The sequence below is a fragment of the Mesorhizobium sp. LSHC420B00 genome, assembly GCF_000503055.1.
Taxonomy (GTDB): Bacteria; Pseudomonadota; Alphaproteobacteria; order Rhizobiales; family Rhizobiaceae; genus Mesorhizobium.
The window spans coordinates 1-54568 of the sequence record NZ_AYVY01000043.1; the positions used below are offsets into that span (position 1 = coordinate 1).

General features: G+C 59.2%; 39 protein-coding genes and 20 pseudogenes. 43 read left to right on the top strand and 16 right to left on the bottom strand.

Annotated features, from left to right (window positions below; translation table 11 throughout):
- The 5 genes and pseudogenes from X760_RS70960 to X760_RS70975 all read right to left on the bottom strand — a co-directional run.
- Positions 1 to 832, bottom strand: a pseudogene (locus X760_RS70960) (TCP-1/cpn60 chaperonin family protein); the annotation flags it as partial.
- A gap of 4 nt (positions 833 to 836) precedes the next feature.
- Positions 837 to 1151, bottom strand: a pseudogene (locus X760_RS70965) (TCP-1/cpn60 chaperonin family protein); the annotation flags it as partial.
- Between the two features lie 2 nt (positions 1152 to 1153).
- A pseudogene (locus X760_RS76870) lies at positions 1154 to 1335 on the bottom strand (TCP-1/cpn60 chaperonin family protein); the annotation flags it as partial.
- Between the two features lie 3 nt (positions 1336 to 1338).
- Entirely contained in the window at positions 1339 to 1674 is a 336-nt protein-coding gene (gene groES, locus X760_RS70970; protein WP_023722616.1) for a co-chaperone GroES, read from the bottom strand.
- A gap of 382 nt (positions 1675 to 2056) precedes the next feature.
- Positions 2057 to 3192: pseudogene (locus X760_RS70975) on the bottom strand (TlpA disulfide reductase family protein).
- Between the two features lie 522 nt (positions 3193 to 3714).
- On the opposite strand from X760_RS70975, the gene X760_RS75740 reads away from it, so the two are divergent.
- The 7 genes from X760_RS75740 (at position 3715) to X760_RS76875 (ending at position 6002) form a co-directional block, all read left to right on the top strand.
- The gene (locus X760_RS75740; protein WP_084643106.1) at positions 3715 to 3975 is read left to right on the top strand and encodes a type II toxin-antitoxin system VapB family antitoxin; all 261 of its coding nucleotides are present in this window, start codon (positions 3715 to 3717) and stop codon (positions 3973 to 3975) included.
- A complete protein-coding gene (locus X760_RS78530) occupies positions 3975 to 4148 on the top strand; it encodes a hypothetical protein (RefSeq protein WP_245278771.1) in 174 nt (57 codons plus the stop codon). Before X760_RS75740 ends, X760_RS78530 begins: the two co-directional genes overlap by 1 nt.
- Positions 4149 to 4385: 237 nt before the next feature.
- Positions 4386 to 4520 (top strand): hypothetical protein, encoded by a 135-nt coding sequence (locus tag X760_RS78975; RefSeq protein ID WP_023722620.1) that lies wholly within the window; start codon positions 4386 to 4388, stop codon positions 4518 to 4520.
- Between the two features lie 135 nt (positions 4521 to 4655).
- A complete protein-coding gene (locus tag X760_RS70985) occupies positions 4656 to 4994 on the top strand; it encodes a type II toxin-antitoxin system RelE/ParE family toxin (RefSeq protein WP_023722621.1) in 339 nt (112 codons plus the stop codon).
- The gene (locus tag X760_RS0140100; RefSeq protein ID WP_023722622.1) at positions 4991 to 5344 is read left to right on the top strand and encodes a type II toxin-antitoxin system MqsA family antitoxin; all 354 of its coding nucleotides are present in this window, start codon (positions 4991 to 4993) and stop codon (positions 5342 to 5344) included. The genes X760_RS70985 and X760_RS0140100 overlap by 4 nt, the downstream gene beginning before the upstream one ends.
- Before the next feature lie 82 nt (positions 5345 to 5426).
- On the top strand, positions 5427 to 5735 hold the full coding sequence (locus X760_RS70990; RefSeq protein ID WP_023722623.1) for a type II toxin-antitoxin system VapB family antitoxin: 309 nt from the start codon (positions 5427 to 5429) through the stop codon (positions 5733 to 5735).
- Between the two features lie 126 nt (positions 5736 to 5861).
- On the top strand, positions 5862 to 6002 hold the full coding sequence (locus X760_RS76875; protein WP_023722625.1) for a hypothetical protein: 141 nt from the start codon (positions 5862 to 5864) through the stop codon (positions 6000 to 6002).
- A 193-nt stretch (positions 6003 to 6195) separates the two neighbouring features.
- On the opposite strand, the pseudogene X760_RS70995 reads toward X760_RS76875, so the two are convergent.
- A pseudogene (locus X760_RS70995) lies at positions 6196 to 7830 on the bottom strand (MFS transporter).
- Between the two features lie 1266 nt (positions 7831 to 9096).
- Between X760_RS70995 and X760_RS71000 the strand changes: the two are divergent.
- From X760_RS71000 to X760_RS71095, 20 genes and pseudogenes are all read left to right on the top strand, one after another.
- A pseudogene (locus X760_RS71000) lies at positions 9097 to 10174 on the top strand (type II toxin-antitoxin system HipA family toxin); the annotation flags it as partial.
- A gap of 491 nt (positions 10175 to 10665) precedes the next feature.
- Positions 10666 to 11559 (top strand): nitrogenase iron protein, encoded by an 894-nt coding sequence (gene nifH / locus X760_RS71005; RefSeq protein ID WP_031195212.1) that lies wholly within the window; start codon positions 10666 to 10668, stop codon positions 11557 to 11559.
- Positions 11560 to 11657: 98 nt separating this feature from the next.
- Entirely contained in the window at positions 11658 to 13160 is a 1503-nt protein-coding gene (gene nifD / locus X760_RS71010; RefSeq protein WP_023722633.1) for a nitrogenase molybdenum-iron protein alpha chain, read from the top strand.
- 128 nt (positions 13161 to 13288) lie between these two features.
- Positions 13289 to 14830 carry a nitrogenase molybdenum-iron protein subunit beta gene (gene nifK, locus X760_RS71015; RefSeq protein ID WP_023722634.1) on the top strand — a complete coding sequence of 514 codons (1542 nt, stop codon included), beginning with the start codon at positions 13289 to 13291 and terminating at the stop codon, positions 14828 to 14830.
- Between the two features lie 63 nt (positions 14831 to 14893).
- Positions 14894 to 16384 carry a nitrogenase iron-molybdenum cofactor biosynthesis protein NifE gene (gene nifE / locus X760_RS71020; protein ID WP_023722635.1) on the top strand — a complete coding sequence of 497 codons (1491 nt, stop codon included), beginning with the start codon at positions 14894 to 14896 and terminating at the stop codon, positions 16382 to 16384.
- Between the two features lie 9 nt (positions 16385 to 16393).
- Positions 16394 to 17776, top strand: a complete 1383-nt coding sequence (gene nifN / locus X760_RS71025; RefSeq protein WP_023722636.1) for a nitrogenase iron-molybdenum cofactor biosynthesis protein NifN — start codon at positions 16394 to 16396, stop codon at positions 17774 to 17776.
- Positions 17742 to 18239, top strand: a complete 498-nt coding sequence (gene nifX, locus X760_RS71030) for a nitrogen fixation protein NifX (RefSeq protein WP_023722637.1) — start codon at positions 17742 to 17744, stop codon at positions 18237 to 18239. The genes nifN and nifX overlap by 35 nt, the downstream gene beginning before the upstream one ends.
- Before the next feature lie 17 nt (positions 18240 to 18256).
- On the top strand, positions 18257 to 18736 hold the full coding sequence (locus X760_RS71035) for a NifX-associated nitrogen fixation protein (RefSeq protein ID WP_023722638.1): 480 nt from the start codon (positions 18257 to 18259) through the stop codon (positions 18734 to 18736).
- A 36-nt stretch (positions 18737 to 18772) separates the two neighbouring features.
- Positions 18773 to 19552 (top strand): response regulator transcription factor, encoded by a 780-nt coding sequence (locus X760_RS71040; RefSeq protein WP_245278772.1) that lies wholly within the window; start codon positions 18773 to 18775, stop codon positions 19550 to 19552.
- 106 nt (positions 19553 to 19658) lie between these two features.
- Positions 19659 to 20555, top strand: coding sequence for a universal stress protein (locus X760_RS0140120; RefSeq protein ID WP_031195214.1), 897 nt, complete (start codon positions 19659 to 19661; stop codon positions 20553 to 20555).
- A 748-nt stretch (positions 20556 to 21303) separates the two neighbouring features.
- Positions 21304 to 21459 (top strand): hypothetical protein, encoded by a 156-nt coding sequence (locus tag X760_RS71045; RefSeq protein ID WP_245278773.1) that lies wholly within the window; start codon positions 21304 to 21306, stop codon positions 21457 to 21459.
- Positions 21460 to 21910: 451 nt separating this feature from the next.
- Positions 21911 to 23059 (top strand): TlpA disulfide reductase family protein, encoded by a 1149-nt coding sequence (locus tag X760_RS71050; protein WP_031195215.1) that lies wholly within the window; start codon positions 21911 to 21913, stop codon positions 23057 to 23059.
- Positions 23060 to 23485: 426 nt separating this feature from the next.
- On the top strand, positions 23486 to 23881 hold the full coding sequence (locus tag X760_RS71055; RefSeq protein ID WP_245278774.1) for a DUF269 domain-containing protein: 396 nt from the start codon (positions 23486 to 23488) through the stop codon (positions 23879 to 23881).
- Positions 23882 to 23906: 25 nt separating this feature from the next.
- On the top strand, positions 23907 to 24110 hold the full coding sequence (locus X760_RS71060) for a CCE_0567 family metalloprotein (RefSeq protein ID WP_023722646.1): 204 nt from the start codon (positions 23907 to 23909) through the stop codon (positions 24108 to 24110).
- Positions 24107 to 24424: a ferredoxin III, nif-specific gene (gene fdxB / locus X760_RS71065; protein ID WP_023722647.1), complete on the top strand. Its 318-nt coding sequence runs from the start codon at positions 24107 to 24109 to the stop codon at positions 24422 to 24424. The genes X760_RS71060 and fdxB overlap by 4 nt, the downstream gene beginning before the upstream one ends.
- Positions 24425 to 24453: 29 nt before the next feature.
- Positions 24454 to 24774, top strand: a complete 321-nt coding sequence (locus tag X760_RS71070) for an exopolysaccharide production repressor protein (RefSeq protein WP_023722648.1) — start codon at positions 24454 to 24456, stop codon at positions 24772 to 24774.
- A 338-nt stretch (positions 24775 to 25112) separates the two neighbouring features.
- Positions 25113 to 26126 (top strand): 1-aminocyclopropane-1-carboxylate deaminase, encoded by a 1014-nt coding sequence (locus tag X760_RS71075; protein ID WP_023722650.1) that lies wholly within the window; start codon positions 25113 to 25115, stop codon positions 26124 to 26126.
- Positions 26127 to 26471: 345 nt separating this feature from the next.
- Positions 26472 to 27311, top strand: coding sequence for a radical SAM/SPASM domain-containing protein (locus tag X760_RS75750; RefSeq protein WP_084643110.1), 840 nt, complete (start codon positions 26472 to 26474; stop codon positions 27309 to 27311).
- Positions 27312 to 28221: 910 nt separating this feature from the next.
- Positions 28222 to 29481, top strand: a complete 1260-nt coding sequence (gene ectB, locus X760_RS71090) for a diaminobutyrate--2-oxoglutarate transaminase (RefSeq protein WP_023722654.1) — start codon at positions 28222 to 28224, stop codon at positions 29479 to 29481.
- A complete protein-coding gene (locus X760_RS71095; protein ID WP_023722655.1) occupies positions 29471 to 30313 on the top strand; it encodes a hypothetical protein in 843 nt (280 codons plus the stop codon). Before ectB ends, X760_RS71095 begins: the two co-directional genes overlap by 11 nt.
- 524 nt (positions 30314 to 30837) lie before the next feature.
- Here X760_RS71095 and X760_RS75755 read toward each other — a convergent pair.
- Both X760_RS75755 and X760_RS71100 read right to left on the bottom strand, forming a co-directional pair.
- Positions 30838 to 31047, bottom strand: a pseudogene (locus X760_RS75755) (helix-turn-helix transcriptional regulator); the annotation flags it as partial.
- Between the two features lie 958 nt (positions 31048 to 32005).
- On the bottom strand, positions 32006 to 33031 hold the full coding sequence (locus X760_RS71100) for an IS110 family transposase (protein WP_023722656.1): 1026 nt from the start codon (positions 33029 to 33031) through the stop codon (positions 32006 to 32008).
- A 214-nt stretch (positions 33032 to 33245) separates the two neighbouring features.
- Between X760_RS71100 and X760_RS71105 the strand changes: the two are divergent.
- Positions 33246 to 34264: pseudogene (locus X760_RS71105) on the top strand (IS110 family transposase).
- A 126-nt stretch (positions 34265 to 34390) separates the two neighbouring features.
- Here the strand turns inward: X760_RS71105 and X760_RS78535 are convergent.
- Positions 34391 to 34546, bottom strand: coding sequence for a hypothetical protein (locus X760_RS78535; RefSeq protein ID WP_023722658.1), 156 nt, complete (start codon positions 34544 to 34546; stop codon positions 34391 to 34393).
- Here X760_RS78535 and X760_RS0140125 point away from each other — a divergent pair.
- The 5 genes and pseudogenes from X760_RS0140125 to X760_RS78550 form a co-directional block, all read left to right on the top strand.
- Positions 34472 to 34839: pseudogene (locus tag X760_RS0140125) on the top strand (transposase); the annotation flags it as partial. The gene X760_RS78535 and the pseudogene X760_RS0140125 sit on opposite strands and share 75 nt — an antisense overlap.
- Before the next feature lie 47 nt (positions 34840 to 34886).
- Complete coding sequence (locus tag X760_RS71115) at positions 34887 to 35732, top strand: LuxR family transcriptional regulator (protein ID WP_023722660.1); 846 nt, start codon at positions 34887 to 34889, stop codon at positions 35730 to 35732.
- A gap of 844 nt (positions 35733 to 36576) precedes the next feature.
- The gene (locus X760_RS71120) at positions 36577 to 36774 is read left to right on the top strand and encodes a hypothetical protein (RefSeq protein ID WP_023722661.1); all 198 of its coding nucleotides are present in this window, start codon (positions 36577 to 36579) and stop codon (positions 36772 to 36774) included.
- Entirely contained in the window at positions 36764 to 37672 is a 909-nt protein-coding gene (locus tag X760_RS78545; RefSeq protein WP_023722662.1) for a recombinase family protein, read from the top strand. Before X760_RS71120 ends, X760_RS78545 begins: the two co-directional genes overlap by 11 nt.
- Positions 37666 to 38982, top strand: coding sequence for a zinc ribbon domain-containing protein (locus tag X760_RS78550; protein ID WP_023722663.1), 1317 nt, complete (start codon positions 37666 to 37668; stop codon positions 38980 to 38982). The genes X760_RS78545 and X760_RS78550 overlap by 7 nt, the downstream gene beginning before the upstream one ends.
- A gap of 311 nt (positions 38983 to 39293) precedes the next feature.
- Here X760_RS78550 and X760_RS71130 read toward each other — a convergent pair whose 3' ends face one another.
- Positions 39294 to 40238, bottom strand: a complete 945-nt coding sequence (locus X760_RS71130) for a MurR/RpiR family transcriptional regulator (protein ID WP_023722664.1) — start codon at positions 40236 to 40238, stop codon at positions 39294 to 39296.
- 161 nt (positions 40239 to 40399) lie between these two features.
- A pseudogene (locus tag X760_RS71135) lies at positions 40400 to 41197 on the bottom strand (3-keto-5-aminohexanoate cleavage protein); the annotation flags it as partial.
- Positions 41198 to 41571: 374 nt separating this feature from the next.
- On the opposite strand from X760_RS71135, the gene X760_RS71140 reads away from it, so the two are divergent.
- From X760_RS71140 to X760_RS71160, 5 genes and pseudogenes are all read left to right on the top strand, one after another.
- Positions 41572 to 42915 carry an aspartate aminotransferase family protein gene (locus tag X760_RS71140; RefSeq protein WP_023722666.1) on the top strand — a complete coding sequence of 448 codons (1344 nt, stop codon included), beginning with the start codon at positions 41572 to 41574 and terminating at the stop codon, positions 42913 to 42915.
- A 614-nt stretch (positions 42916 to 43529) separates the two neighbouring features.
- Positions 43530 to 44369 (top strand): transporter substrate-binding domain-containing protein, encoded by an 840-nt coding sequence (locus X760_RS71145; RefSeq protein WP_031195222.1) that lies wholly within the window; start codon positions 43530 to 43532, stop codon positions 44367 to 44369.
- 265 nt (positions 44370 to 44634) lie between these two features.
- Positions 44635 to 45556 (top strand): annotated as a pseudogene (locus tag X760_RS71150) (amino acid ABC transporter permease).
- Complete coding sequence (locus tag X760_RS71155) at positions 45553 to 46392, top strand: amino acid ABC transporter ATP-binding protein (protein ID WP_245278775.1); 840 nt, start codon at positions 45553 to 45555, stop codon at positions 46390 to 46392. The pseudogene X760_RS71150 and the gene X760_RS71155 overlap by 4 nt, the downstream one beginning before the upstream one ends.
- 250 nt (positions 46393 to 46642) lie before the next feature.
- Positions 46643 to 46854 (top strand): annotated as a pseudogene (locus X760_RS71160) (transposase); the annotation flags it as partial.
- On the opposite strand, the pseudogene X760_RS71165 reads toward X760_RS71160, so the two are convergent.
- Positions 46854 to 48110, bottom strand: a pseudogene (locus tag X760_RS71165) (IS3 family transposase). The pseudogenes X760_RS71160 and X760_RS71165 overlap by 1 nt on opposite strands.
- A 67-nt stretch (positions 48111 to 48177) precedes the next feature.
- Between X760_RS71165 and X760_RS75760 the strand changes: the two are divergent.
- Positions 48178 to 48316 (top strand): annotated as a pseudogene (locus tag X760_RS75760) (transposase); the annotation flags it as partial.
- 614 nt (positions 48317 to 48930) lie between these two features.
- On the opposite strand, the gene X760_RS71175 reads toward X760_RS75760, so the two are convergent.
- The 4 genes and pseudogenes from X760_RS71175 to X760_RS71185 all read right to left on the bottom strand — a co-directional run.
- Positions 48931 to 49341 (bottom strand): site-specific integrase, encoded by a 411-nt coding sequence (locus X760_RS71175; RefSeq protein ID WP_245278776.1) that lies wholly within the window; start codon positions 49339 to 49341, stop codon positions 48931 to 48933.
- A 49-nt stretch (positions 49342 to 49390) separates the two neighbouring features.
- Positions 49391 to 49492, bottom strand: a pseudogene (locus X760_RS76880) (IS110 family transposase); the annotation flags it as partial.
- Positions 49493 to 49711: 219 nt separating this feature from the next.
- Positions 49712 to 50958, bottom strand: a pseudogene (locus X760_RS71180) (IS110 family transposase).
- Between the two features lie 76 nt (positions 50959 to 51034).
- A pseudogene (locus X760_RS71185) lies at positions 51035 to 51262 on the bottom strand (IS110 family transposase); the annotation flags it as partial.
- Between the two features lie 197 nt (positions 51263 to 51459).
- Between X760_RS71185 and X760_RS71190 the strand changes: the two are divergent.
- From X760_RS71190 to X760_RS78560, 4 genes and pseudogenes are all read left to right on the top strand, one after another.
- Positions 51460 to 52483 (top strand): annotated as a pseudogene (locus tag X760_RS71190) (IS110 family transposase).
- A 472-nt stretch (positions 52484 to 52955) separates the two neighbouring features.
- A pseudogene (locus X760_RS78555) lies at positions 52956 to 53186 on the top strand (hypothetical protein); the annotation flags it as partial.
- A 308-nt stretch (positions 53187 to 53494) separates the two neighbouring features.
- On the top strand, positions 53495 to 54334 hold the full coding sequence (locus X760_RS71195; RefSeq protein WP_023722682.1) for a transporter substrate-binding domain-containing protein: 840 nt from the start codon (positions 53495 to 53497) through the stop codon (positions 54332 to 54334).
- Between the two features lie 58 nt (positions 54335 to 54392).
- Positions 54393 to 54568, top strand: a pseudogene (locus X760_RS78560) (amino acid ABC transporter permease); the annotation flags it as partial.

Here is a 54568-nt window from a genome sequence, read left to right on the forward strand (position 1 = left end):
CTTCTTGCCGGCGCCGTCGACGATGGTGGTGTTCTCCTTGGAGATCGACACCTTCTTGGCGCGGCCGAGCATGTTGAGGCCGACATTCTCGAGCTTGATGCCGAGGTCTTCGGAAATGACCTGGCCACCGGTGAGGATGGCGATGTCTTCCAGCATGGCCTTGCGGCGATCACCGAAGCCCGGCGCCTTGACGGCGGCGATCTTCAGGCCGCCACGCAGCTTGTTGACGACCAGCGTGGCCAGGGCCTCGCCTTCGACATCTTCCGAGATGATGACCAGCGGCTTCGAGGTCTGCACGACGGCCTCGAGGATCGGCAGCATGGCCTGCAGGTTGGAGAGCTTCTTCTCGTGGAGAAGAATGTAGGCGTCTTCCAGATCCGCAACCATCTTCTCGGCGTTGGTGACGAAGTAGGGCGAGAGATAGCCGCGGTCGAACTGCATGCCTTCAACGACTTCAAGCTCGGTCTCGGCGGTCTTTGCTTCCTCGACGGTGATGACGCCCTCATTGCCGACCTTCTGCATCGCTTCCGCGATCATCGAGCCGACCGACACGTCGCCATTGCCGGCGATGGTGCCGACCTGGGCAACCTCTTCCGAGGTCTTGATCTTCTTGGCGTTCTTGATCNACGTCGCCATTGCCGGCGATGGTGCCGACCTGGGCAACCTCTTCCGAGGTCTTGATCTTCTTGGCGTTCTTGATCAGCGTCGCGACGACGTCGGCGACGGCGAGGTCGATGCCGCGCTTGAGGTCCATCGGGTTCATGCCGGCGGCAACCGCCTTATGGCCTTCCTGGACGATCGACTGTGCCAGAACGGTCGCGGTCGTGGTGCCNCGTCGCGACGACGTCGGCGACGGCGAGGTCGATGCCGCGCTTGAGGTCCATCGGGTTCATGCCGGCGGCAACCGACTTGTGGCCTTCCTGGACGATCGACTGTGCCAGAACGGTCGCGGTGGTGGTGCCGTCGCCGGCGATGTCGTTGGTCTTCGAAGCAACTTCGCGGACCATCTGCGCGCCCATATTCTCGAACTTGTCCTCCAGCTCGATTTCCTTGGCGACGGTGACGCCGTCCTTGGTGATGCGCGGTGCGCCGAACGACTTGTCGATGACGACGTTGCGGCCCTTGGGGCCGAGCGTGACCTTCACCGCGTCGNAGCTCGATTTCCTTGGCGACGGTGACGCCGTCCTTGGTGATGCGCGGTGCGCCGAACGACTTGTCGATGACGACGTTGCGGCCCTTGGGGCCGAGCGTGACCTTCACTGCGTCGGCGAGGATGTTGACGCCGCGCAGCATGCGCTCACGAGCGTCGCGGGAAAATTTTACGTCTTTGGGCATTTTTTAGCTCCGAAGGTCTGTGGAAGAGGCGAACTGGATTTCGGCGGTCAGAATGATGCCCATAATGTCGGATTCCTTCATGATCAGAAGGTCTTCGCCATTGAGCTTCACTTCGGTGCCCGACCACTTGCCGAACAGGATGCGGTCGCCGGTCTTGACGTCCAGCGGGACGAGCTTGCCGGCCTCGTCGCGCGCGCCGGAGCCGACGGCGACGATCTCGCCTTCCTGCGGCTTTTCCTTTGCGGTGTCGGGAATGATGATCCCGCCGGCGGTCTTCGCTTCGGAGTCGACGCGGCGAACGACCACGCGGTCATGCAGCGGCCGGAAATTCTTTGCCATTTTTGGATGTCCTTGGTGCGGATGTTGAATGGTGTTCCGTTGCCGGAGCGTGCGAGTGCTATCGTGGCGCTGAGACAGGCGGTCGGCTGCGTCCCCGTCTTCCCCGCCTGTGGGTGCAGGTGGATCGGTGGGCAGCGTCGAGCTGGCTAGTAACCTTTTTTCATGTTCCAAGCCTTACTCCAGTGCCATCTTTGACGGGTCCGGGAGACCCGCAGCGGCAGTATGTTTTGGTGAGGTGATCAGGGGACGTCGTCTTCTCCTTGGTCAGTCACGTGTTTGCGGATGACGGCGAGGCTGGGCTGGACGCCTGGGCCGGCTATTTGCACAACCACGCCAGGAAAGTGGACGAATTGACCAGTAAGGCATTCCGACACGCCCCTTCTTAGGTTTGCTCCTCGGCCACCCCATTGACGTTGGGAGAATCCTTTTGCGGAGCTACACAGATAGTGCCGTGACAAACCTTCTCACCCTTGTAGTTGGCCAGAGCCTGCAGCAACTCCGGTAGAAGGTGCTGTTTCAGGTCGTTCGAGATAGGCTCCGGACCGTCCAGCACCTTAAGTGCCTGCTCGACCAACTCGATCGCGCGATCTTTGTTGCCGCTCTCATGATAGTACTGAGCGACCATCGGATAAGACATGAACTTAGAGCCGTGGCCTTGCGGCAGTGCCACGATGTGTTTAGACAGCTCTTCGCCCATCGCAAAGCGCTCAGCAGACGGAAAGCCCGCATAATCAAAGCACGGCGCGAAGAGTAGGAATAGCCCATAATATATCCAGTGCTCGGACTCTCTGTTGATCGCGTCGCGAACGAATTGGCGCATTTCGGGCAAGCCGGCCTCCATGTCGCGCATTTTGTGAAGCAACAGATGCGCAAGACTCACGCGGAATATAGGTTGTCCGGCATCAAGGCGACGCCCTCCTCGATTGCCGAGCGCGCCGTCTTCCAATCATTTGTCTCCATCGCCGCCCGATATCTAGCCTTGATCGGCTTCGTCAGCGCTTGTTCGCGCGCTTTGGGTTCGCCTTTCGCGATCCGCTCCCTGTCGGCGGCTTTCGCTTGATCGCTGGCGCGCCAGCTGCCGTCGAGCACCTTCGGCAAAACCTCATCGAGTTCCGTCGGGCCACCAATAAAGGCGATGTGGCCGTCTCGGTCGACCACGAAACTGGTCGGAATCCAGCAAGAAAAGCTGGGCTCCATCCAAAGCTTTTTCATTTCGCCTGTGGAGTCGAACGCCATCCGAAAGTTCAGATTCGAGAACTTTTCGGTCAACCACGCGTCCAGATTGCTGCGGGCCTCATCGGCCGTTGGAGCGTCTTCACTAGCCGCGACTCCGATGATCTCAACGCCGCTGTCCCTGTATTTCTCCTGCAACTGCATCAGATGAGGCATCGCGTCCACACATGGGCCGCACGAAGTTGCCCAAAATTCGACGATGTATACTTTCCCGGGCTCGAAGCTGCTGAGCGGCTCGCCACGCAGCCAGGTTTCCACTTGAATCGAAGGGGCCGGGGACTCCATCTGCAAGACCGGGTGCTGTCCAAAGTTATTTCCAAAGGGTAAGGTTGTCGGCACTCTGGTTTCCTTCCTAGAGAGGCACGGGTTGGGGGGAAGAGGAGCCTCTGGTTGCTCCCTTATTCGTGCAAGGGCCATGCCAGCGAGCTCAGCGCGCACATGCTTTGGAAAAACCTCCCGGTGCCCCAGATGACCGGTTGTAATGCACCTGATATTTTTGCCATTGTTTGTTCTGAACGTGTCATATTGTCTGCCGCTGTCAGGTTTTGGACACGCTTCGCGCCGCCCGAAAAGCGTGGCCCGTCCCCGAAGCGCCAAGGCCATAAGGACGCGCGGCAGGCAGCCTCTGCCCGTCCCGAGGGAATTCGCCTCAGTGACATTGATGGGTTGGCTCGCCGCTAACAGTTTTGAAGAGGAGGATGAACAAAGCCCCCGGCGAAGTGTGAGCCAGCCTAATCGACCGACACTGCGGGTATGCTCCAAGCTACACAGTGATGTAAAGGGCGCTACGCGCTTGGAGCTACACACATGACGCTGAACATTCGCAATCCGGAGGCCGATACTCTCGCTCGGGAGCTTGCGCGCATTGACGGCACAAGCATCACCCGATGCTGTGATTGTCGCCCTGCGGGAAACCATACGCAACCGGATGAACAAGGAAAGCCCGATAGAAACGGCGCAAAAGAAACACTGGCTAAGCACGGCCTGTCTTTCAGCCAGGTCGAAAGCCGGTTCCACCGGAGGCCTATCACGAGCTCGACCATGATCTCAACAGGTGGTGACGAATAATGTTCGTCGATGCATGTGCGATCGTCTCGATGATGGCGGCGGAGGACACGGCCGACGCCTATGAAGCGGCGCCGCTCGATGCGGCTCGCCGTTCACATGACACTTGCTGCCTAGGAAGCCATCATCGTGCTTTCACGGCCGGATCAGTTGAATTGCGCCTACAAAGCGGCTGAGGCGGTCGTCGTCGAATGGCTCGCAGCACCAAAGATTCGGCTCTGCGAGCCCGGTTCGCCCCGACACGTCCTGTCCTACGCGGTCGCTGTCGCCGGACAGCACGGCATAGCAAAGCGGCGCCTCAGCAAGTTCGATTGCCCCTACGCCTATTCCAAGGCGATGCACTCGCCGCGGCGCACGCTGGACCACCTTTTGCTTCAGACAGACGTGGCGACCTTGCCAAAAGGATCAGATGAATGACCGTCTTCGAAAAATCGACTGAACTGCCGGAATTGACCGGGGTCGTTGCCGCCGAGCAGGTAGCCGATCAGCCGTCCCTGTGGTCGACGGGAAGCACGTTTTGCATGTCAGCGGCCATTTGCAGCGCCTGAGAGCTCGTTGCGGGGCTGATTTCCAAATCCAGAGGATAAGGATAATCGATCGGTTGGAGGCGTCGTTTCGGTAGATCGGCCATTGACTCTGCCCACCGCTGGCTCATATATAACCCATTGGGTTATAGGAAGTGCATGCAGACCGTCGCCGAGACACCATTGTTCATCAAGCAGGCGGCGGAGCTGTTTAGCGACGATGAGCGGAAGGAACTGATCGACTTTCTCGCTGCCAATCCGCAGGTGGGTGATGAGATTCCAGGTACCGGTGGCGTTCGAAAGATGCGGTTCGGCGCCAAAGGCAAGGGTAAGCGCGGTGGCGCAAGGGTCATCTACTACTGGTACAGCGATGACGCACCGATCTACGCGCTGTTGGCGTACGGCAAGAATGAAAAGGTCGATCTGAAGCCGGACGAGGCAAAAGCGGTTGCAGCCTTCGCCAAGGCGATTAAGGCAGCGAACAGGAGCAGGACATGAGCGAGATGACAAAATTCGGCGCTGATCTGATCCAGTCTATGTCGGAAGCTCTGGCGCACGCGCAGGGTAAGGACGTTCCCGGTATCAAGGTGCACAGCGTCGATGTTGGCGCGGTCGACGCCAAAGCCATCCGCAAGAAGCTCGACCTGACACAGGATGAGATGGCGACCGTGCTGGGAACCAGTCCATCCGGCTACAAGAAGTGGGAGCAGGGCAAGCGGCAGCCAAGCGGCGCGGCCCGTACACTGCTTCGCGTCATGGACCGGGAGCCTGAGGCGGTGCTGCGTGCTCTAACGCCCAATGATACGGAGGCCAACCTCAACAACAAAACTCCTGCAGCCGCGCACTGAGCAGGGGAGGGGAGGGCCGCTTTCAGAGCCCCGACGCCTTGGTGAGATTGACCCGGAACCACCGCCTACGCGCGATGGCCGAGTGGAAGGCTATCGCGGCTCAAAATTGCTTGATTATCCTGCCCTGTTCTCCGCTCGCCCGCTCGCCAACAATCCGGCGGCCGATACTCTCGTTCGGGAGCTTGCGCGCATTGACGGCACAAGCATCACCGATGCTGTGATTGTCGCCCTGCGGGAAACCATCCGCAACCGGATGAACAAGGAAAGCCCGAGAGAAACGGCGAAAAAGATTCTGGTTAAGCACGGCCTGTCTTTTCAGCCAGGTCGAAAGCCGGTTCAACCGGAGGCCTATCACGAGCTCGACCATGATCTCACAGGTGGTGACGAATAATGTTCGTCGATGCATGTTCGATTGCTTCCACTACGCCTATGCCAAGGCGATGCGCTCGCCGCTGCTCACGCTGGACGAGCTTTTGCTTCAGACAGACGTGGCAACCTTGCCGAAAGGATCAGATGAATGGCCGCCTTCGAAAAATTGACTGAACTGCCGGAGTTGACCGGGGCCGTTGCCGAGCAGGTAAGCGAGCACATGGCCTTGATCGCGCGCGGCGAGGAGCTCGACCTTCCATGGCGTCGACTTCGCGTCCTTATCGACTAGGAGCTTGTGGAAATAGTAACACCGGCGCTCTTGGGCGGTTCTCTTCGGGGGAGTCGGACAAGCCTTGGCTGGTCAGAGAAAGGAACGCAGTTTATGCGCGGTTGAGTGGAGCCGAAGGCCAGAAAGGGGGCCTGGGAGTGAGCCTAGGCCCCTTCGCGGCGGGTTGGCATCGGCTGACAGCTTCATCATGACGTCACCTCGGAGGACGAGAAGCGATTGTTGACGCACGGGTACGAGCTGCCTCGGTCGTTCGCTCGATCGAAAGGACTGTGTGTGGAGGAAGCTCTCCATCGTGCAAGGCGAGAGGCTGCTGGGCTGCTTCCTTGTCCGCTGCCGTGAGCCGATGATTCAGGCGAAGAAAGTCCATCCAGGTTGGCGTGCGAAATGTCTCTGTCCAAAGTGAAGGCGTTTGGAGGTTGCGCTGGAGCGTCCAGTTTCGCGCACCGGCGCGGCTAAGAGCGTGGCGCTTTGCACGCATGCAGGAAGGCGTCGGTATTCTTTTCGGATATGCAATACTCGATTTTGGCGACGATAGGGCCACTCCTTGGCTTCAGATCGAGTGCCAGCTCCGGTGCGCGAAAATCCGAACTTTCCTGGTCCGTTTCTTCCCATGGACGTATCGGCAACACCATTCCCGCTGCTGCAAGCAGCAACAGACCCCGGCGGCGCCCTCCAAAGCCCAGGTCAGGGAGTAATTCTGCGCGACGGAACCCCAAATCCAGCTGCCGGCAGCCATACCGCCAGCGCTCAAGGCGTAGTAGATGGAGAGTGTACGGCCGACTACCCACCGTGGGCTTGCGAGTTGCACCGCCACGTCAATGCCGGTCCAGGTGATAAGCCAACCCGCGCCGCCCAAGGCAAGCGCGACTGCCGCCACAGGGACCGACGATGTTAGTGCAACGGAAACGCAACATGCTGCACAAGCGACAAAGGCGAACGCCACCAGCCTGTTTTGAGACGTGATCCGCCTAAGGAAGCCGTTGCTCATACCCGCGATGAAAGCCCCGGTGCCGAAGCCGGCCAATAGAATACCGTAGACGATCGGCCCGCTCTTCAACTGATCCCGAACGACGAGAGGCAGCAACGCCAAGATCGAAATGCTGGCCCGAAAAGGGTTCCGCGGGCGATCGCCGCCCTGATTTCCAGGGACATCGCCGTAAAGCGCACTCCGTCGTGAATCGCCGTCATCATTCTCTCGCGGGGGAGAGGCGAAGAGCGGATTTTCCATTTGGTGCGCCATAGTGCACCTAGAGGCGCGAGATCGCTCAGCGCGGCCAAGCCGAAAGCGGCCAGCGGACCAAAGAAGGCCAGAATCGTCCCACCCAGAGCAGGACCTATGCTGCGTACGAGGTTGTATCCGACGGACATCAGCGTGACCGCGGCCGGTATGTCGCGCTTGTCGAGGATATCGCCGACCGAAGCATGCCAGGCCGGATCATTCAAAGCAAAGCCGCAGCCGGCCAGGAAACCCAGTCCGAGTACCAGCCAAGGATCGACAAATCCCAGACCGCCCAAAATCATTAGCGTCGTTGATGCCAATGCTATCAAGCAGTGCCCCGCAAACATCACCCATCGGCGGCTGAAGTTATCGGCGATGGCTCCGGCGAGAATTGAGAGGAAAAACACCGGCAATGTGGATGCGGCCTGAACGAGTGCGACCATGAGGTCGGAAGCTGAAATGGTGGCCTTCAGCCAACTGATGGCGACCGTCTGCACGAGCCACCCGAGGCTGGATAATCTGTGTGGCTGTCCAGATCGAGCGAAATACCGGATTGCGAAGCGGGGCAAGCGTCGTTGGAGCGGACGGCTGAGGATCTTCGTGCTGCACGTTTTTTGCCTTCCACGAGCCGATCGTTAACTCACGGCTGCCAGTACTGACTTTTTGTCTATAGATTTGTGTGATCGGTCAGTATTTCCAGAGCATGACCTAGCAGTCGCTTCCGCATGCTCCACAATCAACTTTGGGGCGGCAGCGGAACCGGGCCGGGTGAAGACCGCAGCTTGACCCCACTTGTTCACAGACGGGAGAGACAACGAACCCTAACAGGAGAGGTGCCACAATCTCGTCCTCGCCCTGGTTGACGACGAGTGCTCAGGGATGGCTTCCCTAAGCCCGATGATGATCGGCATTCGCGATGACCCCTCGTGAATGCGCGTTTTGTGATGGCAAGGGATTAGAGCTCGACTGGCCGACTTGCCGGGGCCAGTATTCGGTCCGTGTCCACAGATTAAGAACGAAGCGGTATTCGCATGGCTGTCAACGCGGACATTGAGAGCATTCGCCCGCCTGATTTATCGGCGCAGACGCCTAGAACGATCGAAGCTGTCCGCCGGGAAGTCCGCAGCCTCAACCATCATCTCGATCAAGACCGTCCGTAGCCGTGGCATACTACCCATCCGGCGAGGCTCTCGCATCAAGACCAGCCAGCGCCCTGGTTTCTCCCGGATCATCAGCGATTTAAATCAAATCCGTCTGTGGATACTAACGATTGCGCCTCCCTCACCTCCTAGACGGCTAATGCGGGCGGTAACTGAGAGGGTCATATGACAAGCGATTTTTTCCGCCGCGCGGGTGCATTTAGATCGAGCGTATCACTACCTGCGGGGCGATGACCCGATAAGTCGGAGGGGGCGCGAAGCCTTGGACCTGCTACTTGAGGCGGTTACCGTCGAAGAGTTTAAGCAGCCACGCCAAAACGCGGAGATGCTAATGTTTCCGATTGGGCGCCGCTTCAGAGTCGGCCACCATGAACATGGTGCGCAGACACCCTCAGAATACCGCCCGTCCCGGCATGAGCCAAAGTCGGGCAATCGAATGGGAGTCCGAAGCGTGTCGCTCACAACGATCCGTACTTAGCCGCCCTGGCTGAAGCTTCAATGCAATCCGACGTCGAGTTGCTCACGCCCGACGCCGGGTTCTTGTGATCGAGGCCGGCTGCGGCGGAGCCGTTTCGCCAGCCATTCGCTTGGTTTCCCGTCCCAGAACGGCGTTGAACGGGCCGAGATCGCGAAACGGTCGCGTGAGCAGCTTTCGCGGCTACGAGACGCTCGCCTGGTACGACGGAACGGCCGAACGGGTAGGGGGCCGCGACGCATTGGGCGTCCCACTCGCCGACGGGGCGAAAAGCACCATGAAGGCAATGTGCGGCCAGGCAATGATTTCGATCTTTTAGCGGCGCTGGGCGCCGATCTGCCGGGAGCCGTACGGGCGTTGCCCAGTGACGGCGCGATAGCGGTTTCGCAGGATGCTTCAAAGGATGACCCCAAGGCACGGTTCTCACTTGCCGGCGTGCAGATGAAGCTGTCGGTCAGAATGGAAACTGGAAAAGGCGGGGGCCTTACCTTGCCGATGGACGACGAGCAAGGCCGGTACATCGCCAAGTTTTCTTCAACGGTGTTTCCGGGCGTTTCGGAGAACGAATTCGCCAACCTGGCGCTGGCCGCAGCAATCGGCATGGAGGTTCCCGAATGCGAACTGGTCGAGAAGTCCAATTTTGAGGGCTTTCCCGAAGAATTCAACACGCTGTCGGAGGGCAAGGTCCTTCTCGTCAAACGCTTCGATCGCGGCGCCGATGGCGANTTCCCGAAGAATTCAACACGCTGTCGGAGGGCAAGGTCCTTCTCGTCAAACGCTTCGATCGCGGCGCCGATGGCGAGAGGATACACATCGAGGATTTCGCTCAGGTCTTCGGTGTCTATCCCTCGCGCAAATATGAGGGAGCCGCTTACCATGACATAACCTCGGCTCTTGGCGTGGCCGTCTCGCCTACGGCGGCTCTCGAATTCGTCCGCCGCCTGGTGCTGACGGTCATCACCGGCAATGGCGACATGCACCTGAAGAACTGGTCTTTGATTTATCTCGGTAACGGCGACAAGCCGGTGCTTGCACCAATCTACGACGTTTTGTCGACCGTGCCATATATTCCCGCCGACGCCATGGCGTTTTCGCTTGGAGGGGAGAGCTCGTCAAGGCGCTAGCAGCACCGCGATGGAAGGCATTTGCGAACCGCGCAAGGCTTCCGGAGCCGGCAGTCCTGAAGGCAGTGGTCGAGACCGTCGAACTCGTCAATGAGCACTGGTGGCATCTGCCTGAGCGCGACGTTGTCGCGGGGAAAGTGCTCGAGCGGATTGACGCACATGTGAAGGCGATGACGCCGATACTGAACTCCTGCCCGATAAGTGAGCCGAGTCGCCTTGGGTGTGATATGGCGGAATCATCGCCTTTGGCCCCGGATGGATGGCCGTGGATCGATGGTATGCCAGCGTGGCGCGCAACATTCCGCGCAGTTTCGATGAGGACACGCGAGACCAAGCACGTCAGCTCACCGGAACAGAAGAGTTCGCAGCATCCCGCAATTAACGCGAGCGGGTCGAGATGCTGTTCGCTCACCTCAACACAACGATGCGGTTCGAACGAATGCGTGACTGAGGATCGCGATCCCACGCTTTGTGTCGCCATTGTCGGGTCCGCTACACGGCTTGTTCCGATGATCCTTTCTTTGGCCTCAAGCTAAATCTCTGAAAAGCATTCACAAATTTTCTTCTCCGGCCCAATCAGCCAAGTTGGCACGAGTCTTGAAACCCTTAGGTGCGAGGCGGCGAGAGCTGTCGGCCGGTATTCATGTCGCGGGCAGCCGCCAATGGAACAAAGAAGGAAAGCTACATGTCAGGTCTGCGTCAGATCGCGTTCTACGGCAAGGGGGGGATCGGCAAATCGACGACATCCCAAAATACGCTCGCCGCCCTTGTCGACCTCGGGCAAAGGATCCTCATCGTCGGCTGCGACCCCAAAGCCGACTCCACCCGCCTGATCCTGAACGCGAAGGCGCAGGATACGGTCCTGCACCTGGCAGCACAAGAAGGTTCGGTGGAAGATCTCGAACTCCAGGACGTGCTAAAGGTCGGCTACAAAGGCATCAAGTGCGTGGAATCCGGCGGCCCCGAGCCGGGTGTCGGCTGCGCCGGCCGAGGCGTCATCACCTCGATCAACTTCCTCGAGGAGAACGGCGCCTATGACGATGTCGACTATGTCTCCTATGACGTGCTCGGGGACGTGGTGTGCGGCGGCTTCGCGATGCCGATCCGCGAGAACAAGGCCCAGGAAATCTACATCGTCATGTCCGGCGAGATGATGGCACTCTATGCCGCCAACAACATCGCCAAGGGCATCCTGAAATACGCCCATTCGGGCGGCGTGCGGCTCGGCGGCCTGATCTGCAACGAGCGCCAAACCGATCGCGAGCTCGACCTCGCCGAAGCGCTGGCTTCCAGGCTCAATTCCAAGCTTATCCACTTCGTGCCGCGCGACAACATCGTCCAGCACGCCGAACTCAGGAAGATGTCTGTCATTCAATATGCGCCGGACTCCAAGCAGGCCGGGGAATACCGGGCGTTGGCCGAGAAGATCCATGCCAATTCGGGCCAGGGCACCATCCCCACCCCTATCACCATGGAGGAGCTCGAGGACATGCTGCTCGACTTCGGCATCATGAAGACTGACGAGCAGATGCTTGCCGAGCTTCAGGTCAAGGAAGCGGCCAAGGCGGCCGCACAGTAACGACCGCTGCCGAACGAGGCGCGGCCTTGACCTGGCGCGCCTTTCAAAGAACGGCGCCTCGTTGGTGAGGCGTCACCCTGAACCTTGAAAGGGGTCCCATGAGCCTGGAATACGAGAATGACGGCGCCCTCCATGCGAAGCTGATCGAGGAGGTGCTGTCGCAATATCCTGACAAGGCGGCGAAGCGCCGCAAAAAGCACCTGAGCGTCGCAACGAGCGGCGACGAGGCTGGCGAGGAAAGCGAGGTCCTTTCCGAATGCGAGGTCAAATCGAACATCAAGTCCATCCCCGGAGTGATGACGATTCGCGGCTGCGCCTATGCCGGCTCGAAAGGCGTGGTGTGGGGTCCAGTCAAGGATATGGTCCATATCTCGCACGGCCCGGTCGGCTGCGGGCAATATTCCTGGTCGCAACGCCGCAACTACTACGTTGGCACGACGGGCATCGACACGTTCGTGACAATGCAGTTCACCTCCGATTTCCAGGAGAGGGACATTGTTTTCGGCGGCGACAAGAAGCTGGAACAGGTCATCGACGAGATCGAGGAACTGTTTCCGCTGAACAAGGGCGTCACCGTGCAATCCGAATGTCCGATTGGCCTGATTGGCGACGACACCGAAGCTGTGTCCCGCAACAAGGCCAAGGAGCACGAAAAGACGATCGTGCCGGTGCGCTGCGAGGGCTTCCGCGGCGTCTCGCAATCGCTCGGCCACCACATCGCCAACGATGCGATCCGCGACTGGGTGTTCGAGAAGAAGGACATCGAGTTCGAGGCCAGCCCGTACGATATCAATGTGATCGGCGACTACAACATCGGCGGCGACGCCTGGGCTTCGCGCATCCTGCTCGAGGAGATGGGCCTGCGCGTGGTCGGCAACTGGTCGGGCGACGCTACGCTGGCCGAAATAGAGCGCGCGCCGAAGGCCAAGCTCAATCTCATCCATTGCTACAGGTCGATGAACTACATCTGCCGGCACATGGAGGAAAAGTATGGCATCGACTGGATGGAGTATAATTTCTTCGGCCCCTCCCAGACCGAAGCCTCTCTGCGCAAGATAGCCAAGCATTTCGGGCCGGAAATCGAGGCCAAGGCCGAGGCGGTCATCGCCAAATACCGGCCGTTGGTCGATGCCGTCATCGCTAAATACCGGCCGCGCCTCGAAGGCAGGACGGTGATGCTCTATGTCGGCGGGCTGCGCCCCCGTCACGTCGTCACGGCATATGAGGATCTGGGCATGGTGATCGTCGGCACTGGCTATGAATTTGGCCATAACGACGACTATCAGCGTACCGGCCATTACGTGAAGAAGGGCACGCTGATCTATGACGACGTGACTGGTTACGAGCTGGAGAAGTTCATCGAGGGGATCCGTCCTGATCTCGTTGGTTCCGGCATCAAAGAAAAGTACCCGGTCCAGAAGATGGGCATACCGTTCCGTCAGATGCATTCCTGGGATTATTCCGGCCCGTATCACGGCTACGACGGCTTCGCCATCTTCGCCCGCGACATGGATCTGGCCATCAACAACCCAGTCTGGAACCTCTACGACGCCCCCTGGAAGAAAAAAGCCGAGCCGTCGGCGGCGATCGCAGCCGAATGAAAACCTGGCCTCCCGGAAGCCGGGAGGCCGTTGAACGCCTGTGGCCCTTTTGTCCGCGGGAGACCTGAAACGTTTCGACGTCCCTGTGCCGCCGTATGGCGGGCCAGATGGAGAAGAGGTAACCACCCATGCCGCAGTCGGCTGAAAAAGTTCTCGACCACGCGCCCCTGTTCCGCGAGCCGGAATACAGGCAGATGCTCGCCGAGAAGAGGCTGAATTTCGAATGTCCTCACCCGGACCAGGTCGTTACCGACCAAGGCGAATTCACCAAGACGTGGGAATACCGCGAAAAGAACCTCGCTCGCGAAGCGCTTGTCGTGAACCCCGCCAAAGCCTGCCAGCCGCTCGGCGCGGTGTTCGCGGCCGCCGGTTTCGAGCGAACCATGTCCTTCGTCCACGGCAGCCAGGGCTGCGTGGCCTACTACCGCTCGCACCTGTCGCGCCATTTCAAGGAGCCTGCTTCGGCGGTTTCCTCCTCGATGACCGAGGATGCGGCAGTGTTCGGCGGCCTGAAGAACATGGTCGACGGGCTCGCCAACACGTACCAACTCTACGACCCGAAGATGATCGCCGTCTCGACCACTTGTATGGCGGAGGTCATAGGCGACGACCTGCACAGCTTCATCGAGAACGCCAAGGACGAAGGCTCCGTCCCGCGCGACTTCGACGTGCCCTTCGCCCACACGCCAGCCTTCGTCGGCAGCCATGTCGATGGCTACGACGTTACGGTCAAGGGCATTTTGGAGCACTTCTGGAAAGGCGAGGAGCGAACGGAAGCCGAGGGAACCATCAACATCATTCCGGGTTTCGACGGCTTTTGCGTGGGCAACAACCGGGAACTCAAGCGCCTGCTCGATCTGCTGGGCGTGTCATATACCTTCATCCAAGACGCCTCTGACCAGTTCGACACGCCGTCGGACGGCGAATACCGCATGTACGACGGCGGCACGAAGATCGAAGACGTGAGGAAAGCACTCAACGCCGAGGCGACACTTTCGCTACAGCATTACAACACCCGAAAAACACTGGAGTATTGCGAGGGGCGAGGGCAGGCGACGGCCTCGTTTCATTATCCGCTCGGAGTCCAGGCGACCGACGACTTCCTGATGGAGGTCTCCGCGATTTCCGGCAAGCAAATCCCCGAGACAATCCGCCTGGAGCGCGGCCGACTTGTCGACGCCATGGCGGACAGCCAATCCTGGCTGCACGGTAAGAAATACGCCGTCTACGGCGATCCGGACTTTGTCTACGCCGTGGCCCGCTTCATCATGGAGACGGGCGGCGAGCCGACCCATTGCCTCGCCACCAACGGCACCTCGGCATGGGAAGCGGAGTTGAAGGAACTGCTTGCATCATCGCCCTTCGGCAAGGATGCTCAAGTCTGGGCGGGCAAGGACCTCTGGGCGATGCGCTCGCTGCTCTTCACCGAGCCGGTGGACCTGCTGATCGGCAACTCCTATGGCAAGTATCTGGAGCGCGACACCGGCACGCCGCTGATCCGGCTGACCTTTCCGATCTTCGACCGCCACCATCACCATCGGTTTGCGCTTATGGGCTACCAAGGCGGGTTGCGCGTCCTGACGACGATCCTCGACAAGATCTTCGACAAGCTCGATCGCGAGACAAGCGAGACGGGCGTGACGGACTATTCGTATGACCTCACCCGCTAAGAGTGGCGGCCGGCTCATCGGTGAGGCCGGTCGTCTTCCCGAGGGACTTTGGAGACCGACGCAATGTCCTCGCTCAGAGCCAAAATCCAGGATGTTTTCAACGAGCCCGCCTGCGAGCAGAACCGCGGCAAGGATGCCAAGGCGCGCAAGGAGGGCTGTTCGAAGCCACTGACCCCCGGGGCGGCGGCCGGCGGCTGTGCCTTTGATGGCGCCAAGATCGTGCTGCAGCCGATCACCGACGTCGCGCACCTGATCCATGCGCCCCTCGCCTGCGAGGGCAATTCCTGGGACAACCGCGGTGCGGCTTCGTCCGGGCCAACGCTGTGGCGCACGAGCTTCACGACCGACCTCACCGAACTCGATGTTGTGATGGGGCAGGGCGAGCGGAAGCTCTTCAAAGCGATCCGCGAGATCAAGGAAGCTTATGGGCCGCCGGCTATCTTCGTCTATCCGACCTGCGTGACGGCGCTGATCGGCGACGACATCAAGGCCGTCTGCAGGCGCGCGGCGGAAAAGTTCGGCCTGCCGGTGGTGCCGGTCAATGCGCCGGGCTTCGTCGGCTCCAAGAATCTTGGCAACAAGCTTGCCGGCGAGGCGTTGCTCGATCATGTCATCGGCACCGTGGAGCCCGACGATGCCGGCCCTTACGACATCAATATCCTTGGCGAATTCAACCTCTCGGGCGAATTCTGGCTGGTGAAGCCGCTGCTGGATCGGCTCGGCATCCGGGTGCGCGCCTGCATTCCGGGCGACGCGCGTTATTTCGACATTGCCTGCGCGCACCGCGCCCGGGCGGCTATGATGGTGTGCTCGACCGCGCTCATCAATCTCGCCCGCAAGATGGAGCAGCGCTGGGACATCCGGTTTTTCGAAGGCTCCTTCTACGGCATCACCGACACCTCGGAAGCGCTCCGACAGATCTCTCAGCTGCTCGTGAAGAAGGGTGCCGATCCGGAGATCCTCGGCCGCACCGAGGCATTGATTGCAGAGGAGGAGGCCATCGCTTGGAAGAAGCTCGCGGCCTACCGGCCGAGGCTCGAAGGCAAGCGCGTGCTGCTCAACACCGGCGGTGTGAAGTCCTGGTCGGTCGTCCATGCGCTGATGGAGATCGGCATCGAGATCGTCGGCACCTCTGTCAAGAAGTCGACCGTCGAAGACAAGGAGCGCATCAAGCAGATCCTCAAGGACGACAACCACATATTCGAGCAGATGGCGCCGTGCGAGCTTTACGCAATGCTCTCAGAACACAAGGCCGATATTATGCTGTCGGGCGGGCGCACGCAGTTCATCGCGCTGAAGGCCAAGACACCCTGGCTCGATATCAACCAGGAGCGCCAACATCCTTACGCCGGCTATGACGGCATGGTGGAACTCGTACGCCAGATCGACCTCGCCATTCATAACCCGATCTGGCGCCAGGTGCGGGAGCCGGCACCATGGGATTGCCAGCCTGCGGTGAGGGAGGAACTGCCAAGCACGAAAAGCGAGACCGCGACCTTGCATGTTGTCCAGGAATTCGCCGGCACGACGGCCGGCGATTTCGGGGGGTGTTGAGGAAAGCCGATGGTCCGCATCCTTCCCCAGACCAAAGCGGCGGCGATCAATCCGCTGAAGTCATCGCAGCCGCTGGGTGCCGCCTTGGCCTTTCTTGGCGTCGACGGCGCGATCCCGTTGTTCCACGGCAGCCAGGGGTGCACCAGCTTTGCGCTCGTGCTGTTCGTGCGGCATTTCAAGGAAGCCATCCCCTTGCAGACGACGGCGATGGACGAGGTGGCGACGATCCTCGGCGGGGCAGACCACCTGGAAGAGGCGATCCTCAACCTCAAGGCCCGCACAAAGCCAACGCTGATCGGGGTCTGCACCACGGCGCTGGTGGAAACCCGGGGCGAAGACTGCGCAGGAGATATCGCCAATATCAGGTTGAAGCGCAGGGAAGAACTCGCGGGTACGGAGGTGGTGCTAGCCAACACACCGGATTTCGACGGCGCGATCGAAGAGGGCTGGGCCAAGGCTGTCACCGCGATGATCGAAAGGATTACGCGGCCCGGCGAGCAGGCGCGGCAGTCGAAGAAGATCGTGATCCTGCCTGGCTGGAACCTCACTGTGGCTGATATCGAGCATTTGCGTGAAATGATTGAAAGCTTTGGACTCAAGCCGGTGATTCTGCCGGACGTCTCCGGCTCGCTCGACGGTACGGTGCCCGACCGCTGGATCACGACCACCTACGGCGGCACCAGCATCGAGGATATCCGCGAGCTTGGCACGGCCGAGCAATGCATCGTCATCGGTGAGCATATGCGCCGCCCGGCCGAGCTGCTTCAAAGGTTGACCGGCGTGCCTTACGTGCTGTTCCGGTCGCTGACTGGATTGAAGGACGCCGACCGCTTCGTCTCTCTGCTGTCCGCGGTTTCGGGCGCGGGGGCGCCGGCGGGGGTGCGCCGTCGCCGGGCGCAGTTGCAGGACGCGTTGCTCGACGGACATTTCCACTTTGGAGGCAAGAAAATTGCGATCGCTGCTGAACCAGACCAACTCTACCAACTCGCGAGCTTCTTCATCGGCATGGGCTCCGAAATCGCGGCGGCGGTCACCACGACCGACATGTCGAAAATTTTGGAGGAAGTACCGGCGGAGTCGGTTCAAATCGGCGATCTCGGCGATTTGGAAGCTCTTGGCGCCGGCGCTGATCTTCTCGTCACCCATTCCCACGGCCGCCAGGCGGAGCAGCGCCTTGGCATTCCGCTCATGCGGGTCGGCTTCCCGATCTTCGACCGGCTCGGCAGCCAGCACAAGCTCACAGTCCTCTACCAGGGGACCCGCGACCTGATCTTCGAGGTCGCCAACATTTTTGAAGCCAACCGGCACGCGCCGACGCCTGAGGCGCTTGATCCACTCCGTAAACGAGAAATGCCAGATGAGCTCCGTTCGTCGCCTCTCGCTCGTCACTGACGAGGTTCACGCACCGACGCCGGAACGCCAAGCCGGCGCATTGCGCGTGGCGATCGCCACGCAGGACATGAAGAACCTCAACGCCCATTTCGGTTCGGCCAGGCGCTTTGCTGTCTACGACGTGGGACGCGAGGAGTGGAATCTCGTTGAAGCCGTAGCCTTCGATGACGTTTCCGACGAGAGCGGGGAGCACCGAACTGAGGGCGATGACCGCATCACCCCGAAGGTGGAGGCGCTGAAGGGGTGTCATCTGCTGTTTTGTCTGGCCATCGGCGGACCTTCGGCGGCCAAGGTTGTTTCGGCAAAAATTTATCCGATAAAAGTGCCGCACCCCCAAACCATCCAAGAGGTGCTGTTGCGCACGCAGATGATGCTCAGGAAGGCTCCTCCGCCTTGGCTGCGCAAAATGCTGGCGAAGGCAGGTGCTCCTCCAAAGAAACCGTCGTTCGAGGACGAGGGCTGAAATGAGGAGAAGACGAAATGTCTGATGCCACGGTTACTTCCGCAGTCAGCGAGAACGAGGCGGCCTTTGCAACCCCCTTTGTCAAATGCCTCCTGCGGCTCATCCGCGCGCAGGATTCCTATGGGTTATGGGAAGGCAAAACAGACGCCGAACTGCTGGCTGACTTCATCGTCACCAGGGAACAGCGCCGTGCGATCCCGATCATCGGCGATCCCGATCCCGACGTGCTGTGGAGGCTTGATATGTTTTACACCGCCGTTGGGCTTGCGATCGAGGAGCGCTGCGGCCTCATGGCATCGCCGATGATGGAGCTGAGCCATGAAGGCTTCGGGCGCGTGCTTTTCACGGCGGGGCGGTTAGTCGCTCTATCGAAGACGCTGCGCGACGTCCACAGGTTCGGCTTCGAGACGTTCCGGAAGCTCGCTCAGGCCGGCACGAAACTGGTCGGCGACGCAATCGCTACCATCGAGACCTATCCCGAGGTGGCGCGTGCGTGATGAAGCGGATCTTCGAGCAAGGGGGCCATGACAATCTTGAGCGAGCGCGATAGCCAGCCCACGGAAGCCGAGCCGGGCCAGGTCGATGAGTGGGCTCTTGGGGTAGCGCCGATGAAGCCACTCGTCCTGATCTGTTCGCAAGATGCGGAGTTCTATCTGAATTATAGCCACATTCTGGAGGCGGACCGCTTCGCGAGTGAGCAGGCAGGCTGCGCGAAGGAAGCATTTGTATTGGCCGAACAACGGGAGTTCCACGCCGTCGTGCTGGACTGCGTGCCAGCAAGCGCGACGGGAGCCACAATCTGCGCCCGCCTCAAGGAGGAGCCGCGGACGGCCGACCTGCCCGTTATTGCCCTGATCGCGCGCGGCGCCGAGGACCAGCACCTCGATCTCCTGAAAGCTGGCATTGACGAGATCTTTGTGCGGCCGATCGACCCGGCCAAGCTGCTCGACTGTCTACGGGCGAGGCTGGCGCTGCCGAAGCGGGGTTCAAACGGGATCGAAAACGGCAGCTGGCTCTGCTGCGGCAGCCTTGAAATGAAGCGCGATGCCCGCCGGATTCGCGGCAATGGCCACAACATTCACCTCGGACTCATCGAGTTCAACGTGCTGCGGGTTATGATTGAAGCTCCCGGCACGGTCTTCAGCCGGGAGGAGCTTATCGGCAGGGCCTGGGGGGACAACATCCATGTCGAACCACGCACCGTGGACGTCCATATCAGCCGGATTAGAAAGGCGCTGAAGGCGGCCTCGCCAGGTAGCGTCATTCGCACCGTCAGGTCGGCCGGCTACTTGCTCGAGGAGCCGGACGACTGAAAGCGAACGGATGGAGTGCCACTCCCCATTTCCGTCGGGCTGAGGGCAAGTCTTGCGGCTTCGAAACGCGCCGGCAGGTACGACATATTCAGAAAGAAGCAGTCAAATGGCTTTCAGAAGCGTACTCAGTGTGACGGGAGCTGACCACTCCGATCAGGATGTCAGAACAGCTGCCAGCTTGTGTGCCGAAGTCGGCGCATATCTTTCCGTACTGGTGATGTCGCCTCCGCCGCTCATTATGCCGTCTCCGCTTCTTACGCCGCTGGGCGCTGGCATCCCCGAGTGGTCTAAACATCGCGCACACGACAGTGCCGCAATGGAACAACGGTCTAAGCAAATCGAGAGATTTTCACGGGACATGGCCAGACTGGAAACAGCATCCAGGGAAATTCAGAAACAGCTGAGGGCCATGCGGCTTTGCTATGACGTCGATACGGACTACTGCGATCAGGCCAGCGTCGGTGACGCGGTGCGACAGCGGGCGCTCTGCAACGACCTGACAATCGTCGGCCCCGCACTTCTCAACGACATTAATCTCGGACCCCTTGTTATCAACGGCAGCCTGTTCGATACGGGAAGGCCGGTGCTTGTCGTGCCGGAGGGCGCTGAGGCGACTCTGTCGCCACGGCGCGTGCTGGTCGGATGGGATTCGCGAGCCGAGGCGTCCCGTGCGGTTCGGGAAGCGCTGGATCTGCTAGCCGGTGCTGAGGAAGTTCGCGTCGCATTAGTCGATCCGGAGGCGACCTGCACCGGAAACGGTACCGAGCCGGGAGCCGACATCGCTGCCTATCTCACTCGGCACGGTGCTTGGGTGTCGGTTGACCCGCTGGCGAGCGCCGGCAAACCGGTGGCTATGGTGCTCGCGCAGCACGCAATCGACACGTCTGCCGATATGATAGTCATGGGAGCTTATGGCAGCCGCCGGCTCCGCGAGCGGCTCTTCGGTGGCGTGACGAGATGGATAGTTAGGAAGCCGCCATTGCCGCTGTTTTTGGCTCGCTGACAGGTTCCGAAGCAGCACCGACGCTGTTCGAAACTCTACTCACTGGGTCACTATCCTGATGCCAAGTTGGAGAAAGATCGCGGCAAACGTGCAAGCTTCGCGAAGCTTCTCGGAGCCAATCTGCACGCGCCGCCCGAGAACATCCGCGCACGCCTCTAACGCGCGCGCGGGGGGTGGTTCTGCTCGCCCGAGTTGGTCGTGATGCTGAGACCAACGGCCGGGCAAAGGTATGGGCAGTCCTCACTGCAGCCACGATCACGGCGCAGGTCGGCGTCAGGTCAAAGAGAGTCGTTCAGCGCGGCAGGCCCAGTTCGGACCCGTAGCGGCATCGTATGCGCGCTATCACGATCTCCTCATTACTGGCCGGGAGCTTAACAACGCAACGACCGTGCCGTGGCCGACGCGATCAACTTCGAGTCGGAACGGTCGGGCTCCTGCCGCAGTCGGCGGGAATCGATCGCATGAATCACGTTGCCATGCTCTGGAATGGCAGGCGGGTCAGCGGCGAGGGCGGCCGCATCTTCAGCGTTTTCAGTTTGCCCGGCCCACCGCGTGGCGACCGAGCGGCCTTGAGGCTGGTCAAATTCCGACAACGCTCACATTCGCACCAGGCGGTCCCTGTAGCGCCTGAGCACAGGGAACACAGAAAATATCGGCACAAATCAGGAACCCCGGAGAGCTCACCGGCCGCACATGCCGGCACTCATCCTGGCCTTTTTCGCCCACGATCATAATCGTCGAGCTGACGATGGCGGTATTGGCGAGCCGAAGCTGGACCGGCTTCGTCGTGAAAAATTTCCCAGCCAGCCAGGAATTCAATCGCAAGGCGGGCGAGGGGGCACAGGCCGCGCTCGGATGGAGCAGCCCTTTGCAATCGCAAATGGCGGGATCCGCTACCGCCTGAGGGACCGAAACGGCAAGACGCTCAAGCCAGTGGCGTGAAGCGGACGATGATGACGGGCCTGCGGCAGCCAACGCAGTCATGATGTCCACGGCCTCGTCCCTCGGCCCGAATGCATATTGAGTCGTCCGGGCCACGCTTTTCTGCCGACGCGAAGCGCGTGATGCTTGTCCAAAACCTGACAGCGGCAGAAAACATGTCGGGTTCAATACAACCGGCCATCTTGCCAGATCGAGGTTTTTGAACGCGAAATCATAGGGTTACTGCGCGCTGAGCGCGCTGGCACGGCCTTTGCGAATTGAGATGCGGCAACACTGAGGGAAGGCCGGCTGCACGCAAACGCGCGAGACGAGCGATGCTCTCCTCTCCTTGAACCCATGTGCCCCTCTCTAAGAGGGAAAACAAGCTCGCGCCTAAAGTCGCGCAACCTTTGGCCATAGCTTTGGAGAACAACATGGTATTGCAAATGGAGTCACCGGCTCCTTCGATCAAAGTGGAGAACTGGCTGCGTGGCGAGCCCCTCACGAACTTCCAGCCCGGCAAAGTGTATATCGTCGAATTTTGGGCAACTTGGTGCGGACCATGTGTGTCGGCGATGCCCCATCTGATGCAGCTGCAGGAGAAATACAAGGACAGCGGACTTGAGGTCGTCGGGATCGCGGCTGATGAAAACGCTCCAACGGCCGTCGAGGCCCGAACCAAGTTGGACGCGTGGCTGACCGAAAAGTGCTCGAATCTGAACTATCGGATAGCGTTCGACTACACAGGCGAAATGAACAAGCTTTGGATGGAACCCAGCTTTTCTGTCGGGATTCCGACCTCGTTCGTGGTCGACCGAGACGGCCACATCGCCTTTATCGGTCATCCATGGCAACTCGATGAGGTCTTGCCGAAAGTGCTTAACGGCAGCTGGCGCACCAGCGATCAAGCGAAATCCGCCGATACGGAGCGGATCGCCAAAAACGAACCCATGGCGCGCGAACAAGCGTTGAAGAAGCCGACCAATGACAGATTTTGGGCGGCGGTGAAGACAGAGGATTGGAAGACGGCGCTCTCAGCGATCGAAGAGGGCATTGCCTTGTTGCCGGACAACCTCAATTTCCGCCTGGCTCATGCGAATCTGGTGCTTCACAAAATGCACGACATGTGGACCGGCTTGCCCCTCATGCACCAATTGGTTCGCGACGCGATCGACAGAAACTCCGAGGACTGGATGATCGCGGCGCTAAACCAACTCTTCCATCCGAACCTTGACCATTCGCGCTTTCCGTCTCCTGAGCGCTTCGCGATAGGCAAAGAGCTGTCCGAACACGTGCTGGCACTGAATCCCCCGCAAGGAGACAGCCCAAAGTTCTGGTCTTATCCGGCGGTCGCTCGGTATTATCAGGAGAGCGGCAACAAAAATCGCGCGATCGAGTTGGTCGAGTTGGCACTGAAGTCGCTGGACGGTCCGGAGCCTATCCCTGACGAACTGAAAGAGCACCTTCTACCGGAGTTGCTACAGGCCTTGGCCAACTACAAGGATGAGAAGGTTTGTCACGGCGCTCTCTGCGCGGCACCGCAAAAGAATTTTTTGCCGAAGGTGTCAAAGCGCCGCCCGTAAAAGGGGGTGACGGTTGGAATGTGTACTGGCCAATTCGTCCATTTCCCTGGCGCGGCCGCAGCAAGTCGGTTCCATGCAGCACAGTGTGGATCGCTTGCAGCGGGTTCGAGGCTCCAATCTTGCGATAACCTCCGGCCGCATCACGGCGGAAGCGATGCTCGACGCGAATTCCGGCCGGGGTGGAAGACCTCGCAGTCGAGGACGCGTTCAAGGTCGGCCACTGGGACATCCATTGCGTGGAATCGGCCGCCCCGAGCCGGGCGCCGGCTGCGCAAGTGTGGCCGAAGTAGGCGTCCCCGAAAACAGACATCGTGCTTCGAGGAAGAGGACTGAAATGAGGAGAAGGCGAAATGTCTGAATGCCGCGGTCAGCCCGGCTGTCAACGAGGACGAGGCGGCCCTTGCCATGCCTTTTGTCAGATGCCTCGTGCGGCTGATCCGTGCTCAGGATGCCTCCGGGTCACGGGAAGGCAAATCGGACGCCGAACTGCTGGGCGACTTCATCATCAGCAGAAAACAGCGCCGTGCGATCCCCATCATCGGCGATCCCGGTCCGGACGTGCTGTGGAGGCTCGATATGTTCTACACGGCCGTCGGGCTTAGGATCGAGGAGCGCTCCGGCCTCATGACATCGCCAACGATGGAGATGAAACCCATGGGGGCTTCGGACGATTGCTTTTCACGGCCGGGCGGTTGGTCGTTCTGTCCAGACGTCCACCCGTTTGGCTTCGAGACGTTCTGGAAACTCGCGGAGGCCGGTACAAAACTGGTGGTCGATGCGACCGCAGCCATTGAAGCCTATCCCGACGTGGCCCGGGCGTGATGAAACCGATTTCGAGGAAGGATTTATGTCAAAGCTAGATGAGATGGGGAAGAAAGTCCGAAAGCTTCAGCTGCGCGCGGCAGTTGCCAAGATGAAATTGCGCGACCTTGCAGAGAATCTCCCGGGAAAATGGACGGAGATAGAGGAAGTTGCCGAGGAAACGTCGGCCGTTTTTGCCGAGTTGGATGGTGCCAAGAGAGAGTTCGCTGCAATGAAGAAGTTACGATGACGAGCACATTCACCACCCGCGACGGCTCCGGATGGGTGCCGGAATATCTCACCGCTATAGACGGCACGACCTGCATCGGCTGCGGCCGCTGTTTCAAAGTCTGCTCGCGCGAGGTCATGCATCTTTACGGCGTCGATGATGCGGGTGAAATCCTCGGCGCCTGCGACGGCGAAGACGACGATTTCGACGGCGAGCTCAATCGCATGATCATGGTCGTCGACCATGCCGGCCGCTGCATTGGCTGCGGAGCCTGCGGCCGCGTCTGCCCGAAGAACTGCCAGACCCATGTTGCGGCCGACCAGGTCGCAGCATGATCTGAGGAGACAAAACCAGGAGAACGGCGTTGCCCTTAAAAATCTTTTGTCGCGTCCTGGGGCTGGTCCTCTGCAGTAACGCTCTGATTGTCTACTTCGCTTCTCATTCCATCCGCACAGTAGCCGTCACGACGCTGGCTTGTTCGTTGCTCCTTCAGTTGGCCTATTTCGCAAGCGTGCTCTTTCTGATCTGGCGGTCTGGCTGCGCTTGCAGAGCTGGCCAAAGGGCTGAGCATTTCGGTAGTTGCAAGGAAGTTGTATCCGAGCCAGACCTTGATGAGGTGACGAATGAATCCGCAGATTTGCTCCAGCGCGATCGAATGCTGGCCATATCGCTGCTGCTGCCTTGAGGCGCCGTGACAAGGTCAGTGGTCAACCTGACGCCACTTTAGACCACTATAAACATTGAGCAGATATTAGAACGAATACTGTGCATCAGAAGTAAATGGTGCCCTCAATCCGGTCATTGTAGTTAATCCAGGAGATATAGTTCTTGAATGCCATGCGCATTGGGGTGGTCTCTCGCATGCCGCGTGCGGTTGCAACTCTCAAATGACGAGCGAGGCGCTGGAAATAGGTAATGGGGCTCTTCTCGCGCCGAAAAATGCAGATGACGTGAAATAAAAGACGCCTCTAGTACGAATCGTGAATGGCTCATTCAGCTCCATCGCATGTTGCCGGAGAGAAAATGCTGGAAAAGTTCGAACGCTATCCGCTCACATTTGGACCCACGCCCATCGAGAAGCTCGACCGCCTCTCCAAGCATCTGGGGGGCAAGGTGGAAATCTACGCCAAACGCGAGGACTGCAACTCCGGTCTGGCGTTCGGCGGAAACAAGCTCCGCAAGCTCGAATACATCATTCCCGACGCGATCGCGTCAAATGCAGATACGCTTGTGTCAATTGGCGGCGTGCAGTCCAACCACACGCGGATGGTCGCCGCGGTCGCCGCCAAGATCGGCATGAAATGCGTCCTGGTGCAGGAGAGCTGGGTACCACATGAGGATGCCGTCTACGACCGGGTCGGCAACATTCTCTTGAGCCGCGTCATGGGAGCGGAGGTGCGTCTCGTCGACGAAGGCTTCGATATCAGCATCCGCCCCAGTTGGGAGCAGGCGCTCGTTGAGGTCAGGTCAAGGGGCGGCAGACCCTATGCGATACCAGCCGGAGCTTCCGTTCACAAATATGGCGGTCTCGGCTATGTGGGCTTCGCGGAGGAGGTGCGCGCCCAGGAGAAGCAGCTTGGGTTTGCCTTCGACTACATCGTGGTCTGCACGGTCACGGGTTCAACGCATGCCGGCATGCTCGTCGGGTTCGCCAAGGACGATCGACAACGCAACGTGATCGGTATCGATGCCTCCGCCACCCCCGCCCAAACCAAGGCGCAGGTGCTAAGCATTGCCCAACGTACTGCGAAGCTCGTCGATCTTGGCACGGAAATCGTCGAGGATGACGTGGTGCTGCTCGAGGGGTACGCGTCGCCCGGTTACGGCCTTCCGTCCGAGGCAACGAAGCAGGCCATCCGCCTGTGTGCGCGGCTCGAGGGTATAATTACCGATCCCGTCTACGAGGGCAAATCAATGCAAGCGATGATCGACCTCGTCCAGAAAGGCTTCTTTCCAGAGGGATCGAGGGTGCTCTACGCGCATCTCGGCGGCGGGCCGGCCATCAACGGGTACGGCTACACCTTCCGCAACGGCTGACGCTCGACAGATTGCGATTTCGCCCTCCTGCCGTGCCGGCGAAGCGCCCAAACTAGGTGCGAGGGTCGCCCAGCAAACCGATGGAGCCGGGGGTTGATTGCCGCCCAACGCGAAGCTGACTGAGTTCCTTTGGAAAATTTGACCGATGGATATTTGCTGAGGAAATCGAAAACCCGCTGAGAGTATTATCATTGACGTTGAAACCTAGTTGATAGCCTGTATCATAAGAGACATAATTAAATATATGCTAGCATGCGAATAACGCTCCGTCTGAATTAACTGAGTAACTTGTTACTTTAATATTCAGAATTGGCCAAGAGTGCCAGAAAAGTGGAGGAATATCCGATGATCTTACCGGAACTGGGGTCTGCCATCCCGGGCGGCAGGGTTTTGGAAATAACGACGACCACCGGCTGCATCGTCGGATGTTCTTATTGTCCGCAGGACAAATTCGCCCATCGGCAAAGACGGGTTTCTCATGTGAAGCATCTTCGTCTTGAAGATTTCAAGCGATGTCTGGCGCGCGTACCAACTTCCGTCGACATCAGTTTCGCCGGATACTCCGAGCCTTGGCTCAATCCGGATTGCACCGAAATGGTCGAGCACGCTTACGCCAGAGGCCATGGCATCCGGATTTTCACGACGCTTGTAGGAATGAAGGGGCGGGATCTACACCGCTTGCAAGCGCTGCGTTCAAGGGTATTCGTGGTCCATGTTCTCGATGATGGCGCATACATGAATAGCCGTCTTGTCGGAGACAAGTATCTCGCTTTGATTCGTCAAGTGGTCGACATCGCCTCGATTCGGTTTATAGTCCTGGGCGAGATCCATCCGGATATCGCCGGGATAATCCCCGCCGAAGCGCTAGTTCGCGCGCGGCCTCTGAGCAGCAGGGGTGGAAGCGTCGATCCGAAGGTCGTCGAAGCACGGCAGCCAGTCGTCGGCGCGCTGACCTGCGTTGACGGACGGCAGTATCGGAATGTTCTTCTCCCAAACGGTGACGTTACGCTCTGCTGCATGGATTTTGAACGGCGCCACGTATTGGGCAATCTTCTGCGCGACGAATACGCAGATCTTTTTGAAAAGCCAGTTTTTAGCCAAATCGTCGACCGCATGAATGGGACGGATGGCTTTCTGCTTTGTAGGATGTGCGAATATGCCCATCCAAAGGCGTCCGCATGCTGACTGGAGGTCGGCAAACCGCCTGAAACCGCGTGAGCGAATGTCGATCCTCTTGAGACGGCATAAGGCAGGTCTCGTGAGGACCCGGTCGACGAGTCTAGTCGCCTATTGTTACGCCGAGATCCTGTGGTCGCATCTCCCAGCACAAAGTTGTCTGGCAAACTTTTGTTGGCCTAAAAAGGGGAGAACCGGCTTAGTCTGGTCCCACATACAGACTGTAATATCCTCCGCCTTCGGCTTTTCGGGACCCTGATCCTCATTCAGGCATAATTGTTCGAGACGCTTCAGAAGCGGTCCGAAGCGGCCCTACATCGAAGAACGCCGATCATCGCCGCTACGCCGCTCGCTCGCTACAGCGCTGTTGAGGGCGCGCTCGCGAGCGGCTTCGCTACCGCCGAGCTACGCTACGAGCCGGAGCACAATGTGGTTCGTGTTGCTGCCGGAGCGCCTGCAACACTTTAGCATGCTGCTGCATGGCAGAAGCGCCTGTCACCCATGAGCCGGTGCTAGCGCTGAGCTTGATATGATTGGCAGGCGTTTCGCCGGGTACAATCAGGTGCGTCAACTACCAAATGCCGTAGTATCGACGCCTCCCCGAAAACTTTAGAACGGAGCTCGACCAACGCATAGACGAGAGATATCGCCGTGCAGAGCAACGTGACTACGGTAGACGAGGTTTCGAAGTGCGTCAGTGCAGCAGTTGAGCTGCCGCGCGAGTCCGGTCTCCCTTTTGTCGCGGACGTTTTTGAGGAGCGTGTCGGCATTCCTAACATATTCATGGGAAGTCACGACCGTCCAAAGTTCCGCCCGGACCGTTCCGATCTTCAAGCGAAGCTGAAAACAACCGCAACAAACCAAACGCATTTAATCACTTGCTCGTTGAACGCGACGCGACACGCAGAGGGACGCTGAAATGGACACTGAAATTTTTACGGCTCATGAGTCCAACGTTCGTCGCTACGGGCGGTCGTTTCCTACAGTCTTTACGAAGGCCCTTGGGGCGACAATCTGGGACGAGGCCGGTAACCCTTATATCGATTTCCTCGTAGGGTCCGGCGCACTAAACTACGGACACAACAATCCAGGCATTATTGCGCCAGCAATAGAATATATGGTTGGCGAGAACATTCTCCTATCCTTAGACATGTATACAGCGGCAAAGCGTGACTTCATTGAAGCGTTTGTGGATTCGATCTTGAAGCCCAGGGGGCTTTCTTACAAGATACAATTTCCTGGGCCAACCGGCACAAACGCTAACGAAGCAGCGCTGGCATTGGCGCGAAAGTATACCGGCCGCTCAAGCGTCATGGCCTTCACGAATGCGTTCCATGGTATGTCGCTCGGCTCTCTGGCGGTCTCCGGTTCGGCGTCGACCCGGGAACTAGGCGGTGTTGCTCGCCACGATGTGATCCGTGTCCCTTATGACGGATACCCGAACCAAGATTTCGATTCCGCGAGTTACATAGACTCCTTATTGGGCGACCCGGGAAGCGGGATAGAAAAGCCCGCCGCAATCATTCTGGAGACCATTCAAGCAGAAGGCGGCATGAACGCCGCATCAGCAGCTTGGCTAACGGAAATCCAGCGCATTTGCCGCAAACACGGCGTTGTATTGATCGTCGACGATATTCAGGCTGGTGCGGGCCGAACGGGCGAGTTCTTCTCATTCGAGTTCGCGAACCTCGATCCCGACATCGTATGCCTCTCGAAGTCCCTAAGCGGGTCAGGTAGTCCGTTCTCCATTGTTCTAATTCGCCCCGACTTGGATATTTGGAATCCCGGCGAACATAGCGGGACGTTCAGAGGCAACAATCTCGCCTTCGTGACTGCAGGGGCGATGTGCAAACTGTGGTCCGACACGCAGTTCACTGCAGGCGTTGAGCGGACAGCCGCCAAACTGCAAAGACACCTGGACAGCCTTGTTGCCAAATTTCCCACGTGCATCGAACAAAAGCGCGGCCGTGGTCTGATGGCCGGTCTCAAATGCCGTTCACAGGCCGTTGTCGGCCGTGTGCACGATGTCGCATTCGAAAACGGCCTGCTGATCGAATCTTCAGGACCAAATCGCGACGTCATCAAAGTCCTCCCACCGATAACCATCACCGATGACGAACTCGATCAGGGCATCGCCATCCTTGATCACGCACTAAAGGAGCAAGCCAATGGAGACTAATCAAGTATCCCAAGCCCCAGCCATCTCGCCTGTCGAGATCAGAGAGCGAACCGGCTCGATCAGCACTGCGGAGATCATCTCAGTCCTGAAAGGTGAGATCACCGCTCTGCACATCAGGCAAGCTTTCAGCACCGAAATAGCCGAGGAGATCACCGCGAACTTCAGTGGCAGTCCCGGTCTCAAGGAGCGTAAGGATGGCGTCCCCGGACAATATGTCGGCGCATCCCACTACAGGAAGGATGCAGCCACCTATTTCGCAGAGGCGGAAACTGCGCGACCGTATGTCGACGCCCTTTTTGAGAATCTGGTTGATCCGGTCCGAGCATTGTTCGACGCGTTGAAGCGCGACCTTCGCAAACAGGGCATTGAATTGCGGCTGGCCCGTTCGGAGCACGGTCAGGCTAATGTTTTCCGGGCTCTCAGTTGGTCTGGCAGCGGCACGTTCTCCTTGGACCCCCACGACGACGTCGCTCAAGTGTTATGTGCTGGGAACGATTACGAGGTTTCTGCGGTGGCGCACAACACCGTCGCAGCACTCAACTTCTATCCCAGCATGCCCGAGGAAGGTGGCAATCTGCGGCTCTGGAGCCACAAGCCGACAATCACCGACCGAAAGTCTCAAGGTGTGGAGACTACAGGCTATCCCTATTCGGCAGCCTATCTCGAGGGCGTTCCTTGTCGCGACTTCCAGCTCAGGGCGGGGGATATCGGCCTGATCGATGGCGGTTTCGTTCACGGGGTCACCGGTCAATCGGGCAACGGAAAGCGTCGCCTGGTGCTGAACAGCTTTTTCGGGTTTGCTCGCCCGGATCTTGTTCTCTGGTGGACCTGAAGTTGGACGTCGTAACGACTGACCGGCTTCCGCCGACAGGTGTCACATCGGTCGCAACGCGAGGAGGCCCCCCCTTTAGTCACAGCCGCCCTCGGGCTGATCCAGACTATCATGAAGCCCTTGGCGTTTCAGGTGCTGCCGGTCTCCGACACGATTTACCAATACCTGTCCGCGTTACCCGGCGGTCCACTGTTTCCAGTGCCGGGCCGAACACGCATCGCGAGGTGATGTTAAGGAAGGCACAAGGCAGAAGTAACGCGAGAGGTGATCTAGCCAACGTATACTTCTTCCTACATCGATCGGGCGTTTACCTGCGTCAGTGTGCAGTGCACCGCGGCTCGCCTTGGACCGTTTCCGAAATGGACCGAATTAGTGCTCCCAGGCTCCGACAGATGCAGGTTCAAGAAAACTCCTGGCACAACGGACGTTAAAACCGCCGAATCGCAGGAGTGCCTTTCTCCGCAACGGAAGCATCGTGACTTAGGCATGACATTCTTTGTGCGAGATTTTTGACGGATTTTTTTTTACAATTCGATAATTCCAAATTGTAGTGCTTTTATGGCCGCTGTTGTTCTACTAACAGTGTCCGTCTTTCTCATAACGTTTTTTATGTGGAAGTTAACAGTGTTTACTGATATACCTATAATCTGCCCTATTTCCCACGACGACTTCCCTTTCGCCGTCCATAGGATGCACTCCTTTTCTCTTGGAGAAAGGGTAGGTATCTCCTCGATGCCGCTAATCCGCCGGTGTTCCATCGTCTCTGCTCCACAGCCATTTGCACAGGAGGGTGTCACTGGCGCGCAAAACTGCCGGGGTTGTAAGGCTTCGGCTCTGCGCGCCGTCCTGGGCAGCTCTGCATCGCCTCAGCTCTACCATCTCATTGCGGCTGGCGATGTTATTTCAACTTAAAGTTATGTTTCGCCATCATCATGCGAGTGCAACATAGAGTAAATAAAGTCGACATTCTTGTAATTATCGTCGAGTTAGCTTAACAATCAATATTGATGTTGAAAGCGTTTTTGCGACCGAATCGTTTAATTCGGCGCGACAAAGAAGTCGAAACCCAGAGACCTCACATCGGCGTGTCAAGGTAAGGCGTATTGCGATTAATTTAGGCCTCATATCCGGCAGCCCTGAGAGTTTCTGCATTCGGTTGGCTCCTAACAGATGGCAGATATCACCCGGGGAGCTCGGCAGGGCGCATGGAAGGTGTTGGCCGCTTGTGTCGCAAAGAGTTTAGCGTGAGGAACAGCTAACACCCAGGACTGTTGCCCATCTACCGATCCTGGTAGTTTGTAAGAATTCTGTCTCGCCCTGTTTCGTGGCGGTCATCGCTGGCTTACTATCCCTGACCTGCCACGGGTAATTTCCTCCATCTGAGATTAGAGTCCGGCCTCGATCGAAGGACGGACTGATGAAGAGAAAGCGGTTTACGGAAGAGATGGAGTTGTCTAATCGCAATGTTGACGTCAAGTATCTGCACGTCTTAAGACGCGTGTGCCGGGTGCAGGGTTGTCTTCGCGGTCAACATCGGTTGCCGCATGATGGAGCTTCGCGGGGAGAGCCTTCAATGTATTCGACGCACTCAGCTGAGCCAGCGGTGCGACCCCATCTAGCGGAATGGCTCTGTCCACGCCCCGGCAGGGACGTCTCGGCGCGCTCAGAGACTGAACGCGATCCTCAAAGCCGTCACGCTGTCGCGCCAGCGGTCCTGTCGAAGAACTCGCCGGTCTTGAGCATCGCATGCATTGTCACCGCCAGTTTGCGGGCTACGGCAACGGCGGCTCGTTTGAAGCCTATCCTCTCCCGGAGTTTTAGACCCCATGTTCGCAGGCTGCTGTCGGCGCAGCTGCGGGTCAGGATGACCGTCGCAGCTTCGTAGAGAAGCCCTCGTAAATGACGATCGCCCCGCCGGGATATGTGGCCATCATAGTCGACCTCTCCCGATTGGTATCGTCGGGTAGTCAGGCCAAGCCAGGCGCCGACGGAGCGAGATTTCTTGAAGTTGTCCGGCTCCTCAATGGCGGTCACGAACGAAGTCGCGGTGATTGCGCCGACACCGGGGATCGACACGAGTATTTGACACGCTCGGCTTTGACGCGCACCAGCGACAAGCTGACGCCCGAGTTCAGCGGCCCGAACGCGCATGCTGCGCCAGGCTTCCAGCATCGGCAGCACGATAGGAGTGAGCCCGTCCTGGTCGACAAGGAGATTGCGGACATTCCTCTCGAACGTGCTTCCTTTGCCGGCGGGAACAAGCAGTCCGAATGTCTTCATGAGCCCTCGGATCTGGTTTGAGAGTTCGGTGGTGATCCTGACCAGCCTGGTGCGTGCCGCCACGAGCGTGCGCGTCAGCATGCTGTCGAAGCCTTTCACTCGCACTTCACGAAAGAACCCTACTTCTGCAAGATGCGCCAAACCGTCGGCATCGTTCGCGTCGGTTTTGTTCGCGGCCATGTCGAGCGCTGCTTTGGCATGACGACCATCGATGCAGATCGCCGGCAAACCCTCTGCGCGCAGCGCATGATAGAACCACACCGATAGAGGGCCGGTCTCGAACACGACGCGCTTTGCGGCTGGCGCCCGCTTGCGGACAAGCTCGGCAATGACCTTTGGATCAGAGGCGCACCTCCCACGCCAGACGCGCTTGCCTTCACGTCGAATGGAAACCGCTGTCTCTTTCATCGAAACATCGAGGCCGATATAGTCTTCCATGGCTGTTCTCCCTGAGATGCCTGGGCCCGGTGCGAATCGTGAGCCCGTATTCCATCCTGTCGGGGAACAGCCACCCACTTCCATAGCTAAGACTTGGGAAACTCGCTCCCGCGATTACCCCATGTATTCGGTTCAGCTCGCTGAACGCCTGGCCCCTTTTCGGATCATGGCGTTTGTCTGATGCTCAGAGCCGACCTGGCAAGAGGAGATCGGCATGAGCGTTTATGCAGGACTGGATACTTCACTCGACGCTGTAGCTATTTGCGTTATCGCCGAGACCGGCGAGATGCTGTGGCAGGGAAAGGTGCTCGGTGACCCGGATGCTGTGACGGCTGCACTTCAGCGATGGCGGGACGATCTCGTTCGCGTTGGCTTGGAAGCCGGTGCGACATCGGAGTGGATCGGCGGACACCTGGTCGACGAGGGCTTCCCTGTCGTGTGTCTCGAGAGTCGACATGTCAAAGCGGCTCTGGGCGCGATGACGGTGAAGACGGACCGGAATGACGCGCAGGGAATTGCACAGATTGTGCGCACAGGTTGGTTCAAGGCAGTTCATCTGAAGTCCGCTGCCGGCCAGAGGCTGCGCACGCTCACCGCCGCGCGCAAGGCTACGGTCAGGGCGGTCACTGCCAACGAGCAGGTCATCCGAGGCTTGTTGCGTCCCCTGGGGCTAAAGATTGGCGCCGTCACGCGCGTTCGTTTCGAGGCAAGGGTTCGACAGCTGGTCGGAGCGGATCGGCTGTTGCTGGGTATCTTTGAACCGCTCTTGCAGATGCACAGGTGTCTGCGCGAGAACCTGGCGGATCTGCACCGGCTCGTCCTGAGAGCGGTTCGAGTCGATCCCATCTGCCGTCGCCTCATGACCATGCCTGGCATAGGACCCGTCACCGCGCTCACCTACAGGGCAACGATCGATGATCCCAAGCGCTTCCGCGGATCCAGATCGGTCGGTGCGTATCTCGGCCTCACACCGCGAAGATACCTGTCTGGAGAAGTCGACAGGGTCGGTCGCATCACCAAAGTGGGTGACAGTGAGACGCGAACGGCCTTGTTCGAGGCGGCAAACGTCATCCTGCGCCCGACGACCCGATGGTCGAGCATGAAGGCTTGGGCAATGAAGATTGCCAATCGACAGGGTGCCCGACGTGCGAAGGTCGCCCTGGCCAGACGAATGGCAGTCACCTTCACCGCATGTGGGTTGACGAACAGGATTTCCGTTGGTCGGCAGCTTAGGCTGAGCTGTCCACGGAATAGCGAGCGCTCGATGCAGGGCGCGGTCCGGACGAGTTCGCATGATCTGTCGTTGCCGCTTCCCGAGCACGCCGAAGAGCTTTGAACCGATCGGACCCACGGACACCATCATGCCGGCGGCTGCGTGCCGACCGCGAACAGAAGCAAAGAACCTGCATCGAACGTCACGCCTTGACTGGAGGACACCGAATACAGAAGCAGATCATCGCGGTTCTGCGTGAGCACGAAGCGGGGGCGAAGGCGGGCGACCTGGCGCGCAAGCATGGGATGTCCGAGGCGACGCTGTATAACTGGAAGGCGAAGTATGGCGGGATGGACGTCTCCGATGCCAAACGGCTGAAGGCCTTGGAAGACGAGAACGCGAAGCTGAAGAAGCTGCTCGCCGACCAGATGCTGGAAGCCTCGGCACCGCGCGAGCTTCTGTCAAAAAAATGGTAGGGCCCGCCGCCAAGCGCGAAGCCGTCGCGCATCTGCAGGCCACGATGGGCCTGTCGGAGCGGCGGGCCTGTTCCTTTGTGGGCGCTGATCGCAAGATGATCCGCTACCAGTCTCGCCGTGCGCCAGTGACAACATCCAGCGCTTAAATGGCTACGGAGCAGAGGCCATGGAACGCCCGCGGATGACTGCTGTCTCTCAACTTCGAGGGCTCTCAGCCAGAGTGTCCGACCAGTTTTCTTTGGTCCCGGCGATGCATTTCCCTGAGGCTGCCAGGGAGGCGGTTGCGCTCGAGTTTGGCCGATTTCTCGACCAAACCGATCGTGTTGCAAAATCCGAGCATTTGTTCGACCTGCTGTCTGATTTTGCCCTGAATTTTGATTGTCCATGGATCGCGTATGGCTCTCTCGCACCGGACCAAAAAGGCCTAAGGCCGGCCCGAGGCGATCCGGCGGTCATGCTGAATTATCCTCCTGAATGGCAGGAGCGCTATTTCGAAATGGGTTATGACAGGATAGACCCCACCATCAAGAGGAGTCGGAGGCGAGCAGAAGTCTTTCGGTGGAGCGATGTGTACAACGACGAAAGCACGACTGAAGACGAACGGCGCGTTTTCGACGAGGCGGCGACGTTCGGCTTAAGATCGGGCATTAGCGTTCCGTTGCACGGCCCCGACGGCCGCTTTGCGATCATGAACTTTGCTCAAGCCTGGGACGGTGAATTCCAAAATAGAGCAATCACCTACTTGCAGCTCGCGGCGTTACATTTCCGTCTGAGAGTCGGTAAATTCGCTAAATCAAGGGGCATCGAGGAGACACCTAATCTTTCCCCAAGAGAGAAAGAGTGCATCCTCTGGACGGCGAAAGGGAAATCGTCGTGGGAAATAGGTAAGATTCTAGGAATATCTTCAGATACTGTTAACTTTCACATAAAAAACGTAAAGCAAAAGATGGATGCAGCCAGCAGAACAACCGCGGCTATAAAAGCGCTGAAATTCGGAATTATTGAACTGTAAAGCGAGGATTCCAATGTCTCGTTCAAAGCAACTGTCAATCCTAAATCAAGGTTGAGATTTTACGACGAAGAATGGCATTACTACAATTCGGCTGCTTGAAGTCGCGGAGGCAGTGCGCGAATAGGTCGACCTGCCGTCAATTCGACACGGGGTGTTCGGGATCGCGTTCTTCTACCCTGCCACAAATTTCTTCCACCGGCGTAGTCTTTACCCTGCTTGACAACGAACGCCTTCTAAGCGTCTGAAAACCGCGATTGTCTGCCGTTCTCCGCGCCTCTCAGCCAGGAAATGACGCGTAACACTCCATACGTCCCGTTGACCTGCGTGCCTTGGCCGTTTCTGTTACGCCTCTTGGCGCGGGTTGAGCAACCGGCGGAGGCGCGGAGCCTTCCATCAGCACAGCGTCGGAGCCGGTTGCGGTGATGACCTCGGCATAGGCTGTCGGGGTCTGGTAGCCGAGTGAGGAATGGGGCCTTGCGGTGTTGAACAACACGACGGAAGAACGCCCACGGGACCGAGGAACGCAAGTTTCTTTATCCATGGCATCCCTGGGCCGGACGTTGTGTTCACGTTCATGAGGTGATCGAGAAGGCAGACCGGGAGGTTTTCCGCTGCAGTCTCTCTGGCCAGGCCTCCGATCGGTGGCTGGAGGTTCCGGCCTGGATGTTTGATCGCGCGGTCTGCACCGCGTGGCGCATTGCCGCTGCCCCACATGTCGATCCCAGAACGCTTGGCGTCTTGGTGACACTGCTGCAGGACGCGACGGCCAATTCCCACACCCCATCGCAATTGGAGGATTCGGGCGCAGCATCGGATCCTCACGACGCGAATCGGGGAGAGGTCCATGCCGCGCCAGCCCACGACATATCAGTTCGATCTGTTCTCCAACCCGCACGATGCGGAGACCGCGCAGATGCCACCATGGCAGGCGCTGCCGGAAGAGACGCGCCTGACGCTGACAAAGCTGATGGTGCGCCTGATCCTCGACCACGTCGACGGCGAGCGCGCCGTTCCACGGGAGGAGGCACGCCATGATGCATGAGAAGATCCGGCCCCACCATCTGGAGCGCAAGGCGATCCTGTATGTGCGTCGGTCCTCGCCCCATCAGGTTCTGCACAATCGTGAGAGCCGCGCCCTGCAGTATGCGATGCGCGATCGCCTGGTGGCACTCGGCTGGTCTTGCATCGAGACGGTCGATGATGATCTCGGCCGCTCTGCTGCTGGTGGTGTCGCGCGAGCGGGCTTCGATCGGATGGTCGCCGCAGTCTGTCTCGGCAAGGTTGGGGCGGTTGCGGCGCGGGAGGTATCGCGCTTCGCCCGCAACAGCCGCGAATGGCAGCAGCTCATCGAGATGTGCCGCGTCGTCGATACCGTGCTGATCGACCAGGAGACGGTCTACGCACCGCGTCAGGGCAATGACCGGCTGCTGCTGGGATTGAAGGGCAGTCTCAACGAGTATGAGCTCGATCTTCTGCGTCAGCGCTCCTTGTCGGCCCGCTATGAGAAGGCCCGGCGCGGTGAACTCGTCGTCGCTTCCCCGGTCGGCTTCGTGAAGGTCGGCGACCGGCTGGAGAAGGATCCCGACCGTCGCATGCAGGAGGCCATCACCCTTGTGTTTGACAAGGTGGCGGAACTCGGCAGTGCCCGCCAGGCCCTGCTCTGGTTCCTCGAACATGGGCTGGATTTGCCTGCCAAGCGCAACAATGGCGATGTGGTCTGGCGCAGGCCAAGCTATGCGACCATCCACCGAATGATCGAGAACCCGATCTACGGCGGCGCCTACGCCTATGGTAAGACTCGTGCTGCGTCGGGATATGATGCAACAGCCATTCGTTCGCGCAGCCGCCGTAAGGCGCGTGATGAATGGCTGGCGCTGATCCCGGGTGCACACGAAGGCTACGTCGGCTGGAAAGGGCGGAAGCAATCCGCAAGATGGTGAGCGACAACGTGCCCACGAGCCGGCATCACGGGGCGCCCAAGCATGGCGACGCTCTGCTCGCCGGCCTTGTCCGCTGCCGGCGCTGCGGCCGCAAGCTGACGGTCCGCTACACGGGAACCAAGCACAACATTCCGCGCTATTCCTGCTGGCGTGGTCTGCTTTACAATGGCGAGCCGCGTTGCATCGCCTTCGGTGGACTACGCGTCGACGACGCCATCGAGGAAGCTCTTCTGCGGGTTGTCGAGCCGGCAGCGATAGCCGCGGCCGTCGAGGCCGAAGCGCAAGCGGCCAGTCGCCGCGATCAGGTCCGCGATGCTCTGATGCGCGATCCCGAGGCGGCACGCTACAACGCCGATCGGGCGTTCCGGCAATACGACGCCATCGATCCGCAGAACCGGCTGGTCGCGGCGGAACTGGAGTTGCGATGGAACCGGGCGCTTACGCGTGTCGGCGAGATCGAGAGCAGGATTGCCGCGCATGATGCCTCGACATCGGAGCCATCACTTCTGTCGCCAATACACGTGACCGCGCTCGCCGCCGATCTCAAGGCTGTATGGGCGGCGCCGACGACGGATGCAAGGCTCAAGAAGCGCATCGTTCGCACCGTCATCCGGGAGGTGGTCGCCGATATCGATGACGAAGCGTCAGAGATCGTTCTTCTGATCCATTGGGTTGGCGGCGTCCATACTGAACTGCGCCTGCCGAAGCGGCGCCGTGGACAGCGCAACAGCACGTCCGGCGATATCATCGCGGCCGTCCGCCAACTGGTGCTCATCGCCAATGATGATCTGATTGCTGGCATCCTCAACCGCAAGGGGCTGGTGACCGGCCACGGCAATCGATGGACACGCGAACGGGTCACCGCGCACAGGTCGCATCATAAGATCCCTGTCTTCCGGCCGGCGGCGGACGGCAAAGAGCCATGGCTTAACCTGAACAAGGCGGCGCGCCTTCTCGGCGTTGCACCGAAGACCCTCAGGCTCGCCGCCGAGGCGGGCGAGGTCGAAGGCGTTCATCCTCTGCCGGATGGTCCATGGGTCTTCAGCCGATCAACGCTTGGCGAACCGGCGGCTCAGCGCATCGTCCATCGCGCGCGGCAAAACCCAAAATACCCCACGGGATCGCATCCAGATGGGCAGGGCAAGATCGTGCGGGAAGCGAAGGTGGCGACGAGCCGGAGGCGATTATTGCCTGGTTTTCGGCGCTCGAAGTACCGCTTGCGCGGATTGGCCTTGAGGCAGGCCCGCTGTCGCCGCTGCCCAGTCGCCAAAGGCCGCCGGGATCGGCTTGCCCGCGCTGCTGACAGCTGATCCAGCAACCGCTGCAGCCGACGGGCAGACGCTTGTCGGGAAGCCGCGCAAAGCTCTTCCTGCCAAGCGGCTTCGCTGCTGCTGGTCTTGTCTCGCATCCGTGACGCCTCCGTGATTCGGCGTTAGACAGAAACACAGCAGATTCATACGGGGCAATAGGTCCCCCGACGATGTGGGTAATCGAAAGCCGCTGAAGTCCGGTGAAGGTATCACCGGCGCTTACTGTGAACCGAGGGGCGGTGCGCAACCACGATCCCGTTCACCCAGCTAAGACCTCCGCATTGGGAGATCAGTTCCGCTCTCCATTCTCGTTAGATATCCGACCAATCTTCTTTTTTCACCGCTGAAGAGGCCGGTTTGGACAAGCGGAGCTTTCGAGTCCGGTTTCTCGACTTCAGGTGGGTGTTGAAATGCGCAAGATGAGCATCGAATCGGAGTAGGGATTCACGCGCGGCTTCAGCGCCCTGTCCGGCAATCAATGCGCCCAGCACTTCCGCCACCGCAAACGCAGGTGTCATCGTGTGAAGGAATGAAGGACTTTCTGTTTGGACAAGGACGACGACGTCGGTGACGCGGGCCAGTGGAGCAACCTCGCTGTCGGTAATGGCGACAATGGGAATGCCATGTTGATGCGCATATTCCGCGAGATCAAGCGTCGCGCGTGTGTAAGGAAACACACTTGCCGCAAACAACACGTCGTCGCGGGTGGCACGGGCAAACGCATCCGTACCCGTGCCGGCCACTGCATCGAGAATAACGGATTTTTCCCGAATCATCGACAAGATGTAGTGTAGATGCCAGACGATCGCGTGGCTTGACCTCAGGCCGATGCAATAGACGCAACTGGCAGACGCAAGGCGCCGAGCGCCCGATATTATTGCGTCAAGTTGGGAGGATTCGGCTAGCTGCAAGATTTGCGCCGCTTGAATTCGAAGAATCTCGCGAGCGAAACCATGGTCGCCTTTGCGTTTCTGGGTGACCGCTTGCGCGTCGGCCTTTCGCGCGAACCCCACGTCGCCGTTGCGAACCGCATCAGCGTACAGATGTCGAAGTTCGTCGTACCCCCCGAGGCCGAGATACTTGGCCAATCTTGTCATAGTAGCTGGCTGCACCCCGGCCAGACGCGCTTGATCCCGCATGGACAGCAATGCGACATCATGTGGATGATCGATAATATAGCGCGCCGCCAACTGGAACTGCTCCGACATGGCGTCGAAGCCGGCAACCAATTGCTCCGAAAGAGGTCCGTCAACCATGACCCACACGTAACGCAACGTTTTGACGTGTGCAACACGTGGTTCACTGTCAGTGACAGTTCGCCTGACCGGTTTCGAGTCGCTGAGAAGCCGCCGGAAGTCCGCGACGCCAATTCGGGGCTGGATGAGGAGGCATACAGGTCTTGCCACGCTCGACGCAGCTCGGCCGCACTAGCTCTGGGAAGGCCAATGCCTTCGAGGCTTTTCGCTACACCTGCGACCAGCTCGGCATTTGACCCGGCCAGCTTGCCGCCGGCAAGCCGACGGTTGTTCTCGAAGCGGATATGCCCGCCGAGCAGAGCTGCCGCGGTTACGCAGGCGGCTTCGCGTTCACCAAAGGCGCACACGCTCCAATGGGCAAAACGAGGCTTGGCTGCGTTGATGAACGGCAACAGGTCCGCGGGACGCGATTTCTGACCAGGGGTGTAACGTCCGAGCACGAAAAGAACCGGAACCTGGTTCCATGGGATGAGGCCTCGGCGGTGATATTAGCCCAGACAGAACGTCTCGTCCGGATCATAAAGAATGACCTGCGGCAGAATTTCTTCAGCGCGGAGCCAGTCCAGCAACTTTGCGAATCCGGATTCGTGAGCCTGCGTGGGGACCAACTCGCGTAATGCCAAAGACACGGCCTCCGGCCGGGTCTCCTTGATGACCGCGATCTGTTGCTCCGGACTATAACGACCAAGCGCTTCGCTCGTAACCTGGACGATCATTTCATCGCCGACGACCTCGCCGATGGCATGTATGACCTCGCGATATGCCGAGGCGTCGAGGAGATGTCCGCCATCCCGATCCCGCACATGAACGTGGATTAGACACGCACCCGCATCGAGACACTCCTGAGCCGTTTGCGCCAATTCGACCGGCCTCAGCGGCAGGGAAGGGTGTTCGGCCTTACTGAGTTTGCCGCCGTTGGGAGCGACGCAAAGCGCCGTCCGCTGTTCGAAATCGCTCATTTCACACCGCCTGCTGACTGATTTTCGGCCTGGACGACAAACAATCGGGCCGGCTTCATCGCCAAGCCTGACCCAATTAACACTGATCTACACAGAACATCGTTGCAAGAATGCAACATGTGACACATGACAACGCCCGCTCATCGCTCCGTGCTTTAGGGAGGCAAGAACCATGGCCTGCGTCCAAGGCGACCAGGCCTAGTTCGTTCCCCTCGGTTTGCGGAGGATTGATCCATTCGATGCATCGTGAAAAGATGTGAAACATATGTTGCATACGTACATCAATTGTGCTTAGTCTCATCGGGAGGTGCCAGGGAAATTAATCATGTTTCTGGGCAAGCCGGTCGAATAATGAGCGCAAACGTGAGACTTTCATGAGCAAGATTTTGCATCGCTCAATCCACGCAGACCTGCCAGCGGCTGTTGGCGGTCGTGGTATCGAGTTGTTCGACGCCGACGGCAAGGCTTACATCGACGCGTCCGGTGGCGCCGCCGTATCGTGCCTGGGTCATGGCCATCCGGATGTATTGGCGGCCTTGCACGAGCAGCTCGACAAGCTGGCCTACGCGCACACGGGTTTCTTCACCTCGGAAATCGCTGAGCGGCTGGCGGATCGCCTCGTTGCGGATTCGCCGGATGGTATCGACTACGTCTACCTCGTCAGTGGCGGCTCGGAAGCGATGGAGGCGGCACTCAAAATGGCGCGCCAGTACTTCGTCGAGAAAGGGGAGGATCAGCGTAGGCACATCATCGCACGCCGTCAAAGCTACCACGGCAATACGCTTGGCGTGCTGGCAGTCGGTGGCAATGAGTGGCGCCGAGCCCAGTTCAAACCGCTGCTTATCGAAACCCACCACATACCGCCATGCTACGCATATCGCGGTCGCCTGGCCGGGGAGGGCGAGTATCACTACGGGGAGCGCGTCGCCAACGAGTTGGAGGCAAAGATCCTTGAGCTCGGACCGGACGAGGTGATAGCATTCATTGCGGAAACGGTCGTTGGCGCGACAGCGGGCGCGGTGCCCCCGGTAGATGGCTATTTCAAGCGGATCCGCGACATCTGTGACCGCTACGGTGTTCTACTAATCCTCGACGAGGTAATGTGCGGTATGGGGCGCACCGGGACACTTCACGCATACGAACAGGAAGGTATCGTTCCTGACTTGCTAGCGATCGCGAAAGGGTTGGGCGGCGGCTACCAGCCTGTTGGCGCGGTGCTTATGGGACGCCATATCTACGACGCTTTTGCGACCGGCTCTGGCTTGTTTCAGCATGGCCATACCTATATGGGGCACCCGTTGGCTGCGGCGGCAGCCCTCGCAGTGCAGGACGTCATCCGGGAACATCGTCTACTCGACAACGTCGTCCGGATGGGAGAGCTGCTAAACCGTCGACTTCGGGAGCGCTTCCATGATCATGACTACGTCGGCGATATCCGCGGTCGCGGCCTATTGCGTGGCGTAGAAATCGTTGCCGATCGCGATGAAAAATCGCCATTCGACCCGTCCCGCAAAGTCAATGCGGCGGTGAAACGAGAAGCTATGGCGCGCGGGCTGATGGTATATCCGATGGGTGGCACTATTGATGGCACGCAAGGCGATCACATCCTGCTCGCGCCCCCGTTCATCGTAAGCGCGGGCCAGATCGACACGATTGTGCAGCGTCTGGGCGATGCCGTAGACGCCGCTATCGCCAGCTGTGTTGGCGGACCAAGATAGTCTGTGCCACTCAGCTATAGAGATCAAATGGAAACCATAACCAAAGCCTACTTTCCCGCCGAAGTGTGAAGCCACACACGTGCGGCTCAGCATCGCAGGCTTTAAAGAAGCGGGGCGCCACGGCACGACCCTGTTCGCGCCTCTGAACGTCCTCGAGGGCGCGGTCGCCATCGACATCAGGAGTTCATCCACTTACTTAAGGCCGCAACATCTGGCGTCGGCCAAATACGCCTGCTGCGTTCTTATCTGGCCCGCCCGCTGATGAAACAGATATCCGACGCAGGACGCTCGAGGAATGCCTCGCACTGATCCCGGGCAGCCCTGAAGGCTGGGAAGGGGCGTCAGCATGGGGCGAGCAGTTTGCCTCACTCCCCGCCAGAGGCGGGCCAGTTTTTGTTGGTTCAGTTCAGCTCGATGCACTCTCGCGATCGCCCTTCCTCAAGCCCCGGCAGGAGATAGAAGAGCCGCGTGGCGTTTGATGATCCATATGAAACATGTTCTGGCAACTACAGACATTTGTTGCAAAGTCGGTGGCGGCAAGCTACGCTTTGAACTGCCGCCGGTCAGGGAGTGCGCCCGTGACAGCGGAAAACAACGAAACACAGGGGAATACTATGAACAGACTTATAACCAAGGTTGCCGTGGCGGCATCGCTTGCGGCGGGGATCGCGGCTGCGACGAACGTAGCTAATGCCGGGAGCGTGCTCGACAAGGTGCTGGAGTCAAAGACGCTGACGGTGGCAGTCGGGACGGACTGGGGGAAAATGTCGTTCCTAAACGACAATCATCAGCTCGACGGTTACGATATCGACGTTGCAAAGGGTGTCGCTGAACACCTTGGCGTGCAGATCAAGTTCGTTACGCCGGGCTGGGACGTCATCGCCTCAGGCCAGTGGCAAGGCCGTTGGGAAATGGCCATGGGGCAGATGACTCCGACCGCGGCTCGAGCTGAGAAATTCGACTTCCCTGTTATTTACTTCTATGATCGGGTTGTGGCTGTTGTGCACAAAGATAGCAAGGCGACCAAGCTTGCCGATCTAAACGGCAGGACGATCGGAGTTGCCGCGGGCTCCGCGGAAGAATCCTATGCAAACCACACCTTCGCCGCAGATTGGGAAGGCAGTGCACCCGTGAGATATCAATTCAAACCTGGCGCAGTCAAGACATACGCAAGCACCAATGTGGCGTTCGATGACCTCCGGCTCGGCGATGGAGTTCGGCTTGATGCGGTTATTACAGTCAGAACTGTTGTGAGTGATGCAATAAGCGCTGGCTATCCCATAAAGCTTCTTGGCGATCCATTATATTCCCCGCCGGGCGTGATCCCAGTGCTTCATGGCGACAAGGAATTTAGTGACAAGATTGCGGCCGCCGTCCAGAGTATGAAAGATGACGCTACCCTCTCAAAGCTGTCAATCAAGTGGTACGGGGTGGACTACACCACAGAAAAATAGAGGTGATAAACTCTATGGACCAAGGCGCGCCTGGGTCGCGTCTATTTTCAGAGGGCTGCCCATGCTCTATCAGGATACGGTTGAGTCCGAGATTCTTGTCCATAAGCCGTGGTTCATCGCCTCGATCTTCGCGGTCGTGCTCGCTGTGTTTTTGGCGTGCAANGAGATTCTTGTCCATAAGCCGTGGTTCATCGCCTCGATCTTCGCGGTCGTGCTCGCTGTGTTTTTGGCGTGCAACCTTACGGGCACGGCCATGGGCGAGTTCATGCGGCCGGTCATCGGCGACCCGCTGACGAGCGGCCTCTACGGGCGCTTCGCGATCGCGTTTGTGATTGCGGTCGTGCTCTGCCTCAACCTCGTGATGATCGGGTTTGCGCCACTGAAGGTGCAAATCGGTATCGTGTGGTTTGAGCTGCTGATACTTTTTCTCGCTTTCGTTGAAACGTTTAACTTAAGTCTGCCCTTCATTTGGAAGAACCTGCCCTTCCTGATCACGCAGGGCCTGGCGACGACGATCTATGTTTCCGCGATCTCACTCGTATTCGCGTCGATCATCGCGATCCTCGGCGCCGTCGCCAAACTGTCGAGCAACGGCTTCGCCTATGCCATCACCAGCTTTTACACATCGTTTTTCCGTGGTCTGCNCCGTCGCCAAACTGTCGAGCAACGGCTTCGCCTATGCCATCACCAGCTTTTACACATCGTTTTTCCGTGGTCTGCCGCTGCTGATGCAGATCTACCTGATCTATCTCGGCCTGCCGCAACTGGGCATTGTGATCAATGCCGTGCCATCGGGCATATTGGCGCTTTCGCTGTGCACCGGGGCATATATGACCGAGATCTTCCGCGCTGGCATCCTGAGCATCGACCGCGGCCAATGGGAGGCATCCCGGTCCATGGGCTTCGGCTTTGGCCTCACGATGCGCAAGATCATCCTGCCACAGGCGCTTCCCGTCATCATTCCCCCGATGGGAAACTCGTTCATCGCGATGCTAAAGGACAGCTCGCTCGTCTCGGTGCTGGGCGTGTGGGAGCTGACGTTCCTTGCTCGAACCATCGGCCAGCCGACCTTCCATCACATGGAGATGCTGATAACGGCAGCAATTATCTATTGGATCGTGTCAATTTGCCTCGAGCTGATCCAATCTCGGATTGAGCGCCACTACGCCAGGAGCAAGGTCCGATGATCATCGACAACATGAGTCCGGTAAGATCCGCCCCAAGCCGGTACGATCCTTTGGGGACGCCGGGCGAGGTGCCGTGCGAGTCGCCTTCGGATCAGGACCATGACAAGGTCATCGAAGCGACGCACGTATCGAAGTGGTACGGCAGCTTCAGAGCACTGACTGACATCAACCTCACCGTCCGAAAGGGCGAGCGCATCGTCATCTGCGGTCCCTCCGGATCGGGAAAGTCGACGCTGATCCGCTGCTTCAATCGGCTCGAGGCGCATCAGGAGGGCGAGATCACCGTCAACGGGATCCGCTTGCACAGCAAGATGCGCAACGTGGCTGAGGTTCGCAAAAATGTCGGCATGGTGTTCCAGCACTTCAATCTCTTCCCGCACATGACGGTGCTGATGAACTGCATGGCAGCCCCGATGTGGATCAAGGGCATGCCTAAGGCGCAGGCAGGGAAGGTTGCGTTAAAATTCCTTGAGCGCGTACGTATACCCGAGCAGGCGAACAAATTCCCCGGACAACTCTCTGGAGGACAACAGCAGCGCGTCGCGATTGCCCGTTCCCTCTGCATGGAGCCTGCCGTCATGCTCTTTGACGAGCCGACATCGTCGCTCGATCCGGAGATGGTCGCCGAAGTGCTCGAAACGATGACCAGTCTCGCGCGCGACGGCATGACCATGGTCTGCGTCACCCACGAGATGGGCTTCGCGCGCGCCGTTGCCGATCGCGTCATCTTCATGGATGCAGGCCAGATCGTCGAACAGGGCAAGCCGCACCACTTCTTCACCAAGCCGCAACACGAAAGAACAAAGCTCTTCCTCAGCCAGATTTTGAAACACTGAAGCGCCCNACCACTTCTTCACCAAGCCGCAACACGAAAGAACAAAGCTCTTCCTCAGCCAGATTTTGAAACACTGAAGCGCCCGTCCAATCGCTTTAGATCTGAGGCATTGCAGTGCGGGTGGGCTTTCAAGGCGTATGGGTTGTGATTCATTCTGTGGAGGACACTGCCCGCTTCGGCCGCTTAGAGGCCGTTTTGAAAATCGGCTTGCTGGGGTTTCGTCTGAGGCTGGGTTATGATTCAAGCTGTGGATGTGGACCAAACAGAGACGTGGCCGGATGGCCCAGATCGCCAAGAAGACCAAGCGCTACCCGTCTGATTTGACGGATGAGGAGTGGGAGCAGTTCGCGCCGCTGATGCCCAAGCCTGGGCGGCGTGGCCGTCCGCGCGAGGGTGATTTTCGCGAGGTGATCAATGCGGTGCGCTCCTGGTCCGTTCGGGTTGTGACCTGCCACTGAATTTTCATCCGGCTGCAGTTAGAGCCTCGGCGGGTTTACGCCGTATGGCGCGGGTTGAGCAACGGGTGATCGGCGGAGCTGGTCGGGGTTGCGCAGCCGATCGTCCGTTGCGGTGAGATTGGCGGCATAAGCCGCAGGCGTGATGTATCCGAGCGCCGAATGTGGGCGCGATCGGTTGTAGTCGTCTGCCCATTCGGCGATGGTTGTTCGGGCATGGTCGAGGCCGAAGAACAGGGTTTCGTTCAGCAACTCGTCCCGCATCCGCCCGTTGAAGCTTTCGCAGAAGCCGTTCTGCATCGGCTTGCCCGGCGCGATGAAGTGCCATTCCACCTGATGATCCTTCGACCAGGCGAGGATCGCGTTCGAGGTGAACTCGGTGCCGTGGTCGGAGACGATCATGCCCGGCTTGCCGCGCCGGGCGATCAGTTCCGTCAGTTCACGCGCCACCCGGCGGCCGGAGATCGAGGTGTCCGGGATCGCAGCCAGGCATTCGCGCGTCACGTCGTCGACGATGTTGAGGACGCGGAAGCGCCGGCCGCAGGCGAACTGATCATGGACGAAATCCAGCGACCAGCGCGCGTTCGGCTTCGCCTGAACCAGGATCGGTGCCCGCGTTCCTACCGCTCGGCGCCTGGAGCGTCGCTTGCGCACGGCCAGTCCTTCTTCGCGGTATAGCCGGTAGATGCGGTTGATACCCGATGCCTCGCCTTCGCGCCTGAGCAGAATGAACAGCCGCCGATAGCCGAAGCGCCGGCGCTCGTTGGCCAGGTCGCGTAGCCGGCCGCGCAGTGCCGCCTCTGGCGCTCGGCGAGACTGGTAGCGGATCATCTTACGATCGGCGTCGACGAAGGAACAGGCCCGACGCTCCGACAGGCCCATCGTGGCCTGCAGATGCGCGACGGCTTCGCGCTTGGCGGCGGGCCCTACCATTTTTTTGACAGAAGCTCGCGCAGTGCCGAGGCTTCCAGCATCTGGTCGGCGAGCAGCTTCTTCAGCTTCGCGTTCTCGTCTTCCAAGGCCTTCAGCCGTTTGGCATCGGAGACGTCCATCCCGCCATACTNGCTTCTTCAGCTTCGCGTTCTCGTCTTCCAAGGCCTTCAGCCGTTTGGCATCGGAGACGTCCATCCCGCCATACTTCGCCTTCCAGTTATACAGCGTCGCCTCGGAGATCCCATGCTTGCGCGCCAGGTCGCCCGCCTTCGCCCCCGCTTCGTGCTCACGCAGAACCGCGATGATCTTCCGTAAACCGCTTTCTCTTCATCAGTCCGTCCTTCAATCGAGGCCGGACTCTAATCTCAGATGGAGGAAATTACCCGTGGCAGGTCAGTTGCGGCTGGCGGATGCTGCCGATCCACTTTGGACCCTGGCAGACGGTCTATGGCTTGGTTTCGAGAGCTGGCGCGGCGGTTTCTGTTCCAGACCGTCCACGATGTGGCGCTGATGCTGGATCGTGAGCGGGCCGGCAGAGCTGGATACGGCGGCAAATGAAGGTGTGACGCAGGTCGTGAATACGCACCTCGCCATGACCGCCACGCGCGGTCCAACCAAGGTTGGTGCGAAGCTTCTGGAAACCCTTATTGATCCTCCGCTTCGCAATGAATCCGCCCGCCGGAGACAGGAAAAGCGGTGAGTCCTCGGTGAGTGCACCATGAGGCGCCCGACCGCCAGATAGCGGCGTAGAGAAACCGGCGTGGCGGCCATCGAAGCGCAGATGGAGAAGGCTGCGGGCGGCTCGAAAGCGAAGCGCGCTCCACGTCCTCGCTGATCGATCTCGGTCTGCGATCCAGCGAAGTCGTCAAGCTGCAGCTTGACGACATCAACTGGGCCGATGGCACGATCAAGCTTGTCGGCACCAAGAGCGGACGCGCGGATGCTCTGCCACTACCGTCCGAGACGGGAGCGGGGATCGCAGCCTATCTGCACGAGGAGCGGCCCGCGACGTCGAACCGGGCCATATTTGTTCGCCATGGTGCCCCCTACGACGAGCCGATCACGACGAAGAGCGTCAAACGCGCAGTGCTGGCCGGCTACCCACGATGTGGATATCCCGCTCACCTGCCCATGTCCGCGCATCCGGCGCCTCAAGGATCGCCTGCATCTCCTCGCGTGACAAAAATCCCAGGACCGGCCGGTCGAACCGTTTCATCGGAATGGCCAGCACCTGTTCGATGATGGGGAGCGGCCAGGTCGTAGTGGGCGGCATACTTAAGGAAAGAGCGAAGTGCCGCCAGGCGGGCGTTGTGAGTATGGGCGCCGTTGCTCCGCTCCTTCTCCAAGTGATCGAGGAAGCTCAGGATCAACTGCGCATCGAGGTCGGCCAGGGTCGGCCGGGTGGGCGCCTTTCCAATCGTCGCCTTGGCGAAGTCAAGCAACAATCGGAAGGTATCGCGGTAGGCGGCGATGGTGCGCGAACTGACGGCTCGCTGATTGCCCAGATGCTCGACGGAAAAGCGTTCCAGCAGGATGGGGAATGCCAGCTTGGAGTCAGTCATGATGACCCCCTCCAACCGTAGAGGCGAACAGCTCGAACCGTTTGCCAGTCGCTGTCTTGACCGGTACGAAGCGCATGGTCGGCCGGCTCATCGCCTCGCATGGCCCTTCGGCATCGGCCGCATCGTTCTTGCCGCGCTTGACGTACGGTTCACATGAGGAGGACTGGATCAAGTTTTTTCAGGTCATACGTTTCTCCAATATATTTTCGGATCTCGGTCCGAACCCTTTCTGTGGAACGCGTGTCAGTGACCTGCGCGCTCAAGCTCACATACGGTTGCCGATGATGTCGGCCGCACCATCATTCCGCATCCTGCGGACAGGGTTCGGGAGGACGGGACCATTCTTAACTTCGGCATGCGAGGCCATACCCTACGCCGGTTCGTCCCCCGGATCCGCCGGAACTGATCGGGTCCCGGTGGAAACAGTTTCTGCCTCTGGGTCGGTGGTTAGTTGGTTTTCATTCTGGCCCCCTTCAATCACGATGCCGCTTAACGAACTTCCACAGAGCGACAAGCAGTTTCCGGGCTAGGGCGACGATCGAGACTTTCTTGGAGCGCGGGCCCAGCTGGCGCACCCTGTCGTGATACCAGCGGGCGAGGGCCGATCCCGGTTGGTGTCGCAGCCACAGCCATGCCATCTCGACGGCGATGGCGCGCAGGCGGGGATTGCCGGCCTTCGAGACGCCCTGTTCGTGATTGATCGTGCCGCTCTTCCAGGGTGTCGGTGCAAGACCCGCGTAGGCTGCCACCTGGCGTCTGTTCTCGAAGGTCCGGAACAATCCTTCGGACCACAGGGCACCGGCGAAGCCTGTGCCGATGCCCTTGAGGCCGAGCAAGATCCGCACCGGTTCCGGCTCCGACCCCGCGGTCGCAGCCTCGCCCAGAAGCGCATCCCGCTCGGCCTTCACCACATCGATCTGCTGGTTCAGAAGTTCGATGATCTCCAGCTGGCGCAGGGCCAGCGCCTTGAGGTAGTGCGGCAGGGGTCGGCCGTCCCCGGTGCGCAATTCCTCGAGGCGTTCTCGGCGGTCTTTGTTTCGAGGTTCATAGTCTGCGATGCCTTGCGCGAAGAACAAGCCCTTCAACCGGTTCGCATGCCGGATGCGTTCGCCAATGAGCGTCTTCAGTTCCCGGCAAAGGCGCAGACGATCCTCTTCGGCCGGCGTTGGGACGCGCACCATCGCGCAAACCCGGGGCTCGCCACGCTTCCACGCTAGGAGCGTGCGCAAAAGGGCCTCCCCGTCGATCCGATCCGTCTTGGCCCGGCGGTGGCGGCGCGATACCGCGATCGAGGCAGGGTCTACGACATGGCTCTCGATCCCTTCCGCGATCAGCGCGCGGTGGATCCAGAACCCGTCCAGCCCTGCCTCCTGGATCACGATCACAGGGACAACATGGCCGGTCCGGCGATGAACATCGCGCTGCGTATCCCGAGAAGCGCTTCAGCAGCCCCGGCAAATCTCCGCCCTGAACCTGATACCTCGACATCTTGGCGCCCAGCGGCGCCGCAAGGGCCGTCACCAGCCAGGTCGAGCGGCTGAGCTCCAAGGATATGAAAATCCCGGTGCAATCGGAGGCAGTGACCGCATGCGCGGCAGTGAATTCGGCAGTCTGCATAGCAATGGTCTCCATCGAGAAAGTGGGTTCCCCGACTCTTCCAGAGCCAAGGGCGCTTGTCTCCTCCTCATGGAATCTTGACATATTGCGGAGGGATCAGCTTCACTTCGTGCCCGAACGACTGCAGGAGACGCGCCCAGTGGTGCGATCCGCCGCACGCCTCGATCGCTACCACTGTCGGCGACAGCTTCTCGAACAACGCTACCATCTCCTTGCGCAGCACCGGCTCCTCAGCTGCGTTCACGCCATGGAGCTGGAAGACGTGCTTTGACGTGTCGATGCCAATTCGAATAATTTGATCCACGGACGGTCTCCTTTGCTTGAGATCTGCAACGACCTCATTCTGGCACATCGATGCCTTGCGGGGTCCGTCCACATGGGGTAATCGCGGGAGCGACGCGCCCTGGAACCGATCATAGCCTTGGAGGGTGGCTGTTCCCCGATAAGATGAAATACGGGCTCACGACTGGACGCCGGGCCCAGCATCAACGGAGAACAGCCATGGAAGAACATATCGGTCTCGACGTGTCGATGAAAGAGACGGCAGTGTCGATCCGCCGTGAAGGCGAACGGATCTGGCGCGGGAAGTGCGCATCTGATCCCAGGATCATTGCCGAGCTTGTCCGCAAGCGGGCGCCGGCCGCAAAGCGCGTCGTGTTCGAAACCGGCCCGCTGTCAGTTTGGTTCTATCATGCGCTGCGCGCCGAGGGATTGCCAGCCATCTGCATCGATGCGCGCCATGCCAAAGCCGCTCTCGATATGGCGGCGAACAAGACGGATGCGAATGACGCCGATGGTTTGGCGCGTCTTGCTGAAGCAGGATTCTTTCGCGAGGTGCGCGTGAAAGGCTTCGACAGTATGTTGACCCGCACGCTCGTGGCAGCACGCACTCGGCTGGTCCGGATCACCGTCGAGCTTTCCAACCAGATCCGAGGGATCATGAAAACGTTCGGCTTGCTCGTTCCCGCCGGTAAGGGAACTACATTCGAAAAGAATGTCCGGAGCCTTCTTATCGATCAGAGCGAGCTTGCTCCTGTCGTCCTACCGATGTTGGAAGCCTGGCGCAGCATTCGCATCCGTGCCGCCGAGCTTGGGCGCCAGCTTGTCGCAGATGCACGTCAAAGCCAAGCATGCCGCATACTCATGTCGATCCCCGGCATCGGCGCCATTACCGCAACCTCTTTCGCCACTGCCATTGAAGATCCGGGCAACTTCAAGAAGTCCCGCTCTGTTGCCGCTTGGATCGGCCTGACAACTCGCCGCTACCAATCGGGAGAAGTCGATTATGACGGCCATATATCCCGACGCGGCGATCGACATTTGCGGGGACTTCTCTATGAGGCTGCGGCGGTCATCCTGACACGCAGCTCGATCGACAGCAGCCTGCGCACGTGGGGCCTCAAGCTCCGGGAGGGTTGGCTTCAAACGAGCTGCCGTGGCTGTGGCGCGCAAACTGGCGGTGATAATGCATTCGATGCTCAAGACCGGTGAGTTCTTTGATCGAAATGCAGGCGCCACAGCATGAAATCTTGCGAATAGCGTTCAGGATCTGAGCGCCTGAGACGTCCCTGCCGGGACGTGAGCCGAGCCATTCCGCTGATGGGGTTGCACCGCTGTCTCAGCAAAGTGCGTCGTCCACATTGAAGGCTCGTCCGCGGAGCTCCATCATGCGGCGACTGATGTCGAGCGCGAAGACAACCATGCACCCGGCAGCGTCGTCTCGACGCAATTACATGCTTGACGTCCCAGCGGCGATTAGACAACCCCAACATCATGCGGCGGCCCAAGCGCCGACCGCGAAGAGAAGCGAGTGACCCCCGGAACGGTCCAGAAAAAAGTGCAGGAGCATCTTGACCAAAACGACTCCAATCAGAGAGGCCTCTTAGTCAGATCTTCTCACACGGAGTTGCCATCTAGTCAGTGTAGCATGCAGCGTCTCCATAGACCCGACCAAGGTCACTGCGTGGTTGTTCTATGGAAAAGGATACGGCCTACGTTGGTAGGAGAATACTGCCAGCTTACGAAGCGGCGATAAGACGGATCTGCGGCCGGGCATGACTTTCCACTTCATGACAGGCCGATGATAGCGATTGGCGTATTGAAGTTACTGAAAGTATCCTGATCATTGTGAATGCCTGTCAAATGTTCCGCGCAAGTTATGGTCATGGACTGAGAATCTGCAGGTAAGTGTGCTCGCAAGTGATCTGCAAGGCTTAATATTGCGGTGAACGGCAGCAAGTGCAGGTCGAGGAGTTAAAGCGCCAGGAACGAGTGTTGAGGCCAAGGGCAGGAGTTCCCCTTACGGGCAATCGGCTTTCAACCATCTGGGTTCCAGATGGATTTGATATCGATATTATTCTTGCTAACTGATGGGACCGATCAGACAGTGCGACCATGGGCAACGGCATAAATCAACGAGCTCACCGCTGCTCCGACTTGGACACCCAATCGGATTTCCTTGCCGCAATCCCACGTCTTAGGTGCGGGAACGGAGCCGTGGCAATAACCAAACCCACAACCACAGGGGAAACGTCACATGAACAAGTTCATAACGACGCTGGCGGCCGCGGCCTCGCTGGCAATTGCGTCCGTGGCTTCGTCGGGCCATGCCAATGCCGGCGCCGTGCTCGAAAAGGTGCTGGAGACAAAGACGCTAACAGTGGCGGTGGGGACGGACTGGGGGCCAATCTCACATTTGGACGAGAATCACGAGCTCGTTGGCTATGACGTGGACATCGCCAAGCAGATAGCAAAATCCCTTGGTGTGGAGGCCAAATTCGTGACACCGGGCTGGGACATCATCACCGGAGGCAGGTGGGAGGGCCGTTGGGATGTTGCCATGGGTCAGATGGTGCCGACCAAGGTCCGAGCAGACGTGTTTGACTTCCCGGCCGTCTATATGTGGGGACCGAATTCCGCCATCGTTCACAAAGACAGCAAGGCAACCAAGCCTTCCGATCTTGAGGGTAAGATGATCGGCGTTACTGGGGGCACCTCAGCAGAGGCTTATGCAAATCATAGTCTGACGCCAGCCTGGAAAAACGCCAGCCCCGTTCACTATCAATTCAAGCCGGGCGAGGTGAAGACTTACGGAACTTCCAGCATTGCATTTGATGACCTTCGCCTCGGCGAGGGCGTTCGCCTTGATGCGGTTCTCACAGACACCACGGTCGCACGCGATGCGATCAAGGCCGGCTACCCCTTGAGGATTCTCGAGCCGGCGCTGTTCTCGGCGCCGGGCGCTATCGCGGTTCTCCCTGGCGATAAGGAATTCAGCGACAAGATTGCGTTCACCATTAAGCAAATGAAGGACGATGGCACGCTCTCCAAACTTTCGATGAAGTGGTACGACGCCGATTACTCCAAGGAACAGTGAGGTCGCAGCTTTATGCGGCCCGGGTTAGCTCGGGCCGCCATGTCATGGAGGATTCCCCATGCTCTATCAGGATACGGTTGAGTCCGAGATTCTTGTCCATAAGCCGTGGTTCATCGCCTCGATCTTCGCGGTCGTGCTCGCTGTGTTTTTGGCGTGCAATCTTACGGGCACGGCCATGGGCGAGTTCATGCGGCCGGTCATCGGCGACCCGCTGACGAGCGGCCTCTACGGGCG

Bases quoted from the DNA above. Each gene is read 5' to 3' on its own strand.
- groES (WP_023722616.1), bottom strand. From the start codon at position 1,674: ATGGCAAAGAATTTCCGGCCGCTGCATGACCGCGTGGTCGTTCGCCGC.
- X760_RS75740 (WP_084643106.1), top strand. From the start codon at position 3,715: ATGACGCTGAACATTCGCAATCCGGAGGCCGATACTCTCGCTCGGGAG.
- X760_RS78530 (WP_245278771.1), top strand. From the start codon at position 3,975: ATGTTCGTCGATGCATGTGCGATCGTCTCGATGATGGCGGCGGAGGAC.
- X760_RS78975 (WP_023722620.1), top strand. From the start codon at position 4,386: ATGACCGTCTTCGAAAAATCGACTGAACTGCCGGAATTGACCGGGGTC.
- X760_RS70985 (WP_023722621.1), top strand. From the start codon at position 4,656: ATGCAGACCGTCGCCGAGACACCATTGTTCATCAAGCAGGCGGCGGAG.
- X760_RS0140100 (WP_023722622.1), top strand. From the start codon at position 4,991: ATGAGCGAGATGACAAAATTCGGCGCTGATCTGATCCAGTCTATGTCG.
- X760_RS76875 (WP_023722625.1), top strand. From the start codon at position 5,862: ATGGCCGCCTTCGAAAAATTGACTGAACTGCCGGAGTTGACCGGGGCC.
- nifH (WP_031195212.1), top strand. From the start codon at position 10,666: ATGTCAGGTCTGCGTCAGATCGCGTTCTACGGCAAGGGGGGGATCGGC.
- nifD (WP_023722633.1), top strand. From the start codon at position 11,658: ATGAGCCTGGAATACGAGAATGACGGCGCCCTCCATGCGAAGCTGATC.
- nifK (WP_023722634.1), top strand. From the start codon at position 13,289: ATGCCGCAGTCGGCTGAAAAAGTTCTCGACCACGCGCCCCTGTTCCGC.
- nifE (WP_023722635.1), top strand. From the start codon at position 14,894: ATGTCCTCGCTCAGAGCCAAAATCCAGGATGTTTTCAACGAGCCCGCC.
- nifN (WP_023722636.1), top strand. From the start codon at position 16,394: ATGGTCCGCATCCTTCCCCAGACCAAAGCGGCGGCGATCAATCCGCTG.
- nifX (WP_023722637.1), top strand. From the start codon at position 17,742: ATGAGCTCCGTTCGTCGCCTCTCGCTCGTCACTGACGAGGTTCACGCA.
- X760_RS71035 (WP_023722638.1), top strand. From the start codon at position 18,257: ATGTCTGATGCCACGGTTACTTCCGCAGTCAGCGAGAACGAGGCGGCC.
- X760_RS0140120 (WP_031195214.1), top strand. From the start codon at position 19,659: ATGGCTTTCAGAAGCGTACTCAGTGTGACGGGAGCTGACCACTCCGAT.
- X760_RS71045 (WP_245278773.1), top strand. From the start codon at position 21,304: ATGGCGGTATTGGCGAGCCGAAGCTGGACCGGCTTCGTCGTGAAAAAT.
- X760_RS71050 (WP_031195215.1), top strand. From the start codon at position 21,911: ATGGTATTGCAAATGGAGTCACCGGCTCCTTCGATCAAAGTGGAGAAC.
- X760_RS71060 (WP_023722646.1), top strand. From the start codon at position 23,907: ATGTCAAAGCTAGATGAGATGGGGAAGAAAGTCCGAAAGCTTCAGCTG.
- fdxB (WP_023722647.1), top strand. From the start codon at position 24,107: ATGACGAGCACATTCACCACCCGCGACGGCTCCGGATGGGTGCCGGAA.
- X760_RS71075 (WP_023722650.1), top strand. From the start codon at position 25,113: ATGCTGGAAAAGTTCGAACGCTATCCGCTCACATTTGGACCCACGCCC.
- X760_RS75750 (WP_084643110.1), top strand. From the start codon at position 26,472: ATGATCTTACCGGAACTGGGGTCTGCCATCCCGGGCGGCAGGGTTTTG.
- ectB (WP_023722654.1), top strand. From the start codon at position 28,222: ATGGACACTGAAATTTTTACGGCTCATGAGTCCAACGTTCGTCGCTAC.
- X760_RS71095 (WP_023722655.1), top strand. From the start codon at position 29,471: ATGGAGACTAATCAAGTATCCCAAGCCCCAGCCATCTCGCCTGTCGAG.
- X760_RS71100 (WP_023722656.1), bottom strand. From the start codon at position 33,031: ATGGAAGACTATATCGGCCTCGATGTTTCGATGAAAGAGACAGCGGTT.
- X760_RS78535 (WP_023722658.1), bottom strand. From the start codon at position 34,546: ATGCTTGCGCGCCAGGTCGCCCGCCTTCGCCCCCGCTTCGTGCTCACG.
- X760_RS71115 (WP_023722660.1), top strand. From the start codon at position 34,887: ATGGAACGCCCGCGGATGACTGCTGTCTCTCAACTTCGAGGGCTCTCA.
- X760_RS71120 (WP_023722661.1), top strand. From the start codon at position 36,577: ATGCCGCGCCAGCCCACGACATATCAGTTCGATCTGTTCTCCAACCCG.
- X760_RS78545 (WP_023722662.1), top strand. From the start codon at position 36,764: ATGATGCATGAGAAGATCCGGCCCCACCATCTGGAGCGCAAGGCGATC.
- X760_RS78550 (WP_023722663.1), top strand. From the start codon at position 37,666: ATGGTGAGCGACAACGTGCCCACGAGCCGGCATCACGGGGCGCCCAAG.
- X760_RS71130 (WP_023722664.1), bottom strand. From the start codon at position 40,238: ATGGTTGACGGACCTCTTTCGGAGCAATTGGTTGCCGGCTTCGACGCC.
- X760_RS71140 (WP_023722666.1), top strand. From the start codon at position 41,572: ATGAGCAAGATTTTGCATCGCTCAATCCACGCAGACCTGCCAGCGGCT.
- X760_RS71145 (WP_031195222.1), top strand. From the start codon at position 43,530: ATGAACAGACTTATAACCAAGGTTGCCGTGGCGGCATCGCTTGCGGCG.
- X760_RS71155 (WP_245278775.1), top strand. From the start codon at position 45,553: ATGATCATCGACAACATGAGTCCGGTAAGATCCGCCCCAAGCCGGTAC.
- X760_RS71175 (WP_245278776.1), bottom strand. From the start codon at position 49,341: ATGACTGACTCCAAGCTGGCATTCCCCATCCTGCTGGAACGCTTTTCC.
- X760_RS71195 (WP_023722682.1), top strand. From the start codon at position 53,495: ATGAACAAGTTCATAACGACGCTGGCGGCCGCGGCCTCGCTGGCAATT.